At 72.6% G+C, this 57,671-nt stretch carries 45 protein-coding genes (2 of these 45 running past the window's edge); 21 read left to right on the top strand and 24 right to left on the bottom strand.

Annotation, left to right across the window (positions count from 1 at the left end; translation table 11 throughout):
- The 5 genes from MRBLMG1_RS19460 to MRBLMG1_RS19440 all read right to left on the bottom strand — a co-directional run.
- On the bottom strand, window positions 1-1,009 hold the 5' portion of the coding sequence (locus MRBLMG1_RS19460; protein ID WP_367825337.1) for an alpha/beta fold hydrolase. Its footprint begins 860 nt before the window's first position; 1,009 of the gene's 1,869 nt are visible here — the first part of the coding sequence; it begins with the start codon at window positions 1,007-1,009; its stop codon lies beyond the left edge, outside the window.
- A gap of 79 nt (window positions 1,010-1,088) precedes the next feature.
- Window positions 1,089-2,567, bottom strand: a complete 1,479-nt coding sequence (locus MRBLMG1_RS19455; protein WP_367825336.1) for a sensor histidine kinase — start codon at window positions 2,565-2,567, stop codon at window positions 1,089-1,091.
- 29 nt (window positions 2,568-2,596) lie between these two features.
- The gene (locus tag MRBLMG1_RS19450) at window positions 2,597-3,262 is read right to left on the bottom strand and encodes a winged helix-turn-helix domain-containing protein (protein ID WP_367825416.1); all 666 of its coding nucleotides are present in this window, start codon (window positions 3,260-3,262) and stop codon (window positions 2,597-2,599) included.
- Between the two features lie 258 nt (window positions 3,263-3,520).
- Window positions 3,521-4,108, bottom strand: a complete 588-nt coding sequence (locus MRBLMG1_RS19445) for a suppressor of fused domain protein (RefSeq protein WP_367825335.1) — start codon at window positions 4,106-4,108, stop codon at window positions 3,521-3,523.
- A 167-nt stretch (window positions 4,109-4,275) separates the two neighbouring features.
- Window positions 4,276-5,292, bottom strand: coding sequence for a LacI family DNA-binding transcriptional regulator (locus MRBLMG1_RS19440; protein ID WP_367825334.1), 1,017 nt, complete (start codon window positions 5,290-5,292; stop codon window positions 4,276-4,278).
- Window positions 5,293-5,634: 342 nt separating this feature from the next.
- On the opposite strand from MRBLMG1_RS19440, the gene MRBLMG1_RS19435 reads away from it, so the two are divergent.
- Window positions 5,635-7,824 carry an RICIN domain-containing protein gene (locus MRBLMG1_RS19435; protein WP_414721614.1) on the top strand — a complete coding sequence of 730 codons (2,190 nt, stop codon included), beginning with the start codon at window positions 5,635-5,637 and terminating at the stop codon, window positions 7,822-7,824.
- Window positions 7,825-7,850: 26 nt separating this feature from the next.
- On the opposite strand, the gene MRBLMG1_RS19430 is transcribed toward MRBLMG1_RS19435, so the two are convergent.
- Together MRBLMG1_RS19430 and MRBLMG1_RS19425 are read right to left on the bottom strand one after the other, a co-directional pair.
- Window positions 7,851-10,259: a SpoIIE family protein phosphatase gene (locus MRBLMG1_RS19430; protein WP_367825332.1), complete on the bottom strand. Its 2,409-nt coding sequence runs from the start codon at window positions 10,257-10,259 to the stop codon at window positions 7,851-7,853.
- A gap of 248 nt (window positions 10,260-10,507) precedes the next feature.
- Window positions 10,508-11,512: an ROK family protein gene (locus MRBLMG1_RS19425; protein ID WP_367825331.1), complete on the bottom strand. Its 1,005-nt coding sequence runs from the start codon at window positions 11,510-11,512 to the stop codon at window positions 10,508-10,510.
- 338 nt (window positions 11,513-11,850) lie between these two features.
- Here MRBLMG1_RS19425 and MRBLMG1_RS19420 point away from each other — a divergent pair, with 338 nt between their 5' ends.
- Window positions 11,851-13,602, top strand: a complete 1,752-nt coding sequence (locus MRBLMG1_RS19420; RefSeq protein ID WP_367825330.1) for a glycoside hydrolase family 35 protein — start codon at window positions 11,851-11,853, stop codon at window positions 13,600-13,602.
- A 126-nt stretch (window positions 13,603-13,728) separates the two neighbouring features.
- Here MRBLMG1_RS19420 and MRBLMG1_RS19415 read toward each other — a convergent pair whose 3' ends face one another.
- Window positions 13,729-16,167 (bottom strand): RICIN domain-containing protein, encoded by a 2,439-nt coding sequence (locus MRBLMG1_RS19415; protein WP_367825329.1) that lies wholly within the window; start codon window positions 16,165-16,167, stop codon window positions 13,729-13,731.
- Between the two features lie 319 nt (window positions 16,168-16,486).
- On the bottom strand, window positions 16,487-17,923 hold the full coding sequence (locus MRBLMG1_RS19410; protein WP_367825328.1) for an RICIN domain-containing protein: 1,437 nt from the start codon (window positions 17,921-17,923) through the stop codon (window positions 16,487-16,489).
- A gap of 369 nt (window positions 17,924-18,292) precedes the next feature.
- Here MRBLMG1_RS19410 and MRBLMG1_RS19405 point away from each other — a divergent pair, with 369 nt between their 5' ends.
- From MRBLMG1_RS19405 to MRBLMG1_RS19370, 8 genes are all read left to right on the top strand, one after another.
- Window positions 18,293-19,279, top strand: a complete 987-nt coding sequence (locus tag MRBLMG1_RS19405; RefSeq protein ID WP_367825327.1) for a LacI family DNA-binding transcriptional regulator — start codon at window positions 18,293-18,295, stop codon at window positions 19,277-19,279.
- A gap of 592 nt (window positions 19,280-19,871) precedes the next feature.
- Window positions 19,872-20,798 (top strand): carbohydrate ABC transporter permease, encoded by a 927-nt coding sequence (locus tag MRBLMG1_RS19400; RefSeq protein ID WP_367825326.1) that lies wholly within the window; start codon window positions 19,872-19,874, stop codon window positions 20,796-20,798.
- Window positions 20,799-20,802: 4 nt separating this feature from the next.
- Window positions 20,803-21,789 (top strand): carbohydrate ABC transporter permease, encoded by a 987-nt coding sequence (locus MRBLMG1_RS19395; protein ID WP_367825325.1) that lies wholly within the window; start codon window positions 20,803-20,805, stop codon window positions 21,787-21,789.
- Window positions 21,790-21,857: 68 nt separating this feature from the next.
- Window positions 21,858-23,198 carry an ABC transporter substrate-binding protein gene (locus MRBLMG1_RS19390; protein ID WP_367825324.1) on the top strand — a complete coding sequence of 447 codons (1,341 nt, stop codon included), beginning with the start codon at window positions 21,858-21,860 and terminating at the stop codon, window positions 23,196-23,198.
- Window positions 23,199-23,565: 367 nt separating this feature from the next.
- Window positions 23,566-24,612, top strand: coding sequence for a substrate-binding domain-containing protein (locus MRBLMG1_RS19385; protein ID WP_367825323.1), 1,047 nt, complete (start codon window positions 23,566-23,568; stop codon window positions 24,610-24,612).
- Between the two features lie 334 nt (window positions 24,613-24,946).
- On the top strand, window positions 24,947-26,539 hold the full coding sequence (locus tag MRBLMG1_RS19380) for a sugar ABC transporter ATP-binding protein (RefSeq protein ID WP_367825322.1): 1,593 nt from the start codon (window positions 24,947-24,949) through the stop codon (window positions 26,537-26,539).
- Window positions 26,536-27,573: an ABC transporter permease gene (locus MRBLMG1_RS19375; protein WP_367825321.1), complete on the top strand. Its 1,038-nt coding sequence runs from the start codon at window positions 26,536-26,538 to the stop codon at window positions 27,571-27,573. The genes MRBLMG1_RS19380 and MRBLMG1_RS19375 overlap by 4 nt, the downstream gene beginning before the upstream one ends.
- Window positions 27,574-27,752: 179 nt before the next feature.
- Window positions 27,753-28,130, top strand: coding sequence for a DoxX family protein (locus tag MRBLMG1_RS19370; RefSeq protein ID WP_367825320.1), 378 nt, complete (start codon window positions 27,753-27,755; stop codon window positions 28,128-28,130).
- 34 nt (window positions 28,131-28,164) lie between these two features.
- On the opposite strand, the gene MRBLMG1_RS19365 is transcribed toward MRBLMG1_RS19370, so the two are convergent.
- The 5 genes from MRBLMG1_RS19365 to MRBLMG1_RS19345 form a co-directional block, all read right to left on the bottom strand.
- Window positions 28,165-29,652, bottom strand: a complete 1,488-nt coding sequence (locus tag MRBLMG1_RS19365; protein WP_367825319.1) for a S8 family serine peptidase — start codon at window positions 29,650-29,652, stop codon at window positions 28,165-28,167.
- A 32-nt stretch (window positions 29,653-29,684) separates the two neighbouring features.
- On the bottom strand, window positions 29,685-31,166 hold the full coding sequence (locus tag MRBLMG1_RS19360; protein ID WP_367825318.1) for a S8 family serine peptidase: 1,482 nt from the start codon (window positions 31,164-31,166) through the stop codon (window positions 29,685-29,687).
- Window positions 31,167-31,347: 181 nt separating this feature from the next.
- Window positions 31,348-31,788 carry an SRPBCC family protein gene (locus MRBLMG1_RS19355; RefSeq protein WP_367825317.1) on the bottom strand — a complete coding sequence of 147 codons (441 nt, stop codon included), beginning with the start codon at window positions 31,786-31,788 and terminating at the stop codon, window positions 31,348-31,350.
- 87 nt (window positions 31,789-31,875) lie between these two features.
- Complete coding sequence (locus tag MRBLMG1_RS19350) at window positions 31,876-32,211, bottom strand: ArsR/SmtB family transcription factor (RefSeq protein ID WP_367825316.1); 336 nt, start codon at window positions 32,209-32,211, stop codon at window positions 31,876-31,878.
- A complete protein-coding gene (locus tag MRBLMG1_RS19345; protein WP_367825315.1) occupies window positions 32,208-32,672 on the bottom strand; it encodes an SRPBCC family protein in 465 nt (154 codons plus the stop codon). Before MRBLMG1_RS19345 ends, MRBLMG1_RS19350 begins: the two co-directional genes overlap by 4 nt.
- 91 nt (window positions 32,673-32,763) lie before the next feature.
- Between MRBLMG1_RS19345 and MRBLMG1_RS37460 the strand changes: the two genes are divergently transcribed.
- The 3 genes from MRBLMG1_RS37460 to MRBLMG1_RS19330 all read left to right on the top strand — a co-directional run bounded on the left by MRBLMG1_RS37460 (window position 32,764) and on the right by MRBLMG1_RS19330 (window position 35,392).
- Window positions 32,764-33,099, top strand: coding sequence for a hypothetical protein (locus MRBLMG1_RS37460; RefSeq protein ID WP_422664612.1), 336 nt, complete (start codon window positions 32,764-32,766; stop codon window positions 33,097-33,099).
- Window positions 33,100-33,554: 455 nt separating this feature from the next.
- Window positions 33,555-34,721, top strand: a complete 1,167-nt coding sequence (locus MRBLMG1_RS19335) for an FUSC family protein (protein ID WP_367825313.1) — start codon at window positions 33,555-33,557, stop codon at window positions 34,719-34,721.
- A gap of 143 nt (window positions 34,722-34,864) precedes the next feature.
- Window positions 34,865-35,392 carry a hypothetical protein gene (locus MRBLMG1_RS19330; RefSeq protein WP_367825312.1) on the top strand — a complete coding sequence of 176 codons (528 nt, stop codon included), beginning with the start codon at window positions 34,865-34,867 and terminating at the stop codon, window positions 35,390-35,392.
- Between the two features lie 128 nt (window positions 35,393-35,520).
- Here the strand turns inward: MRBLMG1_RS19330 and MRBLMG1_RS19325 are convergent, their stop codons facing one another.
- The 4 genes from MRBLMG1_RS19325 to MRBLMG1_RS19310 form a co-directional block, all read right to left on the bottom strand.
- Window positions 35,521-36,354 carry a thioesterase family protein gene (locus tag MRBLMG1_RS19325; RefSeq protein ID WP_367825311.1) on the bottom strand — a complete coding sequence of 278 codons (834 nt, stop codon included), beginning with the start codon at window positions 36,352-36,354 and terminating at the stop codon, window positions 35,521-35,523.
- 105 nt (window positions 36,355-36,459) lie between these two features.
- On the bottom strand, window positions 36,460-37,032 hold the full coding sequence (locus MRBLMG1_RS19320) for an antibiotic biosynthesis monooxygenase (RefSeq protein WP_367825310.1): 573 nt from the start codon (window positions 37,030-37,032) through the stop codon (window positions 36,460-36,462).
- A 133-nt stretch (window positions 37,033-37,165) separates the two neighbouring features.
- Window positions 37,166-37,507, bottom strand: coding sequence for a GNAT family N-acetyltransferase (locus MRBLMG1_RS19315; RefSeq protein WP_367825309.1), 342 nt, complete (start codon window positions 37,505-37,507; stop codon window positions 37,166-37,168).
- A 69-nt stretch (window positions 37,508-37,576) separates the two neighbouring features.
- A complete protein-coding gene (locus MRBLMG1_RS19310) occupies window positions 37,577-38,500 on the bottom strand; it encodes a pirin family protein (RefSeq protein WP_367825308.1) in 924 nt (307 codons plus the stop codon).
- A gap of 87 nt (window positions 38,501-38,587) precedes the next feature.
- Here MRBLMG1_RS19310 and MRBLMG1_RS19305 point away from each other — a divergent pair, with 87 nt between their 5' ends.
- Window positions 38,588-39,088, top strand: a complete 501-nt coding sequence (locus MRBLMG1_RS19305; protein WP_367825307.1) for a carboxymuconolactone decarboxylase family protein — start codon at window positions 38,588-38,590, stop codon at window positions 39,086-39,088.
- 33 nt (window positions 39,089-39,121) lie between these two features.
- On the opposite strand, the gene MRBLMG1_RS19300 is transcribed toward MRBLMG1_RS19305, so the two are convergent.
- Together MRBLMG1_RS19300 and MRBLMG1_RS19295 are read right to left on the bottom strand one after the other, a co-directional pair.
- Window positions 39,122-40,522 carry a DUF7594 domain-containing protein gene (locus MRBLMG1_RS19300; protein WP_367825306.1) on the bottom strand — a complete coding sequence of 467 codons (1,401 nt, stop codon included), beginning with the start codon at window positions 40,520-40,522 and terminating at the stop codon, window positions 39,122-39,124.
- A 238-nt stretch (window positions 40,523-40,760) separates the two neighbouring features.
- The gene (locus MRBLMG1_RS19295) at window positions 40,761-41,252 is read right to left on the bottom strand and encodes an Lrp/AsnC family transcriptional regulator (RefSeq protein ID WP_367825305.1); all 492 of its coding nucleotides are present in this window, start codon (window positions 41,250-41,252) and stop codon (window positions 40,761-40,763) included.
- A gap of 159 nt (window positions 41,253-41,411) precedes the next feature.
- Between MRBLMG1_RS19295 and MRBLMG1_RS19290 the strand changes: the two genes are divergently transcribed.
- Both MRBLMG1_RS19290 and MRBLMG1_RS19285 read left to right on the top strand, forming a co-directional pair.
- Window positions 41,412-42,419: a DMT family transporter gene (locus MRBLMG1_RS19290; RefSeq protein WP_367825304.1), complete on the top strand. Its 1,008-nt coding sequence runs from the start codon at window positions 41,412-41,414 to the stop codon at window positions 42,417-42,419.
- The gene (locus MRBLMG1_RS19285) at window positions 42,412-43,599 is read left to right on the top strand and encodes an aromatic amino acid transaminase (RefSeq protein ID WP_367825303.1); all 1,188 of its coding nucleotides are present in this window, start codon (window positions 42,412-42,414) and stop codon (window positions 43,597-43,599) included. Before MRBLMG1_RS19290 ends, MRBLMG1_RS19285 begins: the two co-directional genes overlap by 8 nt.
- 10 nt (window positions 43,600-43,609) lie before the next feature.
- Here the strand turns inward: MRBLMG1_RS19285 and MRBLMG1_RS19280 are convergent, their stop codons facing one another.
- The 4 genes from MRBLMG1_RS19280 to MRBLMG1_RS19265 form a co-directional block, all read right to left on the bottom strand.
- Window positions 43,610-44,476 (bottom strand): hypothetical protein, encoded by an 867-nt coding sequence (locus tag MRBLMG1_RS19280; protein ID WP_367825302.1) that lies wholly within the window; start codon window positions 44,474-44,476, stop codon window positions 43,610-43,612.
- Window positions 44,473-46,314 (bottom strand): GMC family oxidoreductase, encoded by a 1,842-nt coding sequence (locus MRBLMG1_RS19275; RefSeq protein ID WP_367825301.1) that lies wholly within the window; start codon window positions 46,312-46,314, stop codon window positions 44,473-44,475. Before MRBLMG1_RS19275 ends, MRBLMG1_RS19280 begins: the two co-directional genes overlap by 4 nt.
- Window positions 46,311-46,685, bottom strand: a complete 375-nt coding sequence (locus MRBLMG1_RS19270) for a hypothetical protein (RefSeq protein WP_367825300.1) — start codon at window positions 46,683-46,685, stop codon at window positions 46,311-46,313. The genes MRBLMG1_RS19275 and MRBLMG1_RS19270 overlap by 4 nt, the downstream gene beginning before the upstream one ends.
- Window positions 46,686-46,938: 253 nt before the next feature.
- Window positions 46,939-50,313 (bottom strand): pyruvate carboxylase, encoded by a 3,375-nt coding sequence (locus MRBLMG1_RS19265; RefSeq protein WP_367825299.1) that lies wholly within the window; start codon window positions 50,311-50,313, stop codon window positions 46,939-46,941.
- A gap of 370 nt (window positions 50,314-50,683) precedes the next feature.
- On the opposite strand from MRBLMG1_RS19265, the gene MRBLMG1_RS19260 reads away from it, so the two are divergent.
- The 5 genes from MRBLMG1_RS19260 to MRBLMG1_RS19240 all read left to right on the top strand — a co-directional run.
- Window positions 50,684-51,880 (top strand): serine hydrolase domain-containing protein, encoded by a 1,197-nt coding sequence (locus MRBLMG1_RS19260; RefSeq protein ID WP_414721608.1) that lies wholly within the window; start codon window positions 50,684-50,686, stop codon window positions 51,878-51,880.
- A gap of 357 nt (window positions 51,881-52,237) precedes the next feature.
- Window positions 52,238-53,218, top strand: a complete 981-nt coding sequence (locus MRBLMG1_RS19255; protein ID WP_367825298.1) for a LysR family transcriptional regulator — start codon at window positions 52,238-52,240, stop codon at window positions 53,216-53,218.
- Between the two features lie 588 nt (window positions 53,219-53,806).
- A complete protein-coding gene (locus MRBLMG1_RS19250) occupies window positions 53,807-55,408 on the top strand; it encodes a M4 family metallopeptidase (RefSeq protein WP_367825297.1) in 1,602 nt (533 codons plus the stop codon).
- A 207-nt stretch (window positions 55,409-55,615) separates the two neighbouring features.
- Window positions 55,616-56,761, top strand: a complete 1,146-nt coding sequence (locus tag MRBLMG1_RS19245) for a 4-hydroxybenzoate 3-monooxygenase (RefSeq protein WP_414721613.1) — start codon at window positions 55,616-55,618, stop codon at window positions 56,759-56,761.
- A gap of 85 nt (window positions 56,762-56,846) precedes the next feature.
- Window positions 56,847-57,671 carry the beginning of a methyltransferase gene (locus MRBLMG1_RS19240; protein WP_367825295.1) on the top strand. The gene runs 924 nt beyond the window's last position, so only the first 825 of its 1,749 coding nucleotides appear in the window; it begins with the start codon at window positions 56,847-56,849; its stop codon lies off the right edge, out of view.

Here is a 57,671-nt window from a genome sequence, read left to right as displayed (position 1 = left end):
AGTCCAGGGAGGGGTCGACGGCACCGTCGAGGACCATGGCACGGACCCGGCGCGGGAACTGCTCGGCGTACGCGGTCCCCAGGCTCGTCCCGTACGACCAGCCGAGGTAGGTGATGCGGGACTCCCCGAGCGCCGCCCGCAGCACGTCCATGTCCCGGGCGACGTCCTCCGTACCGACGTGGCGCAGGGTCCCGCCGCCGGCCTTCACACAGGAGTCGGCCTCCTGCTTCGCGGCCGCGAGCACCTCGGCGCGCTCCGACTCGGTCCTCGGGAAGAACGGATCGGCTGCGGGGGTCGCCGGGGCCGCCTTCTCGTCGGCGGCCGGTGCGGTCGCGCTTTCCGAGGGATCCGACGGCTTCGTGCTCTCCGAGGGCTCCGCGTTCTCCGAGGGCTTCGTGCTCTCCGAGGGCTCCGCGTTCTCCGAGGGCTTCGTGCTCTCCGAGGGCTCCGCGTTCTTCGAGGGCTCTGTGCTCTCCGACGGCTCCGCGCTCTCCGCGGGCTCCGTGCCATTCGAAGGCTCCGCGGATTCCCTGTCTCCGCCGCAGGTCAGAGCGGGGGAGCTGCCGCCGACGCCCCGGGGGTCGAAGGACACGATGTCGAAGCGGGCGCGCACCTTCGGGGTGAAGGACTCGGCCATCCCCTCCTCGAGGAGGGATGTCACACCGGAGCCGCCGGGGCCGCCGGGGTTCGCGATGACCGACCCGATCCGGCCGCCGGACCCGGTCGTGACGGCGCGGGCCACCGGCAGGACGAAGGTCTTGCCGTTCGCCGGGTGCGCGTAGTCCATCGGGACGGTGAGTTCGGCGCACTGGTGGTCCCCGCACGCGGTCCACTTGAGCTTCTGTCCGTAGAAGGCGCGCAGCTCGGGCCGGGTGGCGGGGTCGGCCCGGCGGGCAGGCTCCGACCGGTCCGGGGTGGGGTCCGGGGCCGCGGTGCAGGCGGCGAGGGCGGCGCCGACGACGACGGCGAGCGTGACGGCGAGGGCGGGGCGGCGGGCGGCGCGGATCAACGTGGTGCTCCCATGTTCGGTTCAGGGGGAGCTTGCCGGGCCGATGCTGAGGATTTGATGAGGAACGGACACGGACGCGTCAGGGAGCCGTGGGCACACGCAGGACGAAGCGGGCGCCGCCGAGGTCGCCGCGGTCGGCGGTGAGCGTGCCGCCGTGGGCGTGAGCCACCCAGGACGCGATGGAGAGCCCCAGGCCGGTCGAGCTCGCCCCGCTGCGGAACCGTTCGAAGAGCGCGCCCGCGATCTCCGGCGGCAGCCCCGGTCCCGCGTCCTCGACCGTCACCGACCCGTCCCGGGCGACACCGATCCGGACGTCGGCGGGCACGCCGGGGAGGTGCCCGTGGGCGAGGGCGTTGCCGAGGAGGTTGGCCACGGCCCTGCGGACGAGATCGGGGTCGGCGTTCACGACGGTCTCCTCGGCCGTGACCGTCACACGGTGACCCCCCGCGGGGGCCTCGCCGACCACTTCCTCCCCAACCCCTGCCTCGCCGACCATTGCCTCCCCAACCCCTGCCTCGCCGACCACTTCCTCCCCAACCCCTGCCTCCCCGACCACTTCCTCCCCGACCCCTTCCTCTCTGACCATCGCCTCGTCGACCACTGGCTCCCCGACCACCACCACCGCGTCCCCGACCGCCACCGCTTCCTCGACCACCGCCTCCACGAGCTGGTCGAACCGCAGCGGCTCGCGCGCGAGCGCGGCCGTGCCGGACATGAGCCTGGCCCGGGTCAGCAGCCCGTCGACCAGGCCGCCCATGCCCTCGGCGAGCCGCAGTGTGCGCTTCAGTACGTCGGTGGTGTCCGTCTCGCCGCGCAGCGCGGTCTCGGCGAGCGTCCGCAGGGACGCGGCCGGTGTACGGAGGTCGTGCGCCGCGTCGGCGAGGAACGCCTCCTGCTGGCCGAGCACGATCAGGGCCGGTCGGACGGCCCGCCCCGACAGCAGGTGGCCCACGGCCGCGGAGAGCGCCACGAGGAGCGTGCAACCGGCCGTCACCAGCCACAGCAGCCGACGGTGATCGGCCGCCTGGTCCGATGTCGCCGTCATGGTCACGATGACGCCCTGGGGCGGATCACCGTCGCCCGCGTCCGGCGCGAAGAAGGGCATGGCGAAGACCCGGACGGGCTCGCCGTCCGTCGCCCGCCGGTCGGAGGCCACACCGTCCTCGCCGCGCGCGGCTGCCGCCGCCACCTCCTGTACGTCCGCGTCCGCCACGGACAGGCAGGGTCTGGCCGGGGCGTGCTCCACGACCAGGCGGGGGTCCTGGGTTCGCCGGTCCTTCACGGGCGGCACCGTCAGCACCGACAGGGGCGGACAGCCGGTCCCCATCGTCTCGACGAGCGTGCGCGTGTCCAGCCGGCCGTCCTCCTCGGTCTCCAGGAGGCCGACCGCCCAACTGGTGTCCCCGTTCATCGTCCGGTCCAGCTGCTCGCGCCAGCGCGCGTCGTCGCTGCGCACGGCGAAGGCGGCCATCGCGACCAGCCCCACGGCGCTGGTCAGCGCGAACAGCACGGTCGTCCGACGCCGCAGCCGACGCACCCGCTCCGTCGGGGTGGGCATCCGTGCTCCGCTTAGCCGAGCGGGACGCCTCACGCCGCGTCATCCGCCGCGAGGCGGTAGCCGACGCCCCGCACGGTGTGGACGACGGGCGGGTCGCCCAGTTTGCGGCGGAGCTGGGAGACGAGGACGTCGAGGACGTTCGACTGCGGCTCGGCCATCTCGTCCCAGCAGCTCTCGAGCAGCTCGGCCCGGGACACCGCCTGATCGGCACGCGTGGCGAGCGCCTCCAGGACGGCGAACTCGCGGCCCGTCAGGGTCAGCAGCACCCCGGCGCGGTGGACGCGCCGCCGTGCGGTGTCGATCTCCAGGTCGCCCACCCGGTGCACGGGCGGGCGGACGACGGCGGAACGCCGGCACAGACTGCGCACCCGGGCGACCAGCTCCGGCACGGCGAACGGCTTGACCAGGTAGTCGTCGCCGCCGCTCGCGAAGCCCTCGACGCGGTCGGCGACCGAGTCCCGCGCGGTGAGGAAGAGCACCGGCACCGCCCGGCCGCTCCGGCGCAGCCCCTCCACGTACACGGCGGCGTCCCCCGACGGAAGCATCCGGTCGAAGACGGCACAGTCGTACGCGGTCACGAACAGCGCCTCGTCGGCCCGCGGCAGATCCGCGGCCTCGTCGACGGCGAGCCCCGCGGCACGCAGCGCGGCCGCCACCCCGAACCGCAGGTTGTCGTCGTCCTCGACCAGTAGCACTCGCACGCCGCACACCCTAGGTGATGGCCCCCGACGCCTCGGACACGCCCGCGCCCCCCCGGCCGCGTGGGGGTCAGCCCGCTGCGGGACCGTCCGAGGGCATCGTCGTCCGGCTCGCCGACCGGGGCCTGAGCACGCCATCGCCCGCCCCACTTCGGCGTCCGGCGGCCGGTCTGGAGACAACGGCTCGATCCGCGCCCACTGCGCGTCAGTCGACGACAGACACCAACCAACGTCAGACGATTCGAGAAATATGGCCTAGACCACGGATGGGCGGTGAGGGTCGACCGGATCGATCTCCCGCTCATCGAAGAGGCTCTCCAGGGCCTCGAGGCCGTGTTCGCGGCGGTGGTCCTTCTCCTCCTTGGTGATCGGCAGCAGCCACAGGAGTCGGGCGTGGGCCGTTTCGTCCCAGGCGCAGACCTCGAAGTCAGGGCCGTACGGGTACGGCAGGCTGATCAGGTAGTGGTCGCACGCGGAGTCGTCGAGCCACGGCCTGCCGATGGGGACGGTGTGCCCGACGTCCAGCCGCTGATGGTCCGGGCCGCAGTGGTAGTACGCGTTCACGGTGAGGCTTTCCCGGTTCAGCCAGTCGTCCCGCGGGGCCGCGAGGAAGAACTCCGCCCCGTGCCCGCCCTCCTGGGTCGCCGCCCAGCAGCCGGACGTCACGTACACCCACCACTCGCCCGGCCCACGGGGGTGGATCCGGAACACCCGGAACCCGGGCACCCGCTCCTCGATGGGTCCGTCGACGCCCGGCAACTCGTCGATGATCTGCTCGGGAAAGTGCCGCTCCAGGTGCGCGCGCAGGGCCGCCCGGGCGGCGAGGAGGGAAGCGGAAGACATGCGCCGATCATGGCAGCAGCACGGGCTGTCGACCTCAACGGGGCTCCGCGCAAGGAACGGAGCCAGCTGGGGGGGGTGTCTTGTCGATCATGCCGGCTCGCGGCGCATGATCCATAAGGCAGTCCCCAGGGCCCGGAAAGTCCCGCCTGGCCCGCGGGCCGACGGCGCTACTTTCCGGACAGAACCCAGGCCGCGGGCCCAGTGCTGTCGCGGACGACCAGTTCGGGCCGGAGGAGGAGGCGGGAGGTGACCGAGGAGTCGGGGGTGGTGGTGTCGCGTAGGAGGAGTTCGATGGCCTGGCGGGCCATTTCGCGCTTGGGGAGGGCGACGCTGGTGAGTTCGGGACGGGAGAGGAGTGCTTCGGGGCTGTCGTCGAGTCCGACCACGGAGAGGCGGTGGGGTACGGAGTGCCCGGCCTCGCGGGCCGCGACGAGGGCGCCGGCGGCGAGGACGTCGTGGGTGGCGAAGAGAGCGGTGGTCCCGGGCGCCGCTGTGAGGGCCGCGTGCGCGGCGGCGATGCCGCCCCGGAAGGATGGTTCCGGTGCGATGTGGATCGCGCGGTCCGGGACGGTCACCCCGTCGGCGGCGAAGGCGCGCCGGAACCCCTCGACGCGTACGGAATGGGCGGGGCTGGCCAGGACGGCCACCCGCTCGTGTCCGAGTTCGCGCAGGTGGCGTCCGGCGAGGTAGCCGCTGTAGTCGTAGTCGATGGTGACGACGGGGAAGCGTTCGGGCACGTCCGTCTCCCACGCGCACAGCACGACGGGGAAGCGGGCGTGGGCCAGCAGCGGCAGATGGTCGATCAGGTCCTGGTCGCCCGCGATCAGCAGGGCGTCCACCGATCGGCTCGTCAGGCCGGCCAGATGGCGCCGGGCCCGTTCCCCGTCCCGGCGGGTGGTGCAGAGCAGCAGGCGGTGGCCGTGCTCCTCCAGGACGTCCTCGACGGCCTCCACCACGTCCGCGTAGAAGGCGGTGGCGACGGTGGGCACGAAGAGGCCGACCGTCCTCGTGTTGCCGGTCGCCAGGGACCGGGCCACCAGGTTCGGCAGGTACCCGAGCTCGTCGATGGCCGCCCGCACCCGCGCCTCGGTCGCCGGCCGCACCGCCACCCTGCCGCTGATGACGTTGGAGACGGTCTGCTTCGTGACGCCCGCCCGCTCCGCCACGTCCTGCATCGTCACCATGGCGCGCCCTCGTTTTACCGATCAAAGAGGAAGCACCGTAGCCCCGCCCGGCCCGCCGGTCAAGGGTGGGCGCGGGCCTGTGGTCTGGGCTGCCGCCGAAGCGTGGAGATGCGAAGGATTCTGCGTCCACGTCTTGTTTTACCGGTCAAATCAGCCGTACGTTCTGCGCCGAGCTGCTCGATGTCACACGGTCCAGCACGTCGTCACACGGTCCAGCACGTCGTCACACGGTCCAGCACGTCGTCACGCGGTCCAGCACGTCGTCACGCGGTCCCCCACGTCGAAGGAGTACCTGTGCCAGGCACCCGAAGGAGACTCGTCGGAGCTCTCGCCGCCACGGCCATGGCCATGGCGGGCGGCAGCGCCCTGACGGCACCGTCAGCGTCCGCTGACGCGTCCGCCGCCCCCACGTACACCGTCACCGTCGGCTCGAAGGGGTCGTGGACCCATCCGGACGACACGCCCGCGGGCACCTATATCGACAAGGACGGCACGTTCTACTTCCAGCAGTCGCACGCGCTGTACGGCGCGAACGACCCGCGGAAGTGGACGTTCTACACCGGCACGAACTTCGACACCGCCACCCGGTCCGCCGCGATCAGTGGTGCGGCCGACCCCGCGAACCCCGCCGACAGGAACGACGACACGACCTGGCGGTGCGACAACAGCCCGACGGGCGTCGAGGCCACCGTCGCGCCGGCGGGCTCGTCGTACGCCCATCGGAACTACTGCGACCTGGCCGGCGTGTGGGTCGATCCGGACACCGGCGACTGGTACGGCCTCGTGCACAACGAGTTCACCCCCCAGCCGTTCGGTGACGGTGTGCACTACGACGGGATCGACACCGCCGTCTCCACGGACCAGGGCCGCACGTGGCGCGTCAAGGGCCACGTGATCACCTCGCCGTACAGCACCAAGCGGGGCGACACCGCCGCCTTCCCGCAGCAGACCTACCACTACGGCGACGGCGACCAGCGGCTGTTCGCCGACACCGCGTCCGGCTACTTCTACGCCTTCTACGGTTCGCGCGTCGTGGAGAAGGGCGGCGGCTGGAAGGCGTTCCACGCGCACGTGGCCCGCTCGCCGATGTCCGCGAAGTTGGCGCCCGGCTCCTGGCAGAAGTGGTACGACGGCGCCTGGTCCGAGCCCGGCGTCGGCGGCAGGGAGTCCAACATGGTGCCGGTCGGCGCCGGCGGCACCACGGGCTACACCCCGGTGTCCGGCGAGTACGACCCCGCCACCGCCGGTACGGTCGCCCAGCAGGTCGCGGCGGGCCGGATGCCGCCCACGTCACCGCTGTTCGTCATGGACATCACCTACAACGCGTACCTGGGCCTCTACATCGGCCAGCCGCAGGCCGTCGACCAGAGCGGCAAGGCACCCCAGCAGATCTACGCCACGACCGACCTCACGACGCAGAAGTGGTTCCTGCTCGGCGACACCGGCGCCTACACCAACGCCTCCTGGTACCGCTGGTTCCTCGACGGCGTGAACAAGACCGGCTCCGGCATCGTCGGCAGGAACTTCCGCTCGTACTGCTCGTTCGGCTGCTCGGGCGGATCGTCGAGCGAGTACGTCGACCTCACGATCGGCTCCTCGGCTCCCGCCGCGCCCGTCGACACGAGCAGTACCTACCGGATCACCGGCGCGGGTGGGCGCGTCCTCGCCCAGGTGTCCGGCGGCTCCGCCACGACCTCCGTGGCCGCCGGCACCGGATCCGCCCTCGAATCCTGGGTGTTCACCGCCGGCGGCGACGGCTCGTACCGCATCTCCAACGCCTCCACCGGCCGGCTGCTCGGCGTCGACTCCGCCGCCACCACCCAGCGCGCCTGGGGCACCAAGCCCACCGTGACCGCCATGCCGGCCGGCGGGCCCAGTGTGGGCCAGCAGTGGTTCGTGATCCCCGGCGCCTCCGCCGCCGACGGCACCGCGACGGGCACGTACCGGCTCGTCAACCGCTACAGCGGACTCGTGATCGGCCTGTCGGCCGACCCGGCACGCCTCGCCGAGACCGTCCCCACCCGCGACTGGACCAACACCACCGGCAACCCGGTGGGCGGGACCCGCGGCGCCGGCGAACAGACCCTGACGCTCACGCCCACCGGTGCGGCGCCGGGCCCCGTCCCCGACGGCACCCACACCCTCGTCACCGGTGGCCGGGCGCTCGACGACCCCGACCACAGCACCACCCCCGGCACCCAGCTGATCACCTGGAGCCCGACCGGCGGCGCCAACCAGAACTGGAACCTCACCCGGAAGACCGACGGCTCCTACGAGATCGTCAACGCCGAGTCGGGACTCTGCGCCGACGTCGAGGGCGGCTCCACCACGGCCGGGGCCAAGGTGGTCCAGTGGACCTGCACCGGCGGAGCGAACCAGCGGTGGAACCTCACCCGACAGGCGAACGGCACCTACACGGTCGCGTCCCTGAAGAGCGGCCTGCTGCTCACGACGGCCTCGACCGGCAACGGCTCCGCGGTGACACAGCAGCCGGACACCGGCACGGCGCGGCAGCAGTGGACGATCACCTGAGGTGACGGCGGGCGCCTGCCGCCGCGTCACCGGTGCGGCGGCAGGGCCTGCTCCGTCCAGATGGTCTTGCCCGAGCGCGTGTACCGGCTTCCCCACCGGTCGGTGAGCTGCGCGATGAGGAAGAGGCCCCGGCCCCCCTCCTCCGTGGCGTGGGCCCGGCGCATCCTGGGCTGCGTACCGCTGCCGTCGGAGACCTCGCAGATCAGCGACGCCGCGCGGATCAGCCGGAGCCCGACGGGCCCGCCCGCGTACCGGATGGCGTTGGTGACCAGCTCGCTGGCCACCAGCTCGGTGGTGAAGGCCAGTTCGTCCAGGTCCCACCGGGACAGCTGCGCGAGCACGCGCGCGCGTGCCTCGGCCACCACCGAAGGGTCGGCCGGGAACGTCCACAGGACATGGTCCTCCGGGGGCACCCCGCGGACCGTCGCGAGCAGCAGCGTCACGTCGTCCGACAGCGGACCCGGCACCAGCCCCGCCACCACCTCGGGACCGATCGCCTCCAAGGGCCGACCGGCCGCCAGCGACGCCGACAGCGCTTGCCGGAAGGCGGCCATCCCCTCGTCGAGGTCCGCGTGGCCGCGCTCGATCAGACCGTCCGTGTAGAGCGCGAGGACACCGCCGTCCGCCACCTCCACCTCGACCGGCTCGAACGGCAGGCCACCCACCCCGAGCGGCGGACCGGGGCTGAGGTCGACGTAGGCGACGGTGCCGTCCGGGGCCGCCAGGGCGGGTGGCGGGTGCCCCGCGCTGGCCACCAGGCAGCGCCGTGTCACGGGGTCGTACGTCAGGTACAGGCACGTGGCGCCGAACGACCCGAACGCGATCTCGGTGCCGGGAGGCCGGCTCGCCTGGGCGCCGTCGGCGTCGATCGCGAACTGGGACACGAGGTCGTCGAGGTGCGTCAGCAGCTCGTCGGGTTCGAGGTCCAGGTCCGCCAGCGTCCGTACGGCGGTGCGCAGCCGCGCCATCGTCGCCGTGGCCTGCAGGCCGTGCCCGACGACGTCCCCGACGACCAGCGCGACCCGCGCGGAGGACAGCGGGATCACGTCGAACCAGTCGCCGCTGACCCCTGTGGCCGTGTCGGTCGGGAGGTACACGCTCGCGGTGCGCACCGTGGGGGTGTCGGTCGACGACGAGGGCAGCAGACTGCGCTGGAGACCGACCGCGGCGTTCCGCTCGCGGGCGTACCGGCGCGCGTTGTCCACGACCAGGGCGGCGCGGGAGGCGATCTCCTCGATGAGGGCGAGGTCCTCGCCCGTGAAGGGCGGACGTTCGTCGCCGCGGGCGACCCGGATCCGGCCGAGCAGCGATCCCCGTGCCCGCAGCCACGCGCTCATCCCGTGGGCGAGACCGAGCGCGTCGGGCGATCCGACGCCCTCCGAGGCGCGGGCCGACCCGTGGTTCGACGCCCGGTTCGACCAGATCCGGCCCGACAGCACTCCGCCGGTGTCGACCGCGACCCGCGCCCCGGCCGTGAATCCGCCGGGGGAGGCCCCGGGGGAGTGGCCGGCCACCGCCGTCCGGCGGAGCGCGTGGTCGTGATGGTTCTCGGGGGCGGGCTCCTCGTACGTGAACACGGCCTCGGCGACGTCGACGACGGCCACGTCGGCCAGCGCAGGCACCAGCACGCCCGTGAGGTCCCGGGTGATCTCCTCGGCGGAGAGGTTCGTGCTGAGCACGGCCGTCGCCCGGTGCAGCAGGTCGAGACGGCGCCGCGAGAGCCGCTGCTCCGTCACGTCGACGAACAGGGCGGTCACGCCCATCACGTGCCCCTCCGCCCCCTGGAGGCGGAACGCGGACAGCGCCATGGTCCTGCCCGACCCCGGTTCGACCAGCGTGCGGACCTCCGCGTCGAACCCGACCAGCGGGGCCCCGGTCGCCAGGACCTCCCGAAGCCGCGCGTCGATCACCCGGGCGTCCGCCTCGCGGAGGAAGTCGCCGAGCCGCGCCCCGTACAGCTCGCCCGGCACGCCCGAGTAGGGGAGGAGGTGGGTGTTCGTGCGCACCAGCCGCAGCTCGTTGTCCAGCACCGCGAGACCGATCCGGTCCTGGAGGAACAGCTCCCGCATGAAGGCGTGGCCCTGGCGCCACTGGGCGACCAGCGCCCGCGGGGCGCCGAGCACCAGGAACTCGCGCGACATCCCGGTCCGCTCGCCGGCGACCAGCGGCAGCACCCGGAACTCCACCTCGCCGCCGCAGTCGGGGTCGAGCTCCGCCCGGCCCTCCCAGACCCGCCCGTCACGCTGTTCGAGGACGTTCCGCCGGTTCGCGGGCTCGGCGAGGAGATCCCACACCCGCCGCCCGTGCAGTTCCGCCGCGGAGCGCCTCAGGAGGTTCTCCGCGGCCGGTGTGCACCGCAGGATCATCCCCTCGGCATCCACCACGAGCGCGGCGGAGTGTCCCGCGTCGAGCGGGTCGTCGCTCCCGGGGGTCATCGGACTCCCCCTCCGTTCGGCGCCTGAGCGGCCGGCACCGCCGCTCCCCAACCACTCTGCCCGTCCGCCCGTCTCTCGGCATGCCGTACTCCTCCGAATGGCACCGGGCTCGATTGGCCACGGACCCGAACGGCAACGGCCCGAACGGCACGGGACCCGAACGGCAGCGGATCCGAACGGCAACGGACCCGCATGGCAACGGACCCGAGCGGTCGGCACCGCCCGCCGGCCCGGGCGGCCCGGGCGCCTCAGCGTGCGGCGGGCCGGCCCGGAGTCGTACGCGCCGTGCCGACCGGACGGGAGCCGGCGTCGGACCAGGCGGCCAGTCCGGCCCCCAGGCAGCCGGCCCGGTCCCCGAGTGCCGCGCGGACCACTTCCGGCCGCCGCTGGAACGTCAGCCGCCGGTCGAGGGCGGCGCGCAGCGGGTCGAGCAGCAGACCGCCGGACTCGGCGAGACCGCCCCCGACCACGACGACCTCGGGCGCGAGCAGCGTCGCCGCCGTGGCCAGCGCCGCGGCGAGGGCCTCGACGGCCCGGTCCCACACGGCCCGGGCGTCGGGGTCGCCCCGTACGAGCATCGCCGCCACTTCGGCGGCGCCGTCGGCCTCGCGTCCGACGCGGGCCCCGTAGGCCGCGCCGATCGCCGCCGCCGACGCGACCGTCTCCAGGCAGCCGCGGCCACCGCAGGCGCACGGTTCGCCGCCAGGATCGACCACGACGTGGCCCAGCTCGCCCGCGAACCCCCCGGCGCGCACCGGCCGCCCGTCGCTGAACACGGCCGCGGAGACGCCGGTTCCGACGGGCACGAACCACGCGTCCCGCGCCCCCCGTGCCGCCCCGAGGCGGCACTCGGCCGCGCCGCCGGCCCGTACGTCGTGCCCGAGCGTGACGGGCAGCCCCGTCGCCTCTTCGAGCACGGCGGCGAGCGGCAGGTCACGCCATCCGAGGTTCACCGAGTGGACCGCCGTCCGCGTCTCCTCATCGACGATGCCGGGAACCACCACCCCGGCGCCCCGCACCGTCAGGGTCCGGACGGCCGCGCTCTCGTCGAGGCCTCGCAGTACAGCGGCGATCTCGGCGACCACCGCCTCCGGCCCGGCCCGCCGGGGCGTCGCCCTGCGCACGGTGTACAGGGCGTTGAGATCGCGGTCGAGCAGCGCGCCCTTCATCCCGGTCCCGCCCACGTCGAGCGCGATGACACAGTCGGGCCCGCCGGGCTCGTCACGCGGGACGGACATCGCGGTGCTGGGCATGCCGGGAGGCTCCTTGGAAAGAAGATGCACACACAGAGGGATCTCGTGCGTGAACATGCTCGTAAGGTGCCAGTTTCACGCAATTTCGAGCACGTAGGTGGGAGCGTACGAGGGAGAGGTGACGTGCGTCCAGAGGGAACGGGGGTGGCCTGCGGGTCGACCGCCGACGAGCAGGAGCCGGCCGGCGGAGTCGAAGTGCGCGGCCGTCGGCGGAGCGGCGGAGGATCTTGTTCCGCCAAGGCTTGCCAGGTATGCAATGTTCACGCAAACATGGGGGACGTCAGGCTCTTCCCGCACCCCCGCGACAGCGCGCCTCCCCAGCACAGGAGCACCCGTACATGCCTCTTCTCCAGATCGACGACGGCGGCTTCACGCTCGATGGCGAATCGTTTCGGATCCTGTCCGGCGGGCTGCACTACTTCCGGGTCCACCCCGAGCAGTGGCAGGACCGGCTCCGCAAGGCCCGCCTCATGGGCCTCAACACCGTCGAGACCTACGTCCCCTGGAACCTGCACCAGCCGCGCCCCGACCACTTCGTCATGGACGGCGGGCTCGACCTGCCCCGCTTCCTCGATCTGGCCGCGGCCGAAGGGCTGCACGTCCTCCTGCGCCCCGGCCCGTACATCTGCGCCGAGTGGGAGGGCGGCGGCATCCCGTCCTGGCTGCTCGCCGACCCCGGCATACGGCTCCGCTCGCGCGACCCGCGGTTCCTGGCGGCCGTCGACGACTACTTCACCCGGCTGCTGACGCCGCTGCGGCCGTACCTCGCCTCGCAGGGCGGCCCGGTCCTGGCCGTACAGGTGGAGAACGAGTACGGGGCGTACGGTGACGACACCGCCTATCTGGAACACATCGCCGACTCGCTGCGCGCCTGCGGGGTCGACGTCCCCCTGTTCACCTGCGACCAGCCGGTCGACCTGGAGCGGGGCGCCCTGCCCGGCGTCCTCGCCACCGCCAACTTCGGCAGCGGTGCGGCCCGGGGCCTGGCCGCGCTGCGGGAACAGCAGCCGAAGGGCCCGCTGATGTGCACCGAGTTCTGGATCGGCTGGTTCGACCGCTGGGGTGCCCACCACGTCGTCCGCGACCCCGAGCACGCCGCCGGCGAGCTCGACGAGCTCCTGGCCACCGGCGCCTCCGTGAACTTCTACATGTTCCACGGCGGCACCAACTTCGGCTTCACCAACGGCGCCAACGACAAGCACACCTACCGCCCCACCGTCACCTCGTACGACTACGACGCCCCCCTCGACGAAGCCGGCGACCCGACCGCGAAGTTCACCGCCTTCCGCGACGTCATCGCCCGGTACGCCCCCGTGCCGGACGGGCCCGTCCCGCCGCCCGGAGCCAAGCTCGCCGCCCGGACCGTGCGCCTGACCGAGAGCGCCGGACTGCTGGCACACGCCGCGACCCTCGGGACGGCCGTCGAGGCACGCCGGCCCCTCGCCATGGAGGAGCTAGAGCAGGACTTCGGCTTCGTCCTCTACGAGACCACCCTGCCCCTCAAGGGCCCGGCCCTCCTGGAGGTCGAGCACGTGCGCGACCGCGCCCAGGTCTTCGTCGACGGCCTGCCCGTCGGCGTCCTGGAGCGCGAGAACCACGAGCACGCGCTCGCCCTCACGGCCCCCCGCGCCGGCAGTACGCTCACCGTCCTCGTCGAGAACCAGGGCCGGGTGAACTACGGCCAGGGCATCCACGACCGCAAGGGCCTGCTCGGAAAGGTCCTCCTCGACGGTGCCGAACTCGCGGGCTGGACCAGCCGCCCGCTGCCCCTGACCGACCTGGACGGTCTCACCTTCGCGCCCGCCACCACGACGCCCGTCGGACCCGCCTTCCACCGGGGCACCTTCGAGGTGACCGACCCCGCCGACACCTTCCTCCACCTCGACGGCTTCACCAAGGGCAACGCCTGGATCAACGGCTTCGCCCTCGGCCGCCACTGGTCCCGCGGCCCCCAGCGGTCGCTCTACGTCCCCGCTCCCGTCCTGCGCGCCGGTACGAACGAGATCGTCGTCCTCGAACTCCACGCGGCGCACCGCGCCGGCACGGTCGAGCTCCGCGCCACGGCCGACCTCGGGCCCACCGAGGAGTAGCCCGGGCAGCCCGCGGCGGCACGCGAGAGAGCCGGGTCCGATCATCCGATCGGACCCGGCTCTTCGGGCGTCGACCCGGTGCGGTCAGTCCGGTCCGGTCAGCCCGGTCCGGTGAGCGCGGTCCGGTCAGCCCTGGCGCAGCTGCTGGGCGGGGGAGCCGTCGCAGGTCCGCTGGACGACGGCGGTGCCGTCCGCCGTGGAGGCGCCGGACACCTCCAGGCACTTGGCGCTGTGCCGGGCGGTCAGCGTGAGGTACCCGTCGCCGGTGGTGCGGACGGCCCACTCCTGGTTGCGGCCGCCGTTGCAGGAGTACTGGAAGATCTCGGCGCCGTCGGCCGCGGACAGGTTGCTCACGTCGAGGCACTTCCCGCTGTGCCGGGCGACGACGGACACGTAACCGTCACTCGCGGGGCGCAGCGACCACTGCTGGTTGGTTCCGGTGTTGCAGCCGTACTGGACGACGGCCGCGCCGTCGGCCGACCCGGCGCCGCTGACGTCGAGGCACTTGCCGCTGTGCCGGAAGGAGAGGCTCTTCCAGGTGTCCGGTGCCGTGCGCGGGAAGGTCCAGGACTGGTTGCCGCCCGTCGTCGGCTGGTGGACGCCGACCGGAGCCCCGTCGGCGGTCGAGGCGCCGGTGACGTCCAGGAGCTTGCCGCTCGCCACGTTGACCAGGGTGTGGTGTCCGTCGCCCGTGGTCGAGCGGATCCACTGCTGGGAGGTGGCGGAGCCGGGCGAGGCGAAGCCGAGGACGCCGCTGGACACGGAGAGCGCCTTGCCGGTCTTCGTGCTGGTGATCCGGTAGGCGGCGGTGTTGCCCCAGTCGGCGGCGGAAAGCTTGGTGAAGGTCCACTGCTGCGCGGTGTCCGCGGGGGCGGCGGTGCGCTGGACGAGGACGTTCTTGCCGCTGACGGTGGCGACGGCCAGCGCCTTGCCGCTGTTGTCGTTGAGCAGCTGGCGCGTGGCCCCGGTGGGCGCGGTCGTCGCCGCCGTGTTCACACCGCTGACCGTGGGCAGGACGAACGTGGTGACGGAGCCGGCGCCGACGGTCGCCTTGAAGGTCCGGCCGGTCACGGCCGCGTCGCTGTCGCGCTGGAGGTTCTTGGTCCCGTCGGTGGTCCACCGCTCGACGGCCCCGTCCGCGGCGGTCTGGAAGCCGTCGAGGTTGAGCGTGACCTCGCGCGCCTCGCCGGTCGGGTTGGTGTGGACGACGACCAGCCCGTTCCCGCCCGGCCGTATCGCCGCCAGGGTCTGCGGGTCGTCGGTGTTGAGGACGCGCGAGCCCGGGCGGACGAAGCGGCTGTAGTTCCCCATCGCCCAGTACTTCTTGTTCTTGCGCAGCGGCTCGGTGGCCGCGTCGGCGGGGGTGAAGTCGGTCTGGATGAGACCCCAGTTGGAGTTCTCGCGGCCCGGCGTCATGTTCTCGTAGTCCTCGACAGCCTGCCACAGGACCCAGGCGCGCGGCTCCAGCTCCCGCATGTCGTCGTTGATGCGCTGGGTGAGGTCGAGGGCGGGACTCATGTCGGTGAAGCTCTGGCCGACGCTGCCGCCCAGGTCCACCTCGGACATCCACAGCGGCGTGGCCTCGCCCTTGGCGATGTCACGGACGCCGGTGCGGCCGTTCGTCCCGTACGTGTGCGTGTTGAGCCGGCCCACCGCGTCGCGGACGGCGGGGGCGTACGCCTCCCAGTCGGAGCGGAACTTCCCCGGGTTCGTCTCGTCCATGGCGGCGATCGGGGTCGTCACGCCCTTCGCGTCGAGCGCGGCGCGCAGGGTCGTGATCATGCGGGCCTGGGAGGCCGGGTCCCAGTGCGAGCCCTCCTGGCGGCCGCCCGCGTGCCAGTAGTCCGTGTCCGGCTCGTTGATCGGCGAGACGGTGTCGAAGGTGACCCCGGAGGCGGTCTGGGCCCGCTGGAGCGCACCGGTGAGATAGGCGGCGAAGCGGTCGTACTGGTCGGACTTGAGGTTGTCCTGCCAGCCGTTGACCGCCCCGGAGACCAGGCCGCTGTTGGTCATGAAGTACGGGGCGGAGTTGGAGAACGCCTCGAAGGTCGAGGCGCCGCGGGCCTTGGCGGCCGTGAGCCACCAGCGCTGGTTGGCGTCGGCGTTCGGGTTCCAGTGGCCGGGGTCGGCCGGGTTCCACCAGCCGGGGGACTCCGGACCGGGCCGGTTCCAGTACCCGGGGACGGCCGCGCCCGCCCGCATGTAAGGGGCGGTCTCGGGGCTGTCGCCGCCCCCGATGTTGTAGCGGGCGATGGTGAACCCGAGGCCGTCGGCGCCGTAGAGGGCGTCCGCGAGCGCGTTGCGCTGCGCGTCGGGCCACCCGCCCGTGATGTTGGCGAACCAGGCGAGGGCGGTGCCCCAGCCCTGGAACGACGGCTGCTGGTAACTGGGATCGAGGCGTACGGTCAGCGCCGCGGCGGGGGCCTCCACGGCGCTCGCCGGCGACGAACCGGGGCCGACGGCGGTGAGGGCCGTAGCGGCGAGGACCGTGGTGGCGCCCAGTGCTGCCAGGCTCCGGGGGAGCCGGGGCCGGGACGCTGCCGGCCGGTTGGGGGTGGGGGACACGACGTGCTCCTTCGAGGGGGGACGGGTGGGCGGTGGGTGCGGAGCCCACCGCCGTGCCTCCCGACCGGGGCCGGGGGACACGGGTCAAGCGGTGCGGCCGGGGGGCCGACACGTGCGGTGACGTCGGGGGGCCGGGGCCGGGAGGTGCGCGGGTGATGGGGGGCGGCCGGGCCGGGACGTGCGGGTGATGTGGGGCGACTGGCGCCGGGAGGTGCGGGTGATGTGGTTCGGCCGGGGCCGGGAGGTGCGGGTGACGTGGGGCGCGGGGCGGTCAGGGACGGTGGCCGCCCCGCGCCGGTCACACGGTGGGGCGGGGCGGTCAGGCCGCCGCGCGCCACCACTTCTGGTTGTCGCCGGTGTTGCACGTCCACTGGTCGAGGGCGCCGCCGTCGGCGGAGGACCAGTTCGCGACGTCGAGGCACTTGCCGCTGTGGCGGGCGACGAGGGCGACGTAGCCGGAGACGTTGGTGGTCTGGACCTTCCACTGCTGGGAGGTCGAGCCGTCACAGGTGGCCTGCACGGCGGGGGCGCCGTCCGTGATGGAGGCGTCGGCCACACCGAGGCACTTGCCGCTGTGGCGGGCCATGATCTGGACGTATCCGGTGCCCAGCTTCTTGATCCAGAAGTTCTGGTTCACGCCGCTGCCGCAGCCCCACTGGACCACCGGCGTGCCGTCCGCCGAGTCGAAGTTCGCCACGTCGGCGCACTTGCCGCTGCTACGGGCGGTCAGGGTCTCCCAGGGCACGTTCATGCCCGTGACGGTGCCCGCGGCGGTGTCGATCGTGACCTGGGGGGAGTAGTCCATGGTCATGGTGGTGCTGGTGGGGAAGGTCAGCGGCAGCCAGACGTACTGGGAGTCGTTGACCGTGCCGCCCATGGAGTTGCCCCAGCGGTCGCCCATGTAGAGGTAGCTGGTCCCCTTCGTGCCCTGGACCGGCAGGACGTACGCGGTCTGGCTGCGGTACGTCGTGCCGTCGCCGACGTTCTTGAGGTCCGTCCACGAGCCGGTGACGCTGGTGGCGGTGGCGTACTTCTGCTGGTTGGGGGCCCAGCCGGTGGCGCCGGAGGTCAGCAGGAAGTACACGCCGTTCCGCTTGAACATGGCGGGCGCCTCGCGCCACTGCCCCGACCACAGCTTCTGCACCTGCGCGTCGATGCCGGTGTAGTCGGCGGTGAGCCGGTAGACGTGCAGGTCGGCGTTCTCGTTGGCGGCGGAGATCATGTAGCCGGTGCCGTCGGTGTCGACGAACGTGGTGATGTCACGCGACATGTGCCCCAGGGGCCGGAAGCTGCCGCGCCAGGTGTAGTCGCCGTCCACCGTGGACGAGACGGCGACGGCGGCGCGGGCCTCGCCGTAGTCGGAGCCGTTCTCCTTGTGCATCCACATGACGAACTGCTGGGTGGCGCTGTTGTAGATGACCTTGGGACGCTCGATATTGGCCCAGTCGAGCTCGGGGTCGGTCGCTTCGGTGAGGACGTGGTTGCGGAACTCCCACGTCTTCAGGTCGGTGGACCGGTAGGCGGAGACGTACCGGAACGTGTTGTCGGTGTTCCGGTCCTCGCCGAACCAGTAGTAGTACTGACCGACCTTGATCACGCCGCCGCCATGGGCGTGCACGGGATTGCCGGCCGGATCGGTGAACTGCGTGCCGTTGGTGATGCTCACCGGGGCGGCGTGGGCCGTGCCGGCGGCGGTGACGAGGGACAGGAGGAGGGCGCAGAGGAATGCCGCCGTCCCGGAGATCTTGAGTCGCATGGCGCGATACCTCGTGGTGTTGCGTCGGACCGGGCGCGCCGCGCGGACAGCGCGGCAGGGGCCGCTATGGGGACCGGAGCGGTGGGGGGCGCCTGGAGTGGGGGACCGGCCGTTCGGGCCGTACGGACATCGCGAACACGTAATGTTTTCGTAAACACGATGTAGCCGGAAGTCTGGGAGCGGCACCCGGGCCTGTCAAGGACTCGGACGAAAGCGGTCGGGGTTTTGACCGCCGAACCTGTTTGCGTCAACATGACTCGATGGGGGTGCCACGCGTGCGCCCTCGGTACCCTCCGGGAAGGAACGGTCGAAGTGGCGGACAAGGCAACGAGAGCGCCCCGCTCGCGCCCACCCCGGAAGTGGCCCTCCATGGCTGAGGTCGCCGCGAAGGCGGGTGTGTCCTCACAGACGGTCTCGCGCGTGGCCAACAACCACGACAACGTCGACGAGACGACCCGCGCCAAGGTCCTCGCCGCGATGCAGGAGCTCGGCTACCGCCCCAACGCGGCGGCCCGTGCCCTGGTCACGGGCAAGTTCGGGGCCATCGGCGTGGTCAGCTTCGACGTCGGCGCCCACGGCAACGCCCGCACCCTCGGAGCCATCGCCGACGCGGCGCGCGAGGCCGGTTTCTCGATCAACTTCATGGGCGTCCGCGCCCAGACGGAAGCCGCCGTACGCCAGGCGTTCCGGCACCTCATGCTGCAGTCCGTCGACGGCATCGTGCTGGTCGAGTCGCAGATGCTCGACACGCCGTCGCTGCACCTGCCGCCCACGATGCCGGTGGTCGTCGCCGACGGCGACACCGGGCACGCGTACCCGAACGTCGACTTCGACCAGGCCCGCGGTGCCCAGAGCGTGGTCGGCCACCTCCTCGAACTCGGCCACCGGACCGTCTACCACGTCAGCGGCCCGCACGACTCCTTCGCCGCCCGGCGGCGGGCCGAGGCGTGGGAGCGCACGCTCGTCGCGGCCGGCGCCCCCGTGCCGCCCGTGCTGTACGGGGACTGGACCGCGGAGTCCGGCTACCTGGCCGGGCGGACCCTCGCGCAGGTCGCCGACGCCACCGCGGTCTTCGCCGCGAACGACCAGATGGCGCTGGGCGTCCTGCGGGCTATGCACGAGGCGGGCCGGTCCGTGCCCGGCGACATCAGCGTCGCGGGCTTCGACGACGTTCCCGAGGCCCCCTTCTTCGAACCCCCGCTGACCACCGTCCACCAGGACTTCGACGTCGTCGGCCGGCACTGCGTGACCCTTCTCCTCGAACAGATCGAGCGCCGCGGCAACGGCCCGCGCCGCCTCGCCGTCGAACCCACCCTCGTCGTCCGCGCCAGCACGGCGCCGCCGCCCGCACGCTGACGGATCCCGGCGCGGGGGACGCCTGGGACATGACGGTTTTCGCCCCGTGGGGCACGCCGGCGACCTGACGGTTTCCGCCACGGTGCACGCCCGCGCCCTGACGGTTTTCGCCACGGCGCACGCCACCTCGCCGGACGCGTCCCCGGCGCACCGCCTACGCGTCTCCACGGCGCCGCGCGGTCCTCACCTGCCGCTTCTCCCCGCCGCCTTCCCCCGCGAGTCGCCCGGGCCGCGCGGCGTCGCTGCGGCATGCCCCGCCACCGAACCGGCACCGAACCACCACCGAACCGGCACCGAACCCGCCGACGAGGCACTGGCTTCGCCTCGTCCGGGCCGGTGGCGACGGCCGGGTTGTACGACGGCGGCATCGCCACGTCTCGAATGGACGGCCTGTCACTGCTCGTCACTTAGATCCTGCTTGTTCGCTACGTTTCTGTGCTTGACGCCCCTCTGAGGGTGGTGCAACCATCAAGCCACCGATGATTACGTAAACATTTCCTCATCGGGTCAGACTTCCTCCGGCCCTCGGGCCCGGGCCTCTGCATCCACCGCTCCGTTCCCGACCGGTCGGTCACCGACGCAAGGAACCACCATGACGCTCCTGTCGACGTCAGCTCAGGCGGCCCCACCGCCTCGCCGGCGAGCCCGTTTCCGCCTCCGGAAGGAGGCCTGGGTGGGCTGGGGGTTCGCCGGCCCGTTCGTGGCGGTCTTCGGCCTCGTCTTCCTCGCGCCGATCGGTTACGCGCTGTACCTGAGCCTGTTCCAGGACCGCCTGATCGGTGGCACCTCGTTCGTCGGGCTGGACAACTACGGCGAGGCGCTGGCCGACCCGCGTTTTTGGCAGGGCCTGACCCGGGTGGGTCTGTTCCTGCTGGTGCAGGTGCCGGTGATGCTCGGGATCGCGCTGCTGGTCGCCCTGGCGATCGACAGCGGCCGGCTGTACGGCAAGACGTTCTTCCGCGTCTCGATCTTCCTGCCCTACGCCGTGCCCGCCGTCGTGGCCAGCCTGATCTGGGGCTTCATGTACGGCACCCAGTTCGGCCTGGTCGGCAACGTCAACGACGCCCTGGGCGTCGCCCTGCCCGACCCGCTGTCCCCGTCACTGGTCCTTGCGTCCATCGGCAACATCGTGACCTGGGAGTTCGTCGGCTACAACATGCTGATCTTCTACTCCGCGCTCAAGGTCGTACCCCGCTCGCTGTACGAGGCCGCGGCCATCGACGGCGCCGGCGAATGGCGGGTGATCGCCTCGGTCAAGCTGCCCGCGATCCGCAGCGCCCTGGTCATCGCCACGATCTTCTCGATCATCGGCAGCTTCCAGCTGTTCAACGAGCCCAGCATCCTGCAAAAGCTCGCCCCCAACGCGATCACCAGCGACTTCACCCCCAACCTCTACACCTACTCGCTGTCCTTCTCCGGCCAGCAGCACAACTACGCGGCGACCGTCGCGATCGTGATGGGCGTGATCACCGCGATCATCGCCTACACCGTCCAGCTGCGCGGCATGCGGAAGGGCTGACCCGATGACCACCTCCCTCCCCACCACCACCGCCACGACGGCGGCGGCGACCGAAGCCACACCCCATCGAACGCCCACCGCTTCTTCGGACCACACCACCACCAGCACCGCCAAGCGCCGCCGGCCCCGCCTCCCGCACACCCCGCTCCACCCCCGCCCCAGCATCCCGCTGACCCTGGTGACCGGCCTGGTCCTGCTCTACACCCTGGCCCCGCTGGCCTGGCTCGTCATCAACGCCACCAAGGACCAGACGGGACTGCTCGACTCCTTCGGACTCTGGTTCGCCGACGAGAGCCACTTCTGGGACAACATCACCCGCACCCTCACCTACGACGACGGCGTGTTCCTCCGCTGGCTCCTCAACACCCTCCTCTACGTCGCCGCCGGCGCCGGCGGCGCCACCGTCCTGGCCGTCCTGGGCGGCTACGCCCTGGCCAAGTACGACTTCCCCGGCCGCAAAGCCGTCTTCGCCGTCGTCATCGGAGCCGTCGCCGTCCCCGGCACCGCGCTGGCTGTCCCCACCTTCCTCATGTTCAGCAACATGGGACTCACCAACACCCCCTGGGCCGTGATCATCCCGTCCCTGATCTCCCCCTTCGGCCTCTACCTCATGTGGGTCTTCGCCGCCGAGGCCGTCCCCACCGAACTCCTCGAAGCCGCCCGCATCGACGGCTCGGGCGAACTGCGCACCTTCTTCACCATCGCGCTCCCGCTCCTGATGCCCGGCACCGTCACCGTGCTCCTCTTCTCGATGGTGGCGACCTGGAACAACTACTTCCTGCCACTCATCATGATCAAGGACCCCGACTGGTACCCGCTCACCCTCGGCCTCAACGCCTGGAACGCCCAGGCCCAGACCGCCGGCGGCGAAGCCGTCTTCGACCTCATCATCACCGGCTCCCTCCTCACGATCGTCCCGATCGTCGCCGTCTTCCTCCTCCTCCAGCGGTTCTGGCAATCCGGCCTCGCCGCAGGCAGCGTCAAGGAATGACGCCCCGCCAGTTCCCCTTCCCTCCTCCTCTCCCGTCCCACCCGCACCACCGACCAGGAGCACAGTCCATGAGAACGCACACCACCCGCAGACTGCTCGGCGCCCTTGCCGTGGTCTCCACGCTCGCGCTGACCGTCACGGCCTGCGGTTCCGGCGCCTCGGACGGCGGCGGTGGCGCCGCCGGCCCCGAGGACGTCAACGCCGCGCTGGAGAAGGGCGGAAAGGTGACGGTGTGGGCCTGGGAACCCACGCTCAAGAAGGTGGCGGAGGACTTCGAGAAGAAGTACCCCAAGGTCGACGTCGAACTGGTCAACGCCGGCACCGGCGACAAGCAGTACACCGCCCTGCAGAACGCCATAGCCGCCGGGTCCGGCGCTCCCGACGTGGCGCAGGTCGAGTACTACGCCCTCGGCCAGTTCGCGATCGGCAAGTCCGTGGAGGACCTGTCGTCCTACGGCGCCCAGAAGTACGGGACGAGCTTCACCCCGGGTCCGTGGGACGCGGTCACCGAGGACAAGGCGATCTACGCCCTGCCCATGGACTCCGGCCCGATGGCCTTCTTCTACAACAAGAAGGTCTTCGACAAGCACGGCATCAAGGTCCCCACCACCTGGGACGAGTACGTGGAAGCCGCCCGCGCCCTCCACAAGGCCGACCCGAAGATCTTCATCACCAACGACACCGGCGACGCCGGCGCCACCACCAGTCTCATCTGGCAGGCCGGCGGCCGCCCTTACAAGGCCGACGGCACCAACGTGACCGTCGACTTCGGTGACGAAGGCACCAAGACGTACACCGCCACCTGGCAGAAGCTCCTCGACGACAAGCTCCTCGCCCCCATCAGCTCCTGGAGCGACGCCTGGTACAAGGGCCTCGCCGACGGCTCCATCGCCACCCTCTCCATCGGCGCCTGGATGCCCGCCAACTTCACCTCCGGTGTCTCTTCCGCCTCCGGCGATTGGCGCGTCGCCCCCCTGCCCCAGTGGACGAAGGGCGACAAGACGACGGCCGAGAACGGCGGCAGCTCGCTCGCCGTGCCGAAGGCCGCCAAGAACAAGGAACTCGCCTACGCCTTCACCGAGTTCGCCACCACCGGCGCCGGCGCCACCTCCCGTGTCGCCGCGGGTGCCTTCCCCGCCACCCGCGCCGACCTCGAATCGAAGGCCTTCCTCGACGCCGAGTTCCCCTACTTCGGCGGCCAGAAGGCCAACCAGATCTTCGCCGAGTCCGCCCGCAACGTCGGACCCGACTGGACCTACCTCCCCTACCAGGTCTACGCCAACTCCATCTTCAACGACACCGTCGGCAAGGCCTACGTCACCTCCACCAAGCTCGACGCCGGCCTCAAGGCCTGGCAGGACGCCAGCGTGAAGTACGGCAGCGACCAGGGCTTCACCGTCAACAAGTAGCAGCGACGCCGTGGCTTCGGCTGCCCCTTCGCAAGGGGCGGTCGAAGCCACCGTGCGTTCATTTCTGTGCGATTTCCCCTTCCTGAATGACATGCGCACGACAGACCCCAACTATGCCTTGCCGCACGGCAGTTACGGCCCCATGCGGCTCGAATCACGGACGTGTCTCAACTTTCCATGGGGCTTGACGGTATGGATAGCCAGGCGGTGTCATGGTGTTGCGCGTTTGAATCTGTTTGGTTTCGAGGGATTGTGATGCCCGGGCGGGGTGCCCAGCACCCCGCGGCCCGCCCCTCCTCCGCCCCGCACGACCCGCACGACCTGCACGCCGGATGCGGCGGTCGTCGCCCGCACTAAGGAGCCCCCGATGTTCCGTTCCGCACCCCGCCGTGTGGCCGCCGCCACCGCACTCGTCGTCTCGCTCGGCCTGGCCTCGGCCGCCTGTTCGTCCGGGAAGGCATCGACCGGCGGCGACGACCAGGTCGCCAAGGTCGACGGGAAGATCTCGATCACGTACCTCCAGAAGCAGGGCGACCAGGAGTACTTCATCGGCGAGGCCGCCGGCGCGAAGGCGAAGGCCGAAGAGCTCGGCATCGACCTCAAGGTCGTCAACCTGGGCAACGACGCCAACAAGACCGTCAGCGAAGTGCAGTCGGCGATCGCCCAGAAGACGAACGGCGTCATCATCGTCGTACCCGACCCGGCCGTCGGCCCGCAGGTCGTCCAGACCGCCAAGGACGGCAAGGTCGCCCTCCTGACCTCCGACGACCAGATCTGCACCACCGGCCCGGACCCGGCCGCCTGCGGCAAGGCCGACCTGGTGCCGCGGATCGGCTTCAGCGGCGCCCAGATGGGCGAGGAGGTCGGCAAGCGTGCCGCCGCCGAGTTCCGGAAGGCGGGCTGGACCGCCGCCGACACCCGGGTCGTCTCGGCCTGGAAGCAGGACGTGACCGTCTGCGGCGACCGCGTGGCGGCCGCCAAGAAGGCCTTCGACGCGGCCGTCCCCGGGGTGAAGACCATCGACGTCCCCACCGACAACACGCCCACCGGCGCCCAGGACAAGATCGCCGCCACCGTCACCGCCAACGCCGGTGTCAAGAACTGGGTGATCTGGGGCTGCAACGACGAGAACGTGATGGGCGGCGTCACCGCGCTCGCCAACGCCGACGTCGGCGCCGACCACGTCGTCGGAGTCGGCCTCGGCGCCTACCTGGCCTGCAAGGAATGGCAGTCGGACAAGGCGAGCGGCATGAAGGCCGCGCTGTTCATCAACGGCAAGGACGTCGGCGCCCTGGCCGTCCAGACCATGTACGACAAGCTCAAGAACGGCAAGGACTTCCCCGCCGAGGCCTTCGCCCCGACGACCATGGTCGACCACGCCTCCTGGAAGACCGCCGGAGTCGCCTGCGGCTGAGTACTCCCGGCCGGCGGCGCCACCGAAACCGCCGCCGGCCGGTGACCCACTGCCCGGCGCGTCGGACCCCTTCCCACCCCCACCCCCCGGTCCCGACGCGCCGGCCCCGGCCCCACCTCCCACGCACCGGCCCCCCGCCTCCGCCTCCGGTGCGCAGGCCAGGCCCTGGGCCCCCGACCTCCGAGCCCTCCGCTCCCGAGGTGCCGGGTTCCCCCCACACACACCCACTCCCGGCGCGCCAGGCCGTCCCCCCGCTGCCCGGCGCGCCGGGTCTCCACCCCCGACCAGCCCCGCACTTCGCGCCCCGCACCCTGCCTTCGAGGTGAACCGAGACATGACCCGATCCCCTCACCCGGACTCCGCTCCGGGATCCCCCGACGGCCCGCCTTCCGCGGGCTCCCGCCGCCCGTCCGTCGGGGTGTCGGGCATCATCAAGCGCTTCGGCGAGGTCCGGGCGATCGGCGGCGTCACGCTCGACTTCCCGGCCGCACAGGTCACCGCCCTCATGGGGGAGAACGGTGCGGGAAAGTCCACCCTGCTCAAGATCCTCACCGGCGACCACCAGCCCACCGAGGGGCACGTGGTCGTGGACGGAGCCCCCGTCACGCTCGACTCCCCGGCCCGCGCCCGGGCCGCCGGCATCCGGATCATCCCGCAGGAACCCGAGATCGTCCCGCACATCTCCGTCGCGGAGAACGTCTACGCGGGATCCCTGCCCCGCAAGCACGGGCGGCTGCTCGACCGGGCCGAGCTCGACCGGCGCATCAGGGCCGACCTGGAGCGCCTCGGCTTCTCCCACGTCCTCGACCCGGACCTGCTCGGATCCCAGCTCACGCCCGCCCAGCGGCAGTTGGTGGAGATCATGCGGGCGCTGACCGGCAGCACCACCGCCCGTCTGATCGCGTTCGACGAGCCCACCTCCTCCCTGTCCGAGCACGAGGTCGACGCACTGTTCGCGCTGATCCGGCGGCTGCGCGACGACGGGATCGCGATCGTCTACGTCTCGCATCGCATGCAGGAGATCTTCCAGCTCGCCGACCGCATCGCGGTACTGCGCGACGGCACCCTCGTCGGCGTGCAGGACGCCCGCGCCACCGACGAGGGCGAACTCGTACGGCTGATGGTGGGCCGCGACCTCTCCGCCATGTTCGTACGACAGCGGGTCGCCACGGACCGGCTGGTCCTCGACGTCCGGAACCTCACCACCGACGACGTCACCGACATCTCGCTGCGGGTGCACGCCGGCGAGGTCGTCGGCCTGGCGGGCCTGATCGGCGCCGGACGCTCGGAGCTCGCCCTCGCCCTCGCGGGCGACCTGCCGATCCGCGCCGGTACGGCCACGCTGGACGGCGTCAAGCTGCGCGGCGGGCGGCCCGGCGAAGTGATCCGCGCCGGACTCGGGCTCGCGCCCGAGGAGCGCAAGGCACAGGCGCTGTTCCTCCAGCAGAGCATCAAGGAGAACGCCTCCCTGGTCGTCCTCAACCGGCTGCGGCGCTTCCGTTTCGTGCGGCGCGCGGCGGAACGCAAGCTCGCCCAGGAGTTCTCCGACCGGCTCCGGGTGCGCACCCCGTCGATCGACCACGAGGTGCGCAAGCTGTCCGGCGGCAACCAGCAGAAGGTCGTGCTCGCCCGTTGGCTCGCCCGCAAGCCGAAGGTCCTGATCCTCGACGAGCCGACGCGCGGGATCGACGTCGGTGCGAAGGCGGAGATCTACCAGATCATCGCCGACCTGGCCGCCGAGGGAGTCGCCGTCCTCGTCATCTCCTCCGAACTCCCCGAACTCCTCGGCCTCGCCGACCGGGTGGTCGTCATGCAGGGCGGCCGGATCACCGGCGAACTCGACCGCAGCGAAGCCACCGAAGAAGCCATTCTCGAACTCGCCATGGCCGACGACATCGTCGGCGCCGCCCCTGGAGCCTCCTCATGACCCTCACCAGCACCCCCGCACCGACCGTCAAGGGCTCCGGCGACGACGGCCGCGCCTCGCGGCGCCCCGCGTTCCTGTCCGGCATCGGCGGTCAGAACATCAGCCTCGTGGGAGCGCTCCTCGTCGTCCTCGTCCTGTTCGGCGTCCTCAACGACAACTACCTGAGCCTGTCCAACATGCAGGTGATCGCCGAAGCGGCGACCATCACCGGCCTGCTCGCCATCGTCCAGACCGTCGTCATCATCTGCGGCGGCCTCGACATCTCCGTCGGGTCCCAGGTCGGCGTGGCGTCCGTCGTCAGCGCCATGGTGTTCACGACCACCGGTTCGAGCGCCGTCCTCGGCATGGTCGCCGCCGTCGGTGTCGGCCTCCTCGTCGGCGCGCTGAACGGCATCGTCATCGTCTACGGGCGGGTCAATCCCACCATCGCCACCCTCGCCGGCCTCGCCGCCTACAAGGGCCTCGCCCAGCTCCTCTCCGACGGACGCGCGCAGGGGTACGTCCTCAACGACGACCTCTTCGTCTTCCTCGGCCGCGGCAAGATCGCCGGCCTCCCCGTGATGGTGTGGATCCTCGTCGTCGTCGCCGTCACCGTGCACCTGCTGCTCAAGTACACCGACATCGGCCGCAACCTCTACGCGATCGGCGGCAACGACACGGCCGCCCGCCTCGCGGGCATCAGCATCAACAAGTACCTGATCTGCGTCTACACACTCATCGGCGCCGTCGCCGCCGTCGCGGGCATCCTCCTCACCGCCCGCACCGGCTCCGGCCAGCCCGTCTCCGGCAGTGAGGGCCTCGAACTGAAGGCCATCACCGCGGCCGCCCTCGGCGGCGCCGCCCTCAAGGGCGGCAAGGGCGGCATCGGCGGCACCCTCCTCGCGGTGGCCCTCCTCGGCTGCCTGGAGAACGGCCTGACGGTCCAGGGCATCAACACCTTCTGGCAGAACGTCGCCCAGGGCGCCCTCCTCGTCATCGCCGTCGTCATCCAGCAGCGCCGCAGCGGCGAACGCGCCGTCGGCCTTCCTCACTGACGGACCCCTCGGACGGCCGGCGACGCCCCCCCGTGGCGCCGCCGGCCGCCCGAGGGTGGACGGGGAACGGGCTCCCGCAGAGGGCTCCCATAGGCCATACTTACCATTCGGTAACACCGTCGGCCTGTCCCTCGGCACGTCCGACACCCGCCCGCCCCCCTGCCCGAGGAGAGCCCGCCATGGCCCGATCCGCTCGTTCCGCACTGCTGCTGGCCGGCCTGCTCGCCTCGGCCGGCGTCGCCCACTTCGTGGCCCCGAAGCAGTTCGACGCGATCGTGCCCAAGTCCCTGCCGGGCAGCCCCCGCACCTGGACAGCCGTCAGCGGCGCGGCGGAACTCGCGCTCGCCGCCGGCATCGCCGTCCCGGCGACCCGCCGCCGCAGCGCCCAGGCAGCCGCCCTCTTCTTCGCCGGAGTGTTCCCCGCCAACGTGAAGATGGCCCACGACTGGCGGCACCGCCCCACGCCCGCCAAGGCCGTCGCCTACGCGCGGCTGCCCCTCCAGGTCCCGCTGATCCTCTGGGCCCGCGCCGTGGGCCGCGGCGCGGCCCGGACCTGAGCACAGGCCGGCCGACGCGACGGCGGCCCGCGGCTCAGTAGCGGTCGGCCGCCAGGAGGGGACCGTAGTAGCGGCCGCGGATCGGGTGCCCCGGGTCGCCGTAGTAGCCGTGCCGGGCGTCGATCAGCTGACGGTGCGCGGCGTCACCGACGACCGTGCGGATGGTCCGGGCCGGGTCGCCGACCGGGCACCGGCGGACGGCGACGCACAGCGCGGTCGTCCCGGCGGCGACAGCGGTGGCCGGACCGGTGCCGGTGACCAGGAGCGGCAGCGGCTCGCCCACGGGCGGGGTGGTGGCCACGCACACACCGGGGGCGGCGACCAGATGCCGCCGGTCGGCGGCGGCGCGTGCGAAGCTCGCCAGCGGAATGGCGACCTGGTCGTCGGCGAACCCGAAGCCGCCCATGTCGTCGCCCCGGCAGTCGGCGCCCGGACCCCCGCCCGGCCTGCCGTCGAAGTCGGCCATGGCGGTGGCGGTGAGCACCTCGTCGTAGGAGGCGGGCGCGGCGACGGCGATGTCGAAGCGGAAACTCCCCGCGGCGGCGACGAGCGTGACACCCGCGCGCGTGGCGGCGCACACCGCCTGGTGGAGGGCGTCGTGCAGCACCGCGCCGCAGCGTCCGTCGTCCGCGGGCGTCAGGTTGGTGGAGGCGAACGCCATCGTCGCGACGTGGACGTCGTTGCCCGGGTCCGCGTCCGCGCGGCTCGCGGCGACCCGGTCCAGCGCGCACAGCAGCGCCGCGTCCGTGGCGTCGCGCCCGTCGTCCGGAAACACCTTGTACGACCACAGCGGAGCGCCGGGCGCGGTCCCGACGACGCCGATCCCGTTGTCCCGCGCGCCGACGATCCCGGCCAGCGACGTACCGAACAGGAGCGGGTCGGACAGCGCCGCACCGGGTACGACGGGACTGCCAGTGACACAGTCGGTGCCGCCCCGCACGTTCAGATCGGGGTGCCCACCGGTGATGCCCGTGTCGATGACCGCCACGTTCACCCCGGCGACGGCACCGCGCCCGTCGCCGGACCGCGTGGACGACTCGTCGGCCTCGATCCGGTCGGCCCACTCGGGCAGGCACTGCCGCCGCGTGACGTCGACGGCCGTACGACAGGACCCCGACACCGGCGCCACCTCGCCGCCGGCCCCCGCCCTCGCCGCGGACGCCTTCACGGCAGGGGGACGGACGGGGCGCGTGGCAGGGCGGTAGGTGCGCTCGGGGGCCACGAACCGGACACCCGACGCCTGTCCCAGCCGCGCCGCCTGAGCGGGCGTGAGGTCCGCCGCGTACCCCTTGAGCGCGTACCGGAAAACGGCCCGCGGCGACGGTCCGCGCCCCAGGCCCCTGAGCTGGCGTCCGGCGAGCGCGGTCGGATCGGCGCCCGCCGTGTCGTCCAGGACGACGATGTAGCGGCCCATCCGGTCCGGCTCGTCGGCGGCCCGCACCGACGGGGACACGACACCCTGGAAGGCCAGGGCCGTGGCGGCGGCCAGGGAGGACAGTGCGGTGATGCGGCGGCGGTTCACGCCTGCTCCTGACTTACGGGGACGGCGGGGGATCAGTAACGGGCGGCGTGCACGAGCGGGCCGTAGTGGCGTCCGGGGACGGGACTGTCGTCGTCGCCGTCGAAGCCGTACCCCGGGTGGGCGCGCTGGTGGCGGCGGGCGTCGTCGGCGAGCGACCGCACGTTGTCCGCCGCCGCCGACTTCGAGCAGGGGCCGTACGCGATGCACAGCACCGCCACACCGGCGACCACCGGCGAGGCGAAGCTCGTACCGTCCACGGCCGCGTACGGCGCCGCCGGGTCGGAACTGGTCGTCAGGACGCAGATGCCGGGCGCGGACACCGTGTGCCGCCGGTCCCCCTTGCTCCGCGCGAAGTTGCTGAACTCCAGGGCGGCCTGGTCGTCGGCCGCACCGAACAGGCCGAAGTCGTCGCCGTAGCAGTCCGGCCCCGCCTTCGCGCCGGGACGGCCGTCGAAGTCCGCCATCGCCGTCGCGGTCAGGACCTCCTGATAGGAGGCCGGGGCGCGCCGCGCGAGGTCGACGTTGTCGTTCCCGGCCGCCGCGACCGGCGTCACCCCGGCACGTACGGCCGCGCAGATCGCCATGTGGAAGGCGTCGCCGTCCGAGGCCCCGCAGGCCCCGTCGTCGGTGTCCGCCCGGCCGTCCTCCTCGCTCGACAGGCTCATGTTGACGACGTGGATGTCGTTGCCGGGATCCCCGTCGGTCCGCGTCGACACCACCCAGTCGAGCCCGCACAACAAGGCCTCGTCACTGCCGACCCCGCTCGCGTCGTCGGGGAACACCTTCACCGCCCACAACGGCGCCCCCGGCGCCATCCCCACGATTCCGGCCCCGTCGTCCTTCGCCGCGACCACACCGGCCGCCTCCGTCCCGTGAGGATCGCCCACGACCAGGCTCGCCCCGGGCACGACCGGACTCCCACTCAGGCAGTCGGCCCCGCCCCGCACGTTCAGATCCGCGTGTCCGGCGTCGATCCCGCTGTCGATGACCGCCACGTTCACCCCGGCCACGGATCCGTGCCCGTCGCCGGACCGCGCGGACGACCCGTCGGCCTCGACCCGATCCGCCCACTCGGGCAGACACTGCCCCGCCCCCACCCACTCCCCGCACGCCACCGCCCCGGCCGCGGCCGGCCGCACCTGCGGCGCCGCCCCGTGGGCACCCGCCACCGCCACCCGTCGCGTCGGCGGCACGATCCGGTACGAGCGCTGCCTGCTGACGAACCGCACGGCGGGATCGCCGCGCAGCTCCGCCGCCTCGGCCGCCGTCAGCCGCGCCCCGTAGCCACGCAGCGCATGCCTGAACACGGCCGTCGCGACCGCTCCGTACCGCCGCGTCAGCCTCGACGACACCGCCGCCGGATCCCCCGTACCGTCCTTGAGCACCACCACGTACGCCGATCGTTCCCCGGCGCGGTCCTTCGCGCCCGCCGCCGACGGCACCGCGGCCCCCGCCAGGCCGACCACCGCCAGCACGCCCCACACCGCACTCGCCGAACGCGACAGACGCTTCACTCACGCACTCCTTGGTCGCCGACCCGCCGCCTCCACCCGTGCGGCGACGCCCCACCACCCTCCCCGACCTACCCCCCACCCTCCGGGCAAGCCGGCTCCGCCACCGCCCGCGTTCACTCCGACAGCCGCCCCACCGGCCGGTGGGGCGGCTGTCGTCGCCGCAGAAACTGGCGAAGCGTCACTAATGCCAGTTGCTGATCCTGACGTCGCGCGGCGCGGGCTCCCCCTTGCCGGTTTCGAGGAGGTTCTTGAGGCTCATGAGGAAGGTGGCCCACTTGGTGCTGCAGTGGTACATGAACTCCACGGGCTGCTGCCAGCCGGCGTGTCGGAAGAGCACGATCGTGTAGCCGTCCTCCTCCTTGAGGTCGAAGTGGACCTGGGTGCCGATCCACTCCTCGGGCCCGTCGACGACCTCCCAGAGCACGCGTTCCCCGGGCCGGGCTTCGAGGACCTTCATGTCGAACCCGCCGGGCTCGAAGCGGAAGCGGATGACTCCGCCGACCTCGGGGTCGCCGTCCGTGTCCTCAGTCCACCAGTTCGCCAGGCCGTCGACCGTGGTCAGCGCCTTGTAGACGTCGCCGGGGGACGACTCGACTCCGATCCTGTGCAGGATGTCCAGCATCTCGCTACCTCTTTCTCGGGTGGGCGCCCGCGGAAGGGGGCGTCGTTCCTCGCCGCCTGGGGGCGGTGAGGCGTGGTGGTGAGGGGCTCAGCCCTCCTGGCTGCGTTGGATCGCCTCGGCGAGGCGCTTGATGCGCTGCAGTCGGGCGTCCCAGGCGGTGCCGACCGAGGTCAGTTGGGCCACCGCGCGGGCGAGCTGGGCTTCGTCGACCTCGTATCGGCGCTCGCGTCCGGACGGGGTGACCTGGACCAGCCCGACCCGGTGGAGGACGCCGAGGTGCTTGGCGACCGCCTGCCGCGTGATGGGGAGGTGCTCGCTCAGGGTGGTGGCCGTGCCGCCGCCGCCGAGCAGCAGGTCGAGCATCCGCCGCCGGGTCGGGTCGCCGACCGCGGTCCAGAGCTCGTCGTCGATGACGGTGTTCACGGCGTCGACACCAGCTTGGCGACGTACGTGACGAGGCGGGGCAGGAAGTGGTCCCATCCGGAGACGTGCTCGCGGTACTGCTGTTCCAGCACGGCCGCCTCCCAGCCCTTCTCCCGGAACCCCGTCTCGGTGAAGCGCAGCAACGTGCCCGCGCCCGACGGGATCAGCTCGAAGACCACGAGGAGCGAGTTGGCCGGCGTCGCGGCCTCGGCCTCGTCGTACACCCATCGGAAGGAGAACCGGCGGGGCGGGTCCGCGTCGACGACGGTGAGCGGTACGGCCTTCGCGTCCGGCGCGGCGGGGTCGCCGAAGGTGATGACCCCGGTGCCGCCGGCCACGGGCTCGAGCTCCGCCTCGTCCGGCCACCACTCCCGCAGGTGCTCGGGCCTGCTGACCACCTCGTAGACCACCTCGGGCCTCGCGTCGATGTGGATCTCGCGTTCGATGCTGCCGCGCTCCATGCCGCTCTCCCCAATCTCTCGCAACCTTTGGTTGCACTACAACTGTAGAGCCTTCGCGCTCCATGCGCAACACTTGGTTGCGTGAGGGGGGGTGGCGCCTCTTCCGCCACTGCCTCGGCGCCCGCTGCCTTTCCTCCGTGTCCGCCGCCACCTGGAAGCGCTCCCTGGGTCACCCCTCCACCGGCCCGGAGCCCGCCCCGCGTCCGAGGCTCCGGTCTGGACCGCGCCGTGGCCCCCGACCGTGCGGTACGCCAAGCTGTACCCGCCGTCGAAGGCCGCCGGCAGATGGTCGGAGTCCCTCGGCGCCGACTTCCACGACGTCTTCCTCACCACCGACATCTACACCCTCAACCTGCTCTTCTCCGATCTGCAGGTCACCGACGTCACCGATGGCGCCGTGAGGTCGGAGCACCAGGCCGGCCGCTGACAGGCGACGCACCCGTCGCATTCCTCGTGGTGCAACCGGACCGGGAAGGTCCCGCGGACAGGCGGGTGAGTACGCCGGGCATCTGCGGGGGGTGGCCCCGCGGTTGGGTCACGATGCAGCCGCCCGGCACGGAGGAGACCGAGGGGCGCCGCGAGCCCGACCCCCCACACGTTCCCCCGCGGGTCCGGCACCCGACGGCCGCGGGCAGGGCCCGGCCTGAGGGAAGCGGCCCCGCGTGGGCTCCGTACACCTGGGCAGGAGCACCGGGACGGCCGCCGCGTGCGTCCGGGCAGCCGTCGGGCCGGGCCCGTACGGAGGGCAGTGCGGGAACTCCGGTGTGCGCGAGGGGCGGGGGAGGGAAGGGGTGACGGACGCGGATGGAGCGGGACGGCGGAGGCGATGGGAGGCGGCGGGTGGCACGACGCGGCGTGCGGAGCGGGCGGTATTCGGAGGCCATGGGGCGGTTGCGGCGTGATCCGTTCGTCGTGCAGACGGTCCGGTCGACGGCGGCGGCGACCCTGTCGTACGTCGTGGCCCTGTGGCTCAGCAGCGAGCCGGCGCCGCTGACCGCGCCGCTGACGGCGCTGCTCGTCGTCCAGGTCACGTTGTTCTCGACGCTCACCACGAGTCTGCGCCGGGTCAACTCGGTCGTCGTCGGCGTGCTCATCGCGATCGGGTTCAGTGCCATCGTCGGGCTCTCGTGGTGGAGCCTCGCCCTGGTCATCCTGGCCTCCCTCGTCGTGGGGCGGCTCGTGAAGGTCGAGGAGTTCGTCCCGGAGGTCGCGATCAGCGCGATGCTGGTGCTGGGGGTCACCCAGGTCGCCCACACGGCGTGGGACCGGGTCCTGGAGACCCTCATCGGGGCCGTCGTCGGGCTGCTGTTCAACCTGGTGCTGGCCCCGCCCGTCTGGGTGGACACGGCGGGGGACTCCATCGAGGACCTCGCGCGGCGGATGCGCCGGCTGCTGCTCGACGTGGCGGAGGAGTTCGCCGGCGCGCCCCCCGTCGAGCGGGCGGTGGCGCGGCTGCACGAGGCGCGACGGCTCGACAACGACGTCGCCGACGTGGACGCCGCGCTGCGCACCGCCGAGGACAGCCTGCGTTTCAACCCGCGCGTCAAGGAGGGCCTGTTGCACCGCATAGTGCTGCGCACGGGCCTGGACACCCTGGAGATCTGTGCCGTCGTGCTGCGCGTGCTCACCCGGACCCTGGCCGATCTGGCGAAGGAGCGGTCCGGCGCGGACCTGCTGCCCCGCCGGACCGCGCTCGCCGTACAGGAGACGGCACAGCACACCGCCGACGCCTTCGTCAGCTTCGCCGTGCTCGTCACGGCCTCCGGCAGCGAGGCGGCCGAGGCCGCCGAGGAGCGGCTCGCGGGTGAGCTGCGGGCGGCCCGTGCCTGCCGGGGCGGCGCGGCTGACCTGCTCCTGGCCCTCGCTCTGCGGGACCCCGACCGCTGGCAGTTCTACGGAGCCCTGCTCGCCGAGATCGACCGCGTCCTCGACGAACTCGACCCCGAGCACCGGGGCCGGCGTCTCATGGAGGAGCTCGACCGCCACGGCCGCGAACGCCGGGACCGCCTGACGGCACGCCGTTTCCGGCGTGCCTCGGCGCGGACCTGAACCCCCAGCGCCCCGAGGGTGCCATTGATGACTCGCCGTGGCGCCATAGATGTGCCAACATGGCACCATCGATGGCGCGCCGTGGTTCACGGGTTGGACGGCGCGCCTTCCGGGTGGGGCATCGGGGAAGCAGGGGGACGGTCATGGAGTCAGCACGGAGTCGACACGAGTCGTCCGCACCCGGTGCCTTCGTCGCCTTCGCCCGCTTCGTTCTCTGCGGCGGCGGGGTGGGGGTCGCCTCCAGCTTCGCCGTCGGCGCCCTCGCCGCGTGGATTCCGTGGATGCTGGCCAACGCCCTCGTCGCGGTGGTCTCCACGCTCCTCGCCACCGAGCTGCACGCCCGTTTCACCTTCGGTGCGGGCGGCAGGGCGACCTGGCGCCAGCACGCGCAGTCCGCCGGATCGGCGGCGGCCGCGTACGTGGTGACCTGCGCGGCGATGCTCGTCCTCCAGCTCCTGGTGACCGCGCCCGGCGCCGTGCTCCAGCAGGTCGTCTACCTGTCCGCCTCGGCGCTCGCCGGTGTCGCCCGGTTCGCCGTGCTGCGGCTCGTCGTCTTCGCGCGCACCCGCTCGCGGGCCGCGACCGCCGCCTCCGGACCCCGCCCCCTCTACGCGACCACGGGGCGTATCGCGGCTCCGACGGCGCCCGCGGAGCTGTGCCGCGCGGCCTGACCGTCCGGAGAGGGCCGGGGCGGACGGCCGTCTCGGTCGGTTCGGAGCCGAAGTGGGCGGCGGCGTGGGGTCGGTGACGACCGCGTGGGGTGCCCGTTCGTGACGGCGGCCCGGGGAGACCCGGAAGGTCATTCCTGTGGACGCCGGGGCTGCGGGCGGACGGTGAGGATCTGCTCGGCCTGGCCGACGGGGCCGTGGACGTCGTGGAGGACGCTGCTGGTGAGGCCCTGGCCCGTGGGGCCGAAGGTGACCGTGGTGTCGAGGCCGGTCCACGGCCCTTCGGGCTGCCGGTGCAGGTGGACCGTGAGGTCGAGGTTCGGGAACATCCAGGCCGTGGGGTCCTGTTGCACGGCGATGCCGTTCGCGGTGTCCACGAGCGCGAGGTACGAGGCGAGGGGGCTGATCGCCTCGCCGGCGACCAGGTCCAGAGGCGAGGAGATCCACGCGGTGCCGCGGCCCCTGCGGGTCGGGGGCGTCCGGCGGACGTCGATCGAGGAGACGTACCCGCCGTTCCACGCCGCGCCCATCTCCCACTTGGGGAGCGTGTCGGGGGCGGGCAGCGGGCTGACCGGGCTGTCGGCCACGGACGAGGAGTCCAGGGACGCGAGCAGCCAGGCCCGGGCGCGGACCACCGCCCGCCCGCCGATGAATACGGTCGCTTCGAGGAGTTCGATGGTGCGGCCGGGGCGGACGGTCTCCACGGTGATCTCGCACTCGTCGAGGGCGATGCGGCCGAGGATGTCGTAACTGATCCGCCCCAGGAGCATTCCGCCGGGCCGGTCCGCCACGTGCCGGTCGACGGCGTGTGCGACGAGCCCGGCGAGCGGGCTGAAGTGCTGCTCGTCGGCGCTCCAGGCTCCGCCCGCGTGCGCCGTGGGCTTGTAGCGGTGCTCGCCCGTCCGCTCGTAGTAGCTCTCGCGGGCGGCTGCGCCTGTGCTCACGGTGTCCGTCTCCTCGGGCATTGCCCGCACCTGCGCAGGCGAATAAAGGTGTACTCGTCACGCATCGTAGGGGTGATCGGTTCCCGCGCACCGTGACCTACCGCACACGCCGGGGTGCGGAGGGTGTCACGAGGTGAGCCAGCCGCGCAGGAGCCTGCTGACGGCGGGCATGGCGGCGTACGTCATGAGGACGTTGAGGACACACGCCGTGAGCGCGCTGCTGAGCAGGAGGGGGAGCGCGGTGAGGTGCGGGACGAGGAACAGGCCGGCGAGGACGGAGAGGGGATAGATCGCCAGGGTGGCACTGATCGCCATCTTCCACCGGGGCGGCGCGGGGCGCGTCGAGCCCGGCTTCGCGAACCAGGTCTCCATGCCGGTCAGGGTGCGCCGGGCGATCTCCGTGTGGTGGTGCCCGTCGCAGTCAGCGAACCAGGCCGCACGCTCCGGCGACTCCTGCCACGTGCGGCACGCCTCCGTGTCGCGGAAGCGGTGGACGAGGAACCAGGGGGCGTCGCCGCCGGAGGAGCGGAAGAGTCCGTATCCGAGGTGGCCGGGGAAGGCGGCCGCGGTCTCCAGGATGCCCTTGGCCCACCGTTCGAAGGCGGCTTCGTGGCCGGGCTGCACCCGGCGGGCTATCAGGAGGGTCACCTCGCCGGTGTCGGCGGGGACGGTGGTGTGCTCCAGGCTGACCGCGGTCACAGGGACTCCTCGTGATCTCGCCGCGCCCGTCCGCACTTTACGTGGCGGGCGCCGCCGGAGGCCAGCGTGATCGGGTGAGTCCCTGTGAGGCCGTGGAGCCGTAGAGGCGTGGAGCCGTGGTGCCGCGGGGTTGTCAGCGCCCCAGCTGCGCGTCGAGCCAGGTCAGCACCTCGGGGGTCACCGGGTCGGTCAGGTCGGCGAACTCGTCGTGCTTCTTGAGGAACTTGGCCACGTAAGGGCAGACCGGGACGATCCGCATGCCGGAGGCGCGGACGTCGGTGAGGGCCTGCTCGACGAGGATCGAGGCGAGTCCCTGGCCGGCGTAGGCGTCGTCGATCTCGGTGTGGAAGAAGACCCGCCGGTCGTCGCGGTCGCGGTACGCGGTCAGGCCGGCGCGCTTCTCGTCGACGAGGATCTCGTAGCGGTGGCGGGCGTCGACGCGACGGACGACGGGGGTGGGGGTCTGCTCGCTCATGGCGGTCCTTTCGGGAGGGCTTCCGGTGTGTGGGGGACGTGCGGTGCGGGGGCGGGTCTGTCGCGGCCCTCAGTGGCGGGGCGGGTTCCCGCGCGGGGTGAGGACGGCGTTGGGCAGGGCGGGGGCGGGCAGCCGGTCGCCGGGGTAGCCGTCGACGGCGCCGAAGCGGTCGGAGGACCGCTCCCAGGCCTCTCGTGCCTCGACGATGTCCTGGTGGTCGCGGCCGATGAAGTTCCACCACATCACGATCTCCTCGTCGAACGGCGGGCCGCCGAGGAGGACCGTCCGGGCCTGGCGGTCGGAGGTGTTGGCGAGGGTGAGGGTGGTGCGGCCGGGGGTGGCGTAGCCGAGGTCGGCGGGGCGGAGGGGGACGCCTTCGAGGCGGACGTCGCCCTCGTCGACGAGGAGGCCGTGCTCGAAGTCGGGGTCGACGTCGAGGGTGACGGTGGCTCCGGCGTCGAGCAGGATCTCGGCGCCGAGGAGCGGGGTGAAGGTGCGGACCGGAGAGGTCCGGCCGGCGAGCGTGCCCAGGAAGACCCGGAGTTCCGCACCGTCGAGGCGGAGGGGTGCGGGGGCGTGGTGCTGGAAGTCGCGCGGGGCGTGGCGGTGTGCGTCGGGGAGGGCGACCCAGAGCTGCACGCCGTGGAGCACGGTGGTGTCGGGGGTGGACACCTCGGTGTGGCTGATGCCGTGACCGCCGGTCATGAGGTTGATCTCACCGGGGCGTACGAGGGCGTGGGTGCCCAGGCTGTCGCGGTGCTCGATCTCTCCGGCGAAGAGCCAGCTGACGGTCTGCAGGCCGGTGTGCGGGTGCGGGGCGACGTCCATGCCGCCGGACTCGGCGACCCGGTCGGGGCCGTAGTGGTCGGCGAAGCACCAGGCGCCGATGAGGGTGCGGGTCCGCTGGGGCAGGGTGCGGCGTACGGTCATGGCGCGTGGCCCGCCCAGCGGGACGTCCCGGGAGGTGAGGATCTCGATCTCCGTGTCGCCCATGTCCTGGCCCCTCCGCGGTGATGTAGTTTCGTTTTCAACAAGTATGGTTGATCATCGTCCCGATGACAACCGGCGAAGGAGTACAGGGTGAGCGAGACGGCGGAGACCACGGCGGTGTCCCGGGTCACGGGTCGGGTCTACCTCGACAAGCGGAGTCCCGACGCGTACCGGGCGCTGGTGAAGACCGCCGACGCCGTGCGGACCACGGCGGCCGAGGCCGGTCTCGACCGGATCCTCGTCGAACTGGTCAACCTCCGCGTGTCCCAGCTCAACGGCTGCGCCTACTGCCTCGACGTGCACACCCGCGCCGCGCTGCGGGCCGGCGAGACCACCCGGCGCCTCGGCGTGCTGGCCGCCTGGCGCGACACCGAACTCTTCACCGGCCGTGAGCGCGCGGCCCTCGCCCTCGCCGAGGCCACCACCCACCCCGCCGACGCGCTCGCCCAGGAGCGGGCGTACGACGGGGCGCGCGAGGTCCTTGACGACGCCGAGATCTCGGCCGTGATCTGGGTGGCCATCGCCATCAACGCCTTCAACCGGGTGTCGATCCTGAGCAAGCACCCGGTGCGGGAGACCACGGCTTCCTGACCGCCGCCGCCCGGGCCGCCGACGGGGACGGCGTCAGTGGCAGGTGCCCGAGCCGTGGTCGTCGTACGTCTTGCCCGACTGCGGCACGAACTGCCAGTCGTAGCCGTCGGCGCGCAGGGTCAGCTTCAGGACGCCGAAGGTGTCGTCGTTGCGGGCCTCGCTGTTCGGCTGCACCGTGCCGAAGGCGTAGAGCCCCGCGCCGCCCATGCCGGCGACGAACTCCCGCAGGCCGCGGGCGTCGTCCGCCCGGCCGCTCGGGTCCTGCGGGGCGAAGCGCTCGTACTGGTGGTTGTGGCCGGTGAGGATCACCTCGGCCTTGTGGTCGTACAGCGCCTGGACCAGCGGGGCGGTCGCGAGAGCGGGACCGTGTTCGGCGCCGGAGGTCCAGCGCGGCCGGTGCCAGTACGCCACCGTGCACGGCTTGTCGCTGGCGGCGAGGTCGGCGCGCAGCCACTTCTCCTGGGGGGATCCGACGGCCGTGTCGATCTCGGAGTTCAGCGAGACCACATGCCAGTTCCCGAGGTCGTACGAATAGTAACCGCGGTTCGCCGGACCCGCGTTGGCGCCGAAGTAGCGGAAGTAGCCGGACGCGCCGGGGGTCAGGTAGTCGTGGTTGCCCGGGGTCGGCATGGTCCGCGCCTTGTGACGGCCCCAGGTGGGCTCGTAGTACGCGGAGAAGTCCGCCGCCGAACCGTCGGGGTAGGCGTTGTCGCCGAGGGCGACGACCGTGCCGGAGACGTGGTCGAGCAGATCGGAGGTCGCGGTGTCCGAGGAGCTCGTGGTGGCGATGTCCCCCGCGCCGACCAGCACCGGCACCAGGTCGGGGGGCGGCGGGAAGGCGGCGGTCCTCGGCGGCGCGGTGCCCGTCTCGACCACCAGTCGCGGTGCGGTGGCGCCGGTCTCGCGCGAGTCGTAGTGGGCTCCGTCGGCGTTCGGTGACGTGATCCCGAAGTCGAAGGTGCCGTCGCCCTTCACGTACGAGGTCACGTCGACCTCGTACCAGGAGCCGGGGGCGACCGCGCCGAGGCTCCCGAGGACGGCGCCGCTGAGCGCGGGCCTGTTGCCGTAGGTCACCGACGTCTCGGACCAGGCGGCGCCGGGCGCGGCGTGGAACGTGCCGCCGTTGGTGCTCCCCGAGCCGGCGGCGCCGTCGACGTGGAGCCGGAGCGTCGCCCGGGTCACCGTCCCGGTGACACCGGTGACGTCGAACCTCAGCAACGTCTGCTTGGCCGGGCTGTCGTCCACGTCCAGCTGCCGGGAGGTGCCGTGGTTCGTGCCGGGGTTCGCGCTGTCGACATACGCGTCCGCGGTCGCGGTGAAGGAGGAGCTCGCCGCCGAAGCGGTCGGTGCGATGCCGGTGAGTGCCGTGGCGGCCAGGGTGGCTGTGGCGAGGGTGCCGACGAAGGCCACCGTCGTGCCCTTGCGCATGGGCATGCCGAACCTTTCGATCGCGGGACGAGGGCGATCGCGGAAGGCTGGACGGAACCGACCCGATGGGGTGGGGTCCGACCGCGGGCGACGAGTCACGGCCCGCCCCCGCTCGGTCCAGCTTACGTCCGGGGCGGCGGCCGCTCATCTCGCCGAGCGCCCCGGCGGGAGCTCACCGGGGCGGCCGCCGTCGGTGACCGGCGAGGGCTCAGCCGCCCGTGCCGCCGTCGGTGACCGGCGAGGCTCAGCCCGTGCCGCCGCCGCGCGGGCGGGACGGGACGCCCGGCCTGGGGTAGACCCGGGACTGCTTCACGCTGCCGAAGGCGAAGCTGGACTCGATCGACGCGATGCCCGGGATGGCGTGGATGCGGGTGCGGACGAGGGCCTCGTAGGCCTCCAGGCTTTCGATGACCACCCTGAGCAGGTAGTCGCTGCTGCCGGCCATCAGATAGCAGTCCTGGATGTGGTCGATGAGGCCGACGTGCCGCTCGAACACGTTGACCGCCTCGGCCGTGTGGCGCTCCAGACGGATCCGTACGAAGACGGTGATCGGGAGGCCGAAGGCGACCTGGTCGACGGTGGCCGTGTAGCCGCCGATCAGCCCCGACTCCTCCAGGCGGCGCACCCGGCGCAGACAGGGGGAGGGGGACAGCCGGATCCGGTCGGCGAGGTCCTGGTTCGACAGGCGCCCGTCCGCCTGAAGCTCGTGGATGATCTGGAAGTCCACGGCGTCCATGAGCTCTCCTTGGCTGGACTTGGCAGATTCTGCCCCCACGCTATGCCTGGAGGGCATAACTGGCAATCGCCTGCCCCCGTCGAAGCCCTAGCGTTGCCGTCCGGGGGTGAAGCCGGACGTCGGTTCCGCCCGAAGGGTGACGAGCGGGAGGAACGGTCGGTGGCAGTAACGCAATCGGTGGGGGCGAGTACGGCGGGTGCGCCGGACCCGCAGGCTCCGTCCGGCGGACAGGACGCGGTTCCCCGCACCGGGCGGTTCCCGGGACTCTCGCCGCACGCCGTCGGCATGATCGCGCTGCTGCTCACCGTGACCATCTGGGCCGCGTTCGCGCTCAGCGCCCGCGCCCTGAGCAGCTCGACGCTGCTGCCCGCGGACGCCGCGCTGCTGCGCTTCGGCGTGCCCCTCGTGGTCCTCGCCCCCGCCCTGTGGCGGCGCAGGCGCCGACTGGCCGCCGTCCGGTTCGGCCCCGCCGCCAAGATCATCTGCGGTGCGGGGGTCCCGTTCTTCCTCGCCGCCATGTACGGCGGCTCCCTGACGTCGGCCGCCTTCGTCGGGGCGATCGTGCCCGGCATGGTCCCGCTGTTCGTCTCCGCCCTCATGGTCGCGGGCGGCAAGAGCGCCCCGCGCGGCACCCAGGCGGCCGGCCTCGCCCTCATCATGGCCGGCGTCGTGGCCCTGGTGTGGCGCTACACCGCGTCCCTCGACGCGGACGTCCTCCTCGGTACGGGAACGCTGCTCGTGGCCAGCGGACTGTGGGCGCTCTACACCGTGGGCCTGCGGGAGGTCGACCTCGACCCCGTCGGCTCCATCGGCCTGCTGTGCCTGCCCTCCTTCGCCGTCATCGCGCTGCTGAGCCTGACCGGCGTCCTGCCCACCGGCCTCGCCCACGCGGAGGGCGGCGACATCGCGCTCTTCCTCGTCGTCCAGGGCCTGGGCGTCGGCCTGTGCGCCGGACTCCTGTACGCCTTCGCGATCCGCCGGCTCGGCCCGGAGCGCAGCTCGGTCGTCGGCAGCCTCAGCCCCGTCGCCGTCGTCCTGCTCGCCATGCCCCTGCTCCACGAGTCGCCGACCCTGCCCGTCGTGGTCGGCGTCCCCCTGATCACCCTCGGTGTCGCGCTCGCCAACGGACGCCGAAGCTCCCGAACCAAGGTGTCCGCCGATGCTTGAGCTGCTCCCCGCCCCGCCCGTGGACCCGCTGTGGGACCTGACCGCCGAGTACGCGTCCGACCCGCGCCCCGACCGCCTCAACCTCGTCCTGGGCGTCTACCGCGACCACACCGGGGTCACGCCGGTCATGGCGGCGGTCAAGGAGGCCGAGATACGGCTGGCGGAACGCTCCGGTTCCAAGGAGTACCTGGGCCTGTCGGGCAACACCGCCTTCAACGACGCCATGCTCACCACCGTCCTCGGCACCGAGGCCCTCACCTCGCGGGCGACGGCCGTCCAGACCGTGGCGGGCACCGGCGCCCTGCGCCTCCTCGCCGACCTCGTGCGGCAGACCCGCCCCGGCACCACGGTGTGGATCAGCGACCCGGCGTACGTCAACCACCGCCCCATCCTCGAAGGCGCGGGCCTCACCGTCCGCACGTACCGCTGGCTCGGCCCCACCGGGCGGCCGGACGACGCCGACCTCCTGGACGACCTCCGTGAGGCGGGACCCGGCGACGTCGTCCTGTTGCAGGGGTGCTGCCACAACCCCACCGGAGCCGACCCCTCCTTCGGCACGTGGGAACGCCTCGCCGAGCTCGCCACCGCCAACGGCTGGGTCCCCTTCGTCGACCTCGCCTACCACGGCCTCGGCGACGGCCTCGACGCCGACCTGAGCCCGACCCGGATGCTGGCCGAACGCCTCCCCGAAGTCCTGATCGCCGTCAGCTGCTCCAAGAACTTCGGCCTCTACAGCGACCGCACCGGCTGCGCCATCGTCATCGGCTCCTCCGCGCGGGCGCTCCGGCACGTCGAGACCGCCCTGCAGAACGCCGCCCGCACCCTCTACTCGATGCCGCCGGACCACGGCGCCGCCGTCGTCGCCACCGTCCTGGGCGACGAGCGCCTCAAGGCCGTCTGGCTCGCCGAACTGGACGTCATGCGCCACCGCGTCACGGCCAACCGGACGGACCTCGTCTCCCAGCTCTCCGCACTCGGCCGCGAGGAGCCGGCGCGGGCCCTCGCGCGGCAGAAGGGCATGTTCTCGATGCTGCCCCTCACCCCCGAGCAGATGCGCCGCATGCGCCACCGGTCCGGCATCTACGGCACCACCTCCGGCCGCATCAACATCGCGGGCGTCCCCGCGCACCGGATCCCGTTCCTGGCCCGGGGCATCGCCGACGCCCTGCGCACCGCCTGATCGGCATCCCCTACGGCCGCGGACCCGCCGACAGGTAGTACGGGCGGTTGTGGGCGGCCACCGGCGGCGACTGGTACGTCCAGGCGCCCGCCGCCGGTGTGCCGTCCGGGAGGACGGTGCGGAGGTCGCGGCCCAGGTCGCCGTCCGGGGCGTGGACGGTGAGGCGGGTGCGCCCGGAGTGCTCGGCGGCGGAGAGGTCGTACCAGGAGTAGGGCTGGTAGACGTTCATCGGACCGGCGAGCAGACGGCCCTCCCGGTCGGTGCCGTAGCCGGTGATCGGGGCGGAGTTGGCCGCGACGGCCGTCAGGCCGTCCAGCCTGGCCGCGAGGTCGAGCAGCGGCTCCGATCCCCGTTCCAGGGTGTCGTCCGGGCCGACCTCGGCGGTCTTGCAGCGCACGGTCCAGGTCGCGCCCGCGGGTCCGTTGAGGGACGGCAGGCCGACCTCGAACCAGCCGGGGTACTTGGGTTCGGCGTAGAGCTCGCTCCCGGCCCTGATCGCGAACGGGTTGTCGCAGACGACGTGCAGGCGGGCGATGCCGAGCAGCTTCGTCTGGTCCCAGCCCCGCGCGTACCGGTCGTAGGTCAGCCGCGGCAGCCGGTCCGCTTCGGCGGTCGGGAAGGCGATGACGTTGAACTCGATCTCCTGGGTGACGCCGCCGCCGAACGCGTACTGCGCGAAGTACAGCTGGTAGTCGAGCGAGACCAGCGCGCGTCCGTCGTCGAACGTGGCCGCGGTCAGGTCCGGATGGTGTTTGGCGAGCAGGGTGTGGACCGGCTCCGGGTCCACCAGCCAGTCGACGCCGATCTGGTGCAACGCCCCGTAGTGGAACGGCAGCTGGAAGGGCTCGGGCACGGGCGGCAGGGGCAGGGGGGTCACGCGGGGGCTCCCGGGGTGGTCGGTCCGGTGGTCAGGGGTCGGTCGCGGGCCGTCAGGTCCGCCTCGACTTGCTCGGCGCTGCGCAGTGCCAGCGCGGCCATGGTCAGGGTCGGGTTGGAGGTGGCCACCGACGGCATGCTGCCGCAGCCCACCGCGTACAGGCCGGGGTGGTCCCAGCAGCGCTGCCAGGCGTCCACCACCGACGTGGCGGGGGAGTCGCCCATGATGTGGGTCCCGGCCGCGTGGCCGGCCCCGCGGTAGCCGTACGTACGGCCGCGGTGCTCGAAGCGCCCCGGCCAGGCCGCCGACGGCGTGTAGTCCGTGTGGTCCTCGGCGCCGAGCAGCGCGAAGAGCTGGTCCGATACGGCACGGGCGGCGGCCATGCCCTCCTTGACGTGCTCGTCGAGGTCGTAGGTGACCAGGGGCCGGGGGAGGCCCAGCGCGTCGCGCTCGGACGGGTGGAGGGTGACCCGGTTCGCCGGGTCGGCGCCCTGCTCCATCTCGAACTGGAGGGCGAACTGCCGGCGGAGCCTGTCCCCGAGCGCTGCTCTCAACTCCCCTCCGAACAGCCCGCGTTCGGTCAGGAAGTGGTCCACGTCGCTCTCGACCGGCCCCTTCGCCCAGATCCAGCCCCACGTCCCGAACTCGACGCGGAACGGCGCCCGCAGCCGGCGCGCCGGGCCCGCGCGGAAGCCCTCGAAGCCGGAGACGGACCCGGGCCCCCGATAGGACCCGCCGTGCTCGCCGTCGGGCAGCAGCCCCCAGGTCAGCAGGACCGGATGGTCCATCAGGTTCCGGCCCACCTGGCCGCTGCGCCCGGCGAGCCCGGACAGGAGCAGCAGCCGGGCGTTCTCGACCGCGTGGGCGGCGAGCACGACGACGTCGGCGTGCGCGAAGGACACCTCCCCGTCGTAGGAGCGGTACTCCACGCCCGTGGCGCGCCCCCGCCCGTCGACGAGGACGCGGCTCACCACGGACCGGTCCCGGAGCGTGACGGCCGCGCTCCACCGCCCCTGCGTCTTGAGCGGGGTGTACTTCGCGTACGAGGGGCAGTGCGGGATGCAACCCGCGTTGCCCACGCACCGGCTGTCCGGATCCGGCCGCCCGTCCCGCCCGCGCGGAACGTAGCCGCGGCCGCCGTCGTACCGGGGATCCGGGACGCCGTTGCGGGCGTGCGGGGTGCCGACCACCTTCAGTTCGACCTCGCGCAGGGCGACGGGGTCCTTGACGCGCCGCCCGTCGAGACGGGTCGCGAGGACGCGGTCCAGGCGTGCGGCGGGCAACGGCCGCATGGGGAACGCGTAACCCTCGGGGAAGCGCAGGCCGAGGTGCGCGCGCTGCTCGTCGGCGTCCGCGGCGACCCCCAGGTGTTCCTCCGCCGCCCGGTAGTGGGGTTCCAGGTCGTCGTAGGTGAGCGGCCACCGCCGCCCGTATCCGAACGTCTCGGTGTCGAAGTCCTCCGGCAGCATGCGGGGCGCGAGCCCCGTCCACACGGTGCCGGTGCCGCCGTTCACGCGGACGTATCCGCTGGCGTACGGGAGCGGGCCGTCCTGCCGCAGGTGTCCGGCCGCCCGGAAGGCAGGGGTCCCGTCCGTGCCGGCGAGGTCCGTCACCTCGGGCCAGGGTGCGGCCGGATGGGGCCGGTGGCCGGTGCCGGGCAGTCGGCCGGCGGCCGTCAGGTACGCGGTCAGCGGGTCGGCGTCGGCCCCGTGGGCGCGGGGGTCCGCCGCACCCGCCTCCAGGACGAGGACCCGGCGCCGCCCGCCCCGGCCGAGCCGGTGGGCGACGAGGGAGCCCGCGACGCCGGCGCCGACGACGATCACGTCGTACCGCGTCACCGGCCCGCCCCCTCGGCCCAGCTTCCGAAACCTCCGGGAGCCGCGGCGGGGGCCGTCAGGCCGGCCGCCTTCCACACCAGGCCCTCGGCGTAGGCGCGCGGGGACACCAGAAGCGACGGGGTGCCCGGCCAACTCCCCGTGTACCAGAGGTACGTCACCGCGCGGGCCGACACCCCCAGCTCGCCGTCCAGGGCGCCGACCGGTTCCTCCGTCCCGTCCAGGAGGCGTCGGTACGGCTCCGCGCCGAGCCGTTCCGCGGCCACCGCCCGGTACGTCTCGACGAGCCCGGTGGCCGTCAGTTCCTCGCCGTCGAAGCCGGTCAACCGCGCCGACAGGGCGGTGAATCGCTGCGTCTCGTCTGTGAGGGGCACGCGACCATCGGTGCCCCACCGCCCGCCGGCCCATGCCCCGCACTCCCGGTTCGGCTGGATCGTGACGCCGGGCGCTCCCTCACACGGATGGCGCTGGTGGGCCAGGAGTTCGGCATGCGGTCACGTGTGTGGCGGGGTGGTGCCCGAATCCGGACACCATGTCGTCACCGTTCGGCCGGAGCCGGAGCCGGAGCCGGAGCCGGAGCGGGGCCGGAGCGGGGCCGGAGCGGGCCGGGGTCGGGGCCGCTACCCCTCACCCGATCTCGACGAGGAGGTCGCCGCCTTCCACCTGCTGGATCCTGGTGATGGCCAGGCGTGACACCCGTCCGCCGCGTGGGGCGGTGATCGAGGCCTCCATCTTCATCGCCTCGATGGTCGCCACCGTGGCACCGGCCTCGACCTCGTCGCCCTCGGCGACGGCCAGGGTGACCACGCCCGCGAAGGGCGCGGCGACGTGGCCGGGGTCGGACCGGTCGGCCTTCTCGGTCACCGGGAGGTCGGCGGCGGCCGCGTGGTCGCGCACCTGGATCGGCCGGAGCTGGCCGTTCAGGGTGGACAGGACGGTGCGCATGCCGCGCTCGTCGGCCTCGCCGATGGCCTCCAGCTCGATGAGCAGCCGTACGCCGGGCCCGAAGTCGACGGTGTACTCCTTCCCCGGGCGGAGCCCGTAGAAGAAGTCCTTGCTGTCCAGCACGCTGGTGTCACCGTACGCCTGGCGGTGCGCTTCGAACGCCTGCGTCGGGCCGGGGAAGAGGAGGCGGTTCAGCGTGGCGCGCCGGTCCTTGGCGAGGCCGGTGCGGTCCTCCGCGGTGAGGTCCCGCGGGGGCTTGGGAGCGGGGCGGCCCTCCAGGGCCTTGGTGCGGAAGGGCTCCGGCCAGCCGCCGGGCGGCGTGCCCAGCTCGCCGTGCAGGAAGCCGACGACCGAGTCGGGGATGTCGAACCGGTTCGGCGCGGCCTCGAAGTCCTCGGGCGCGACCCCGGCGCCCACCAGGTGCAGGGCGAGGTCGCCCACCACCTTCGACGACGGCGTGACCTTCACCAGCCGGCCCAGCATCCGGTCCGCCGCGGCGTACGTCGACTCGACGTCCTCGAAGCGGTCGCCGAGACCGAGCGCGACGGCCTGCGTGCGCAGGTTGGAGAGCTGCCCGCCGGGGATCTCGTGGTGGTACACGCGCCCGGTGGGCGAGTCGAGACCCGCCTCGAAGGGGGCGTAGATCCTGCGGACGCTCTCCCAGTACGGCTCCAGGTCGCCGACCGCCTGGAGGTCGAGGCCGGTGGGCCGCTCGGAGTGGTCGGTCGCGGCCACGATCGCCGAAAGCGACGGCTGCGAGGTGGTGCCCGCCATGGAGGCGACCGCGCCGTCCACCGCGTCCGCGCCGGCCTGGACCGCCGCGAGGTACGTGGCCAGCTGACCGCCCGCCGTGTCGTGGGTGTGGAGGTGCACCGGCAGGCCGAACTCCCTGCGCAGCGCGGAGACCAGCGTGGCGGCGGCGGGGGCGCGCAGCAGACCGGCCATGTCCTTGACCGCGAGGACGTGGGCCCCGGCGGCCACGATCCGCTCGGCCAGCCGCAGGTAGTAGTCCAGCGTGTACAGCCGCTCCGCCGGATCGGACAGGTCGGCCGTGTAGCAGAGGGCCACCTCGGCCACCGCCGTGCCGGTCTCCCGTACGGCGTCGATCGCGGGCCGCATCTGGTCGACGTCGTTCAGCGCGTCGAAGATGCGGAAGATGTCGACGCCGGTGGCGGCGGCCTCCTGCACGAACGCGTCGGTCACCTCGGTCGGGTACGGGGTGTACCCCACGGTGTTGCGGCCCCGCAGCAGCATCTGCAGGCAGATGTTCGGCACGGCCTCGCGCAGCGCGGCCAGCCGCTCCCACGGGTCCTCGGCGAGGAAGCGCAGCGCTACGTCGTACGTCGCGCCGCCCCAGCATTCGAGGGACAGCAGCTCCGGCAGCGTGTGCGCCACCGCGGGAGCGACGGCGAGCAGGTCCTTCGTCCGGACCCGGGTCGCGAGCAGCGACTGGTGGGCGTCACGGAAGGTGGTGTCCGTGACCCCCAGCATCGGCGACTCGCGCAGGCTCCGCGCGAAGCCCTCGGGGCCGAGCGAGGCCAGCCGCTGCCGGGAGCCGGCCCGCGGCTCGCCTGCCGGCAGCCGGGGCAGCTTCGTGGCCGGGGCGATCAGCTCGGGCCGCGGGCCGTGCGGCCTGTTGACGGTCACGTCGGCGAGGTAGGTGAGCAGCTTCGTGCCCCGGTCGGCCGAGTGGCGGGCGGTCAGCAGGTGCGGCCGCTGCTCGATGAACGCCGTCGTGACGCGGCCGGCCTGGAAGTCCGGGTCGTCGAGCACGGCCTGGAGGAAGGGGATGTTCGTGGACACGCCCCGGATGCGGAACTCGGCCACCGCGCGCCGCGCCCGGTCGACGGCGGTCTTGAAGTCCCGCCCCCGGCAGGTCAGTTTGACCAGCATCGAGTCGAAGTGGGCGCTGACCTCCGTACCGGCGTGGGTCGTGCCGCCGTCGAGCCGGATGCCGGAGCCTCCCGGCGAGCGGTAGGCGCTGATCATGCCGGTGTCCGGGCGGAAGCCATTGGCCGGGTCCTCGGTGGTGATCCGGCACTGCAGGGCGGCGCCGCGCAGGACGACGGACTCCTGCGTCAGACCGAGGTCCGCGAGGGTCTCCCCGGCGGCGATGCGCAGCTGCGACTGCACCAGGTCGATGTCGGTGACCTCCTCGGTCACCGTGTGCTCGACCTGGATGCGCGGGTTCATCTCGATGAAGACGTGGTTGCCGTCGGGGTCGAGGAGGAACTCCACGGTGCCCGCGTTGCGGTAGCCGATCCGGCGGGCGAACCGCACGGCGTCGTCGCAGATCCGCTGCCGCACCGCGGGGTCGAGGTTCGGGGCCGGCGCGAGTTCGATCACCTTCTGGTGGCGGCGCTGCAGCGAGCAGTCGCGCTCGAACAGGTGGATGACGCCGCCCTCGCCGTCGGCGAGGATCTGCACCTCGATGTGACGCGGGTCGACGACCGCCTTCTCCAGGAAGACGGTCGCGTCGCCGAACGCGGACTCCGCCTCGCGCGCCGCCGCCTCGATGGACTCCCGCAGCGTCGCCGGGTCCTCGACCCGCCGCATGCCCCGGCCGCCACCGCCGGCGACGGCCTTGACGAACACCGGGAAGCCGATGCCCTCGGAGGCCGCCACCAACTCGTCCACGTCCGTGGAGGGCGCCGAGGAACCGAGCACGGGCACGCCCGCCTCGCGCGCGGCCGCCACGGCCCGCGCCTTGTTGCCGGTGAGCTCCAGGGTCTGGGCGGACGGGCCCACGAACGTGATGCCCGCCTCCTCGCACGCGCGCGCGAGTTCCGGGTTCTCGGACAGGAACCCGTAACCCGGGTAGACGGCGTCGGCGCCCGCCAGGCGGGCCGCCCGGATGACCTCCTCCACGGAGAGGTAGGCCCGCACCGGATGGCCGGGCTCACCGATCTCGTACGCCTCGTCGGCCTTCAGCCGGTGCAGAGAGTTGCGGTCCTCGTGGGGGAAGACGGCCACCGTGCGCGCCCCCAGTTCGTAGCCAGCGCGGAAGGCGCGAATCGCGATCTCCCCGCGGTTCGCTACCAGCACCTTTCGGAACATCCTGCTCCCTTCACCCTGCCGGTGATGAGCCCTACGGGTCGCCGACACCACCCCGGGTACGCACCGCCCTGAGAGCGGCACCCACCCGCGTCGCGCCCGGCTCGTTTCGGCAACGCTAAGGGCTGCCCCGTGGCCTTCTGAAGGTCCCATGGCAGTGACATGGATCATCGCCGCCACGCTGTGCGCGCCCCGCACGGAGCGGCCACCACCCGGGGTACCCGACCCCCTCGCGTCCGCCGCCCGCAGGGCATCGGGCGCCCGATCCTGGGCCGGATGGAGCATCGGGGCGGGCGGCTTCCGACGGCGCGTCCGATGCTGAGGCGGACCCTCCGCACCGGGCGTCCGCCCGGCGTCCCCCGAAGGAGTTCCCGTGCCGGCACGCCCCGCAGCCCGCTCCCGTTCCCGCTCGCGCGCCCGTCTGCGCCTGCCCGTCGCGGGCCTGGCCGCGTCCGCGGCGCTCGCCGCCCTCGTCCAGCCCGCGCAGGCGGCGGGCCCGCCGAAGCCCCCGGACACGGCCCTCCAGAAGCGGTTGGACGACCTCGTCCGTACGGCCGGAGGGCCGCCCGGCGTGATCGTGCTCCTGCGGCAGGGCGACCGTACGAAGGTCTACCGGGCAGGCGTCTCCGACACGAGCACCGGCCGCCCGCCCCACACGACCGACCACATGCGGATCGCGAGCGTCGCCAAGGCGTTCAGCGGCGCGGTCGCGCTGCGCCTGGTGGACCGGGGCAAGCTGGACCTCGACGACACCATCGGCGAACGCCTGCCGTCGCTGCCCACCGCGTGGCACCAGGTGACGCTCCGCCAGCTGCTCCAGCACACCAGCGGGCTGCCCGACTACTCGAAGGCGCCGGCCTTCGTCGACATCCTGCGGCAGGACCCCAGACACCGCTTCGACTCCCGCCGGCTGCTCGACTTCGTCGCCGACAAGGACCTGGAGTTCCCGCCGGGCTCGGCGTACGCGTACTCGAACTCCGACAACATCGCCGTCGCGCTGATGGCCGAGGCCGCCACGGGACGGCCGTACGAGCGACTGCTCGACCGCCTCGTGTACCGGCCCCTCGACCTGCGGCAGACCAGCCTCCCGCAGGGCTACCGCCTGCCGAGGCCGTACCTCCACGGCTACGACGTGACCCCGCCCGAGCCGCCGGTGGACGTCAGCGAGCTCTTCGGGGTGTCGGGCATCTGGGCCTCCGGCGGCATCGTCTCCACCCCGAAGGACCTCAACGCCTTCGTCCGCGCCTGGGTCGGCGGACACGACTACCTCTCCGAGGAGACCCGACGCGCGCAGCGGACGTTCATCCCCGGAGCCGCCTCGGAGCCCGCCGGGCCGGGCGCCAACGCCGCCGGACTCGCGATCTTCCGCTACAAGACGCGATGCGGCACCGTCTTCGGCCACACCGGCAACACCCCGGGCTACACCCAGTTCGCGGCCGGCACGGCCGACGGCACCCGCTCCGTCACCTTCTCGATGACCACCCAGACCAGCAAGACCGTCAAACCGGACCTGCTGGCCAAGGTCCGCACCGTCCAGGAGGACTTCGTCTGCGCCCTGCTGCGGCACTGACCCGGGCGGTTCCGGCGGTCGGACCCGGGGACCCCGGGCGCGACCGCCTCAGTACTTCCCGGGGCGGATGTCGTCCTGGACGTACCGGAAGTACGGATCGGTCAGCGGTGCGCGCGAGCACGCGCCCGCGTGCGCGGGGCGCCGCCGGGCGAACGGCCGCCCGGTTCCCTTGACGGTCGCTCCCCGCCGGCCGCGCGATGCCGGTGCAAAGACGTGGCATGCGCACGTAGATTTTGCCGTCCCGTGGTTGCCGCCCGGGCGGCGCCGCCGGAGTCTTGGTGACCATGCCCCCGGGCAGCTGGTACTGCTGGTCACGGGGGGTGCACAGGGGCCCTCCGCCCTGAGCGGGGAATGTTCATGCACCTCGAGTTCCGGCACCTCCGTGTCCTGCTCACCGTCGCCGAGGCCGGCAGCATCCGCAAAGCCGCCGCACGCCTGCAGCTGTCGCAGCCCGCCACGAGCGCCCAGCTGAAACGGATCGAACACGAGCTGGGCGGCCCGCTCTTCATCCGCAGCGCCGAGGGCGTCAAACCGAACGAGAACGGTCAGTACGTGCTGCGCTGCGCACGGGACCTCGTGGTCGGCTTCGACCGGCTGCGCGAACACGCGCGCTCGGCCGCCGAGACGGACAAGGGGACGGTCGCACCCCTGCGAGCGGGCGGAACCGCCGGACCCCTGGTGTCCCTGCTGATCTCCGCCCTCTTCGAGCTCGTACCGGAGAGCCGGCTCACCATCGACGCCCGCCGTTCCGTGCACGCCCTCGTGAAGGCGCTCAGCCTGTCGAAATGCGACATAGGTGTCTTCGGCGAGTTCCCGGGCTTCCCGCTCCCGGTCGGCGAGTCCGTGGTCACCCGCACCCTGCTGCGCGAGCCCGTCTTCGTCCTGCTCGCCGAGGACCACCCCCTGGCTCGCCGCGAGAGCGTCGCCCTGCGGGAACTGAGCGAGGAGGAATGGGTGATGCCGGAGGCCGACGAGAGCGGAGTCCACGCCTACCTCCACCTCACCTGCCAGTCCGCCGGCTTCAGCCCTCGCATCGCGCACGTCACACCGGACCTCTCCGTGGCCCAGATCCTCGTCGCCGGCCGACGCGCCGTCTGCGGCGTCTGGCCGAGCGCCGCCGTCCCCGCCCACGGCACCGTCCAACGCCCCCTCGTCGACGTCCCCTTCCACCGACGCCTACAACTGGCCTGGAACACGCGATCCGTCCCCCCGGAACTCGCCGCCGCCGTCGCCGAACGCCTCCTCGACGCCTACCTCCAACTGGTACGCCAGCGGCCCTCATACCTGACCTGGTGGGAATCCGGCGGCAGAAACTTCGCACTCGGCCCCCACGACTGACCCGCCCCCCGCGCGGACACCCGCGCCCCGCCCCCCGCGCGGAGACCCGCGTCCCCGCCCCCCGCGCGGACACCCGCGTCCCCACCCCCGTCCGGCCAATCGCGCTCCCGCCCCTGCGTCCCCGCCCTGCGCGCGGGCTCCCGCCCCCTGCCGCCCCGCCCCGCGCGGACGATCGTGCCCCCGCCGCCCCACCCCGTGTGGGCAATCGTCCCGCTGGGGCGGGACGGGTGGGCACACGGGACGGCGCCCTCGGCGGCGCCCCCGCCCCCTGCTCCCTGACCCGCACCCAAGACCGGCCCATGCACCCGGTGCGGGCGAGCGACAGAGACCCGGTCGGGACGGCACCCACCGGCGACGCGCACCCCGTGGCGACGGGCCCAAGGGCGATGCACACCCACCGGCGACGGGCCTAAAGGACGACATACACCCCGTGGGCACGCACCCACCGCCCCCACACCCCCCGCACCGTATAACTCCCCAGTTGTATCCCACCTGGGATCACGTCAGGCACATGTCACCTGGTGAACACTTCGCGTCAACGTCCGAGGACGTCGTCACCCCCCACGACGAGCGAAGGAACACCCCGTCATGCCCCGTCCCCTCCTTGCCCTCTCCACGATGGTCGCCGCCGCCGTCGTCACCTCGGGTGCGCTGGCCGTACCGGCGTACTCGCAGTCCGACGCGGAGCGGAGCGGCTCGTCCGTCCGCGACACGGCGATATCCCGGGCCGAGGCGAACGTCTCCCGGCACGCCGACACCTTCGGCTTCGGGGCCGGCCAGGCGCTTCAGGTCAAGGACGTCGTGATCGACGCCGACGGCACCCAGCACGTGCGCTTCGAGCGGACCTACCGCGGCCTCCCCGTCGTCGGCGGCGACTTCGTCGTGCACCAGAAGGCCGACGGTTCGCTCAAGGGGTCGACCCACGCCAAGGCCCACAAGGTGGCGCTCACGTCCGTCACCCCGGGCGTCGACGCCAAGGGCACCGCCGCCGGCGCCCTGAAGCGCTCGAACGGACTGGTCAGCGACGCCAGGTCGACCCCCGAGCTGATCGTGTGGGCCGCCGACGGCACCGCCCGTCTGGCCTGGCGCACCACCGTGCAGGGCCTGGGCGACAAGGGTCAGCCGCACGGCGAGGTCTTCGTCACCGACGCCACCACGGGCGCCGCGATCGAGAACTACGACGCCGAACGCGAGGCGGCCGGCACCGGCCACTCCGAGTACACCGGTGACGTCACCCTCGACACCACCCTGCAGGCCAACGGCACCTTCGCCCTGATCGACCCGCTCCGCGGCCACATCACCAAGGACGCCCACAACGTCTCGTCCTCGTCCCTGAACAGCTCCTCCGGCACCCTGTTCACCGACGCCGACAACATCTGGGGCGACGGCCGCAAGTTCTCCACCGACCGCTCCACCGCCGCCGTCGACGCGCACGCCAACACGGCGAAGACGTACGACTACTACAAGAGCACGTTCAACCGGAACGGCATCAAGAACGACGGCCGCGGCGCCACCGTCTTCGTCCACGTGGGCACCAACTGGGACAACGCCCAGTGGTCGGACTCCTGCTTCTGCATGATGACCGGTGACGGCAACGGCACGGTCGACCCCGAGCAGGTCGACCTCGACACCATGGGCCACGAGATGACCCACGGCGTCACCTCGGCCACCGCCAACCTGCGCTACAGCGGTGAGTCCGGCGGCCTGAACGAGGCCACCAGCGACATCCTCGGCACCATGGTCGAGTGGTACGCCGCCAACGCGATCGACACCCCGGACTACCTCTTCAGCGACCAGTCCACCCCGCCGTGGCTGCGCCGCATGGACAAGCCGTCCCTGGACGGCCGCTCCGCCGACTACTGGTCGAAGTCCGTCGGCCGGCTCGACGTGCACAACTCCTCGGGCGTCGGCAACCACTGGTTCTACCTCGCGAGCGAGGGCAGCGGCACCAAGACGATCAACGGCGTCACCTACGACAGCCCGACGTTCAAGGGTTCCACCGTCACCGGCATCGGCAACCAGAAGGCCGCCGCCGTCTGGTACCGGGCGCTGACCGTCTACATGACCTCCACCACGGACTACAAGGGCGCCCGTGCCGCGACCCTGAACGCGGCGAAGGACCTCTACGGCGCCACCAGCCCCGAGTACGCCACCGTGGCGGCGGCCTGGACCGGGGTCAACGTCCTCTGAGGACACGCCGGCTCCACCTGATCCGATGACCACCTCGGGCCCCGCCGTCACGGCGGGGCCCGAGTGCCGTGCGGGGGCCAGGAGAATCCTTTTCTCGTGGAATGTGGCATTCGGGTGATGTTTGACGGGTGACGTACTTCCCCGTGCCTAAGATCCACTTTCGTGACAGACAGTCAACACAGCCGCAGTGGCCGGGAGTCGGCCGACATCGTCATCCTCGGAGCCGGCCCCGCCGGGCTCGTGCTCGGCAACCTCTTACTACGGAGCGGGATCGACTGCGTCGTCCTCGAACGCACCGGACGCGACCACGTCCTGAACCGGGCCCGCGCCGGGTTCCTCGCCGCCCACACCGTGCGCGTGCTGCGGCGCCACGGCCTCGACGAGGGCCTGAAGCGGCGGGGACGAGAGCACGGCGTCTGCGCGTTCCGCACCGAGGACGGGAGCTTCCGGCTGGACTACCGGCAGCTCGGCAACGGCGACCCCCACACCGTCTACCCCCAGCACGAGCTGGTGGCCGACCTCCTCGCCGCGTACCTCGATGCCGGTGGACGGATCCGCTTCGACACCGAGGCCGTGGAGGTCGGCGACGCGGACGGCGACCGTCCGTGGGTGTCGGCCGCCGAACCGGACGGGCGGACCGTACGGTGGCACGCCAGGTACGTCGCCGCCTGCGACGGCCGCCACGGCGCGGGCCGCAGGTCGCTGCCGGACCGGGCCGTACGCCACCACCGCGACCACGGGGTGTCGTGGCTCGGGCTCCTCGCCGAGGCGCCGCCGAGCCTCGACGCCGTCGGATACGCGACACACCCGCGCGGCTTCGCCGGACACATGGCCCGGTCCGCCGACATCACCCGCTACTACCTCCAGTGCGAGCGCGGCGCCCCCGCCGAGGACCTGAGCGACGAGCGGATCTGGGACGAGCTCGACCTGCGCATGCGGAGCGCCGAACACGGCCCCCTGCGGCGCGGTCCGATCCTCCAGCGGGCCGTCGTCGACCTCGAGTCCGACGTGCTCGACACGCTCCGCCACGGTTCCCTCTTCCTGGCCGGCGACGCCGCCGGCCTCGTCAGCCCCTCCGCCGCGAAGGGCGCCAATCTCGCCGTCCTGGAGGCCGAACTCCTCGCCGGGGCACTCGCCGACGACCTCCACCGAGGCGACCCCGAATCGCTCGCCCGCTACTCGGAGCGTTGCCTGGCGCACATCTGGCGTGCGCAGGAGTTCTCGCACTGGATGATCGGCCTCCTCCACGGCGCCCCGCCGTTCCAGGAGGGGATGCGCCGGGCCCGCATGGAGTCGCTGCGGACGTCCCGTACCCACCAGGACTGGTTCGCCGAGCAGTACGTCGGCATCTGACCGCCCGCCGCCCCACCGCTCTCCGAGGTCCCGGCCGGTCGGCCGGGACCGTCTCCTCCCGCCCTTCCCCCGAGGATGCCCGCTGATGACCACCCCTGCCCTGGCGACCGGCCTCGCACCCGAAGACGTCCGGCGCCTGCGCGCGACCGCCGAGTTCGTCCGGGAACAGGAGACCTCCGTCCTCCTCTCCCGCGTCCTGCCCGGCCTCGACGGTCCCGAACTGCGCGCCGTGGCGGACCGGTGCGCCTTCGCCCACGCCGCGCTCCTGGTCTTCCCCGCCGACCACCCGGGACTCCGCGCCGGACTCGCCGCCTGCGGCCTCCCCGACGACGCCGGAGCCCGGCCGAGCGTCGTCGTGCGCGACCGGCTCGCCGCCCGCCACGCACGCGACGCCACCGATCTTGACGTAAGGATTCTCCGGCCCGCCGTGCACGGCCCCTCCGGCGAACGCCGCGCCGTCGAGGTCTTCGCCCTCGCCACGCCGCCCGGTTCCGCCCTTTCCGCGCTCGCCGCGCACGAGCGCGCCCACGACCACGAGGCCCACCTGGCCTTCGACGTGGACCGGCCCGACCCCCTGGTCCTGCGCGGCCTCCGCGCGAGCCTCGCCCGGCACGGCGCCGTCGCCGACGGAGGCGGATACAACCCGCACGAGGACGGCACCGTGTTCTACTTCGCCACCCCCACCGAGACGAAGACCCCCTACCGGCGCATGGAGCTGTACGCGACCGGCGACCACCGGGACCTGCTGGCCGAACACCTGGCGGAGCGGCGTCCCGCCGAGCACGGACCCGACGCCCTCCGGGAAGCCGGCAGCGGCTCGGACTCCCACGCGGCGGAAACGCTCCTGCGTCTGCTGACCGGAGCCTGGACCACCCAAGCCCTCGCCACCTGCGCCGAGTTGCGCCTGCCG

Source organism: Streptomyces sp. LMG1-1-1.1, assembly GCF_040815545.1.
In the GTDB taxonomy this organism is placed as follows: Bacteria; Actinomycetota; Actinomycetes; order Streptomycetales; family Streptomycetaceae; genus Streptomyces.
This window is presented reverse-complemented; position numbering and strand designations above follow the sequence as displayed.

Excerpts from the sequence above, each read along its gene's own strand:
- MRBLMG1_RS19455 (WP_367825336.1), bottom strand. The coding sequence starts at position 2,567 with ATGCCCACCCCGACGGAGCGGGTGCGTCGGCTGCGGCGTCGGACGACC.
- MRBLMG1_RS19445 (WP_367825335.1), bottom strand. The coding sequence starts at position 4,108 with ATGTCTTCCGCTTCCCTCCTCGCCGCCCGGGCGGCCCTGCGCGCGCAC.
- MRBLMG1_RS19440 (WP_367825334.1), bottom strand. The coding sequence starts at position 5,292 with ATGGTGACGATGCAGGACGTGGCGGAGCGGGCGGGCGTCACGAAGCAG.
- MRBLMG1_RS19435 (WP_414721614.1), top strand. The coding sequence starts at position 5,635 with ATGGCCATGGCGGGCGGCAGCGCCCTGACGGCACCGTCAGCGTCCGCT.
- MRBLMG1_RS19430 (WP_367825332.1), bottom strand. The coding sequence starts at position 10,259 with ATGACCCCCGGGAGCGACGACCCGCTCGACGCGGGACACTCCGCCGCG.
- MRBLMG1_RS19425 (WP_367825331.1), bottom strand. The coding sequence starts at position 11,512 with ATGCCCAGCACCGCGATGTCCGTCCCGCGTGACGAGCCCGGCGGGCCC.
- MRBLMG1_RS19420 (WP_367825330.1), top strand. The coding sequence starts at position 11,851 with ATGCCTCTTCTCCAGATCGACGACGGCGGCTTCACGCTCGATGGCGAA.
- MRBLMG1_RS19410 (WP_367825328.1), bottom strand. The coding sequence starts at position 17,923 with ATGCGACTCAAGATCTCCGGGACGGCGGCATTCCTCTGCGCCCTCCTC.
- MRBLMG1_RS19405 (WP_367825327.1), top strand. The coding sequence starts at position 18,293 with ATGGCTGAGGTCGCCGCGAAGGCGGGTGTGTCCTCACAGACGGTCTCG.
- MRBLMG1_RS19400 (WP_367825326.1), top strand. The coding sequence starts at position 19,872 with ATGACGCTCCTGTCGACGTCAGCTCAGGCGGCCCCACCGCCTCGCCGG.
- MRBLMG1_RS19395 (WP_367825325.1), top strand. The coding sequence starts at position 20,803 with ATGACCACCTCCCTCCCCACCACCACCGCCACGACGGCGGCGGCGACC.
- MRBLMG1_RS19390 (WP_367825324.1), top strand. The coding sequence starts at position 21,858 with ATGAGAACGCACACCACCCGCAGACTGCTCGGCGCCCTTGCCGTGGTC.
- MRBLMG1_RS19385 (WP_367825323.1), top strand. The coding sequence starts at position 23,566 with ATGTTCCGTTCCGCACCCCGCCGTGTGGCCGCCGCCACCGCACTCGTC.
- MRBLMG1_RS19380 (WP_367825322.1), top strand. The coding sequence starts at position 24,947 with ATGACCCGATCCCCTCACCCGGACTCCGCTCCGGGATCCCCCGACGGC.
- MRBLMG1_RS19375 (WP_367825321.1), top strand. The coding sequence starts at position 26,536 with ATGACCCTCACCAGCACCCCCGCACCGACCGTCAAGGGCTCCGGCGAC.
- MRBLMG1_RS19370 (WP_367825320.1), top strand. The coding sequence starts at position 27,753 with ATGGCCCGATCCGCTCGTTCCGCACTGCTGCTGGCCGGCCTGCTCGCC.
- MRBLMG1_RS19355 (WP_367825317.1), bottom strand. The coding sequence starts at position 31,788 with ATGCTGGACATCCTGCACAGGATCGGAGTCGAGTCGTCCCCCGGCGAC.
- MRBLMG1_RS19345 (WP_367825315.1), bottom strand. The coding sequence starts at position 32,672 with ATGGAGCGCGGCAGCATCGAACGCGAGATCCACATCGACGCGAGGCCC.
- MRBLMG1_RS19335 (WP_367825313.1), top strand. The coding sequence starts at position 33,555 with ATGGGGCGGTTGCGGCGTGATCCGTTCGTCGTGCAGACGGTCCGGTCG.
- MRBLMG1_RS19330 (WP_367825312.1), top strand. The coding sequence starts at position 34,865 with ATGGAGTCAGCACGGAGTCGACACGAGTCGTCCGCACCCGGTGCCTTC.
- MRBLMG1_RS19325 (WP_367825311.1), bottom strand. The coding sequence starts at position 36,354 with ATGCCCGAGGAGACGGACACCGTGAGCACAGGCGCAGCCGCCCGCGAG.
- MRBLMG1_RS19315 (WP_367825309.1), bottom strand. The coding sequence starts at position 37,507 with ATGAGCGAGCAGACCCCCACCCCCGTCGTCCGTCGCGTCGACGCCCGC.
- MRBLMG1_RS19310 (WP_367825308.1), bottom strand. The coding sequence starts at position 38,500 with ATGGGCGACACGGAGATCGAGATCCTCACCTCCCGGGACGTCCCGCTG.
- MRBLMG1_RS19300 (WP_367825306.1), bottom strand. The coding sequence starts at position 40,522 with ATGCCCATGCGCAAGGGCACGACGGTGGCCTTCGTCGGCACCCTCGCC.
- MRBLMG1_RS19295 (WP_367825305.1), bottom strand. The coding sequence starts at position 41,252 with ATGGACGCCGTGGACTTCCAGATCATCCACGAGCTTCAGGCGGACGGG.
- MRBLMG1_RS19285 (WP_367825303.1), top strand. The coding sequence starts at position 42,412 with ATGCTTGAGCTGCTCCCCGCCCCGCCCGTGGACCCGCTGTGGGACCTG.
- MRBLMG1_RS19265 (WP_367825299.1), bottom strand. The coding sequence starts at position 50,313 with ATGTTCCGAAAGGTGCTGGTAGCGAACCGCGGGGAGATCGCGATTCGC.
- MRBLMG1_RS19255 (WP_367825298.1), top strand. The coding sequence starts at position 52,238 with ATGCACCTCGAGTTCCGGCACCTCCGTGTCCTGCTCACCGTCGCCGAG.
- MRBLMG1_RS19250 (WP_367825297.1), top strand. The coding sequence starts at position 53,807 with ATGCCCCGTCCCCTCCTTGCCCTCTCCACGATGGTCGCCGCCGCCGTC.